General features: G+C 72.2%; 54 protein-coding genes, 2 tRNA genes and 1 pseudogene (2 of these 57 only partly in view). 27 read left to right on the top strand and 30 right to left on the bottom strand.

Annotated features, from left to right (window positions below; translation table 11 throughout):
• The 4 genes from B4915_RS09000 to B4915_RS08985 all read right to left on the bottom strand — a co-directional run.
• Nucleotides 1–104 carry the start of a Dabb family protein gene (locus B4915_RS09000; protein WP_105805455.1) on the bottom strand. 199 nt of this gene lie to the left of the window's left edge, so 104 of the gene's 303 nt are visible here — the first part of the coding sequence; its start codon is at nucleotides 102–104; its stop codon lies off the left edge, out of view.
• Nucleotides 101–400: a glutaredoxin family protein gene (locus B4915_RS08995; protein ID WP_105805454.1), complete on the bottom strand. Its 300-nt coding sequence runs from the start codon at nucleotides 398–400 to the stop codon at nucleotides 101–103. Before B4915_RS08995 ends, B4915_RS09000 begins: the two co-directional genes overlap by 4 nt.
• A gap of 200 nt (nucleotides 401–600) precedes the next feature.
• Nucleotides 601–699: a 30S ribosomal protein bS22 gene (locus tag B4915_RS08990; protein ID WP_005504750.1), complete on the bottom strand. Its 99-nt coding sequence runs from the start codon at nucleotides 697–699 to the stop codon at nucleotides 601–603.
• 111 nt (nucleotides 700–810) lie between these two features.
• Nucleotides 811–1281: an ArsR/SmtB family transcription factor gene (locus B4915_RS08985; RefSeq protein ID WP_105805453.1), complete on the bottom strand. Its 471-nt coding sequence runs from the start codon at nucleotides 1279–1281 to the stop codon at nucleotides 811–813.
• 204 nt (nucleotides 1282–1485) lie between these two features.
• Here B4915_RS08985 and B4915_RS08980 point away from each other — a divergent pair, with 204 nt between their 5' ends.
• Nucleotides 1486–2859, top strand: a complete 1374-nt coding sequence (locus tag B4915_RS08980; RefSeq protein WP_105805800.1) for a TrkH family potassium uptake protein — start codon at nucleotides 1486–1488, stop codon at nucleotides 2857–2859.
• Nucleotides 2852–3517: a potassium channel family protein gene (locus B4915_RS08975; RefSeq protein ID WP_105805452.1), complete on the top strand. Its 666-nt coding sequence runs from the start codon at nucleotides 2852–2854 to the stop codon at nucleotides 3515–3517. Before B4915_RS08980 ends, B4915_RS08975 begins: the two co-directional genes overlap by 8 nt.
• A 173-nt stretch (nucleotides 3518–3690) precedes the next feature.
• Here the strand turns inward: B4915_RS08975 and B4915_RS14940 are convergent, their stop codons facing one another.
• The gene (locus B4915_RS14940; RefSeq protein WP_245907416.1) at nucleotides 3691–5493 is read right to left on the bottom strand and encodes a flavodoxin domain-containing protein; all 1803 of its coding nucleotides are present in this window, start codon (nucleotides 5491–5493) and stop codon (nucleotides 3691–3693) included.
• 331 nt (nucleotides 5494–5824) lie between these two features.
• Nucleotides 5825–6139, bottom strand: a pseudogene (locus tag B4915_RS14935) (cytochrome P450); the annotation flags it as partial.
• 848 nt (nucleotides 6140–6987) lie between these two features.
• Between B4915_RS14935 and B4915_RS08965 the strand changes: the two are divergent.
• Nucleotides 6988–7998, top strand: coding sequence for a LysR substrate-binding domain-containing protein (locus tag B4915_RS08965; protein WP_105805451.1), 1011 nt, complete (start codon nucleotides 6988–6990; stop codon nucleotides 7996–7998).
• A 45-nt stretch (nucleotides 7999–8043) separates the two neighbouring features.
• On the opposite strand, the gene proC is transcribed toward B4915_RS08965, so the two are convergent.
• Complete coding sequence (gene proC / locus B4915_RS08960) at nucleotides 8044–8856, bottom strand: pyrroline-5-carboxylate reductase (RefSeq protein ID WP_105805799.1); 813 nt, start codon at nucleotides 8854–8856, stop codon at nucleotides 8044–8046.
• A gap of 173 nt (nucleotides 8857–9029) precedes the next feature.
• Between proC and B4915_RS08955 the strand changes: the two genes are divergently transcribed.
• The gene (locus B4915_RS08955) at nucleotides 9030–9332 is read left to right on the top strand and encodes a hypothetical protein (RefSeq protein WP_105805450.1); all 303 of its coding nucleotides are present in this window, start codon (nucleotides 9030–9032) and stop codon (nucleotides 9330–9332) included.
• 4 nt (nucleotides 9333–9336) lie between these two features.
• Here B4915_RS08955 and B4915_RS08950 read toward each other — a convergent pair whose 3' ends face one another.
• Nucleotides 9337–9780 carry a nucleoside deaminase gene (locus tag B4915_RS08950; protein WP_105805798.1) on the bottom strand — a complete coding sequence of 148 codons (444 nt, stop codon included), beginning with the start codon at nucleotides 9778–9780 and terminating at the stop codon, nucleotides 9337–9339.
• 56 nt (nucleotides 9781–9836) lie between these two features.
• On the opposite strand from B4915_RS08950, the gene upp reads away from it, so the two are divergent.
• Nucleotides 9837–10475: a uracil phosphoribosyltransferase gene (gene upp, locus B4915_RS08945; protein ID WP_105805449.1), complete on the top strand. Its 639-nt coding sequence runs from the start codon at nucleotides 9837–9839 to the stop codon at nucleotides 10473–10475.
• An 84-nt stretch (nucleotides 10476–10559) separates the two neighbouring features.
• On the opposite strand, the gene B4915_RS08940 is transcribed toward upp, so the two are convergent.
• Nucleotides 10560–11036: a hypothetical protein gene (locus B4915_RS08940; RefSeq protein WP_105805448.1), complete on the bottom strand. Its 477-nt coding sequence runs from the start codon at nucleotides 11034–11036 to the stop codon at nucleotides 10560–10562.
• A 155-nt stretch (nucleotides 11037–11191) separates the two neighbouring features.
• On the opposite strand from B4915_RS08940, the gene B4915_RS08935 reads away from it, so the two are divergent.
• Together B4915_RS08935 and B4915_RS08930 are read left to right on the top strand one after the other, a co-directional pair.
• Nucleotides 11192–11263, top strand: a tRNA-Thr gene (locus B4915_RS08935).
• Nucleotides 11264–11297: 34 nt separating this feature from the next.
• A tRNA-Met gene (locus tag B4915_RS08930) sits at nucleotides 11298–11371 on the top strand.
• A gap of 191 nt (nucleotides 11372–11562) precedes the next feature.
• Here the strand turns inward: B4915_RS08930 and B4915_RS08925 are convergent.
• On the bottom strand, nucleotides 11563–12840 hold the full coding sequence (locus tag B4915_RS08925) for an aminotransferase class I/II-fold pyridoxal phosphate-dependent enzyme (protein ID WP_105805447.1): 1278 nt from the start codon (nucleotides 12838–12840) through the stop codon (nucleotides 11563–11565).
• Nucleotides 12841–12998: 158 nt separating this feature from the next.
• On the opposite strand from B4915_RS08925, the gene B4915_RS08920 reads away from it, so the two are divergent.
• Nucleotides 12999–13715 carry a YceI family protein gene (locus tag B4915_RS08920; protein WP_105805446.1) on the top strand — a complete coding sequence of 239 codons (717 nt, stop codon included), beginning with the start codon at nucleotides 12999–13001 and terminating at the stop codon, nucleotides 13713–13715.
• Nucleotides 13716–13798: 83 nt separating this feature from the next.
• Here the strand turns inward: B4915_RS08920 and B4915_RS08915 are convergent, their stop codons facing one another.
• On the bottom strand, nucleotides 13799–14998 hold the full coding sequence (locus B4915_RS08915) for a RimK family alpha-L-glutamate ligase (RefSeq protein ID WP_105805445.1): 1200 nt from the start codon (nucleotides 14996–14998) through the stop codon (nucleotides 13799–13801).
• Between the two features lie 25 nt (nucleotides 14999–15023).
• Between B4915_RS08915 and B4915_RS08910 the strand changes: the two genes are divergently transcribed.
• The 3 genes from B4915_RS08910 (at nucleotide 15024) to B4915_RS08900 (ending at nucleotide 19315) form a co-directional block, all read left to right on the top strand.
• Nucleotides 15024–15503, top strand: a complete 480-nt coding sequence (locus B4915_RS08910) for an ATP-dependent zinc protease family protein (RefSeq protein ID WP_105805444.1) — start codon at nucleotides 15024–15026, stop codon at nucleotides 15501–15503.
• A 315-nt stretch (nucleotides 15504–15818) separates the two neighbouring features.
• Nucleotides 15819–17939 carry an Ig-like domain-containing protein gene (locus tag B4915_RS08905; RefSeq protein ID WP_105805443.1) on the top strand — a complete coding sequence of 707 codons (2121 nt, stop codon included), beginning with the start codon at nucleotides 15819–15821 and terminating at the stop codon, nucleotides 17937–17939.
• Between the two features lie 113 nt (nucleotides 17940–18052).
• On the top strand, nucleotides 18053–19315 hold the full coding sequence (locus B4915_RS08900; RefSeq protein ID WP_105805442.1) for a heparan-alpha-glucosaminide N-acetyltransferase domain-containing protein: 1263 nt from the start codon (nucleotides 18053–18055) through the stop codon (nucleotides 19313–19315).
• On the opposite strand, the gene B4915_RS08895 is transcribed toward B4915_RS08900, so the two are convergent.
• Nucleotides 19312–19752, bottom strand: coding sequence for an META domain-containing protein (locus B4915_RS08895; RefSeq protein WP_105805441.1), 441 nt, complete (start codon nucleotides 19750–19752; stop codon nucleotides 19312–19314). The two genes, B4915_RS08900 and B4915_RS08895, sit on opposite strands and share 4 nt — an antisense overlap.
• A 202-nt stretch (nucleotides 19753–19954) precedes the next feature.
• Here B4915_RS08895 and B4915_RS08890 point away from each other — a divergent pair, with 202 nt between their 5' ends.
• The 3 genes from B4915_RS08890 to B4915_RS08880 all read left to right on the top strand — a co-directional run bounded on the left by B4915_RS08890 (nucleotide 19955) and on the right by B4915_RS08880 (nucleotide 25054).
• Nucleotides 19955–22180: a trypsin-like serine protease gene (locus B4915_RS08890; RefSeq protein ID WP_146120057.1), complete on the top strand. Its 2226-nt coding sequence runs from the start codon at nucleotides 19955–19957 to the stop codon at nucleotides 22178–22180.
• 163 nt (nucleotides 22181–22343) lie between these two features.
• On the top strand, nucleotides 22344–23591 hold the full coding sequence (locus B4915_RS08885; protein WP_245907415.1) for a MalY/PatB family protein: 1248 nt from the start codon (nucleotides 22344–22346) through the stop codon (nucleotides 23589–23591).
• 62 nt (nucleotides 23592–23653) lie between these two features.
• Entirely contained in the window at nucleotides 23654–25054 is a 1401-nt protein-coding gene (locus B4915_RS08880) for an O-acetylhomoserine aminocarboxypropyltransferase/cysteine synthase family protein (RefSeq protein ID WP_105805438.1), read from the top strand.
• A 25-nt stretch (nucleotides 25055–25079) separates the two neighbouring features.
• Here the strand turns inward: B4915_RS08880 and panB are convergent, their stop codons facing one another.
• From panB to B4915_RS08850, 6 genes are all read right to left on the bottom strand, one after another.
• Nucleotides 25080–25922 (bottom strand): 3-methyl-2-oxobutanoate hydroxymethyltransferase, encoded by an 843-nt coding sequence (gene panB, locus B4915_RS08875; protein ID WP_105805437.1) that lies wholly within the window; start codon nucleotides 25920–25922, stop codon nucleotides 25080–25082.
• A gap of 21 nt (nucleotides 25923–25943) precedes the next feature.
• Complete coding sequence (gene panC, locus B4915_RS08870) at nucleotides 25944–26942, bottom strand: pantoate--beta-alanine ligase (protein ID WP_105805436.1); 999 nt, start codon at nucleotides 26940–26942, stop codon at nucleotides 25944–25946.
• Entirely contained in the window at nucleotides 26939–27673 is a 735-nt protein-coding gene (locus B4915_RS08865) for a DUF2520 domain-containing protein (RefSeq protein ID WP_105805435.1), read from the bottom strand. Before B4915_RS08865 ends, panC begins: the two co-directional genes overlap by 4 nt.
• 5 nt (nucleotides 27674–27678) lie before the next feature.
• Complete coding sequence (locus B4915_RS08860) at nucleotides 27679–28881, bottom strand: FAD-binding protein (RefSeq protein WP_105805797.1); 1203 nt, start codon at nucleotides 28879–28881, stop codon at nucleotides 27679–27681.
• Between the two features lie 62 nt (nucleotides 28882–28943).
• Nucleotides 28944–29369: a MaoC/PaaZ C-terminal domain-containing protein gene (locus B4915_RS08855; protein WP_105805434.1), complete on the bottom strand. Its 426-nt coding sequence runs from the start codon at nucleotides 29367–29369 to the stop codon at nucleotides 28944–28946.
• Nucleotides 29370–29373: 4 nt separating this feature from the next.
• The gene (locus tag B4915_RS08850; RefSeq protein WP_105805796.1) at nucleotides 29374–29832 is read right to left on the bottom strand and encodes an FAS1-like dehydratase domain-containing protein; all 459 of its coding nucleotides are present in this window, start codon (nucleotides 29830–29832) and stop codon (nucleotides 29374–29376) included.
• Nucleotides 29833–29962: 130 nt separating this feature from the next.
• Here B4915_RS08850 and B4915_RS08845 point away from each other — a divergent pair, with 130 nt between their 5' ends.
• Nucleotides 29963–31729 (top strand): acetyl/propionyl/methylcrotonyl-CoA carboxylase subunit alpha, encoded by a 1767-nt coding sequence (locus B4915_RS08845; protein WP_105805433.1) that lies wholly within the window; start codon nucleotides 29963–29965, stop codon nucleotides 31727–31729.
• Nucleotides 31730–31738: 9 nt separating this feature from the next.
• Here the strand turns inward: B4915_RS08845 and B4915_RS08840 are convergent, their stop codons facing one another.
• Entirely contained in the window at nucleotides 31739–32437 is a 699-nt protein-coding gene (locus B4915_RS08840) for a TrmH family RNA methyltransferase (protein WP_105805795.1), read from the bottom strand.
• Nucleotides 32438–32556: 119 nt separating this feature from the next.
• Between B4915_RS08840 and aspS the strand changes: the two genes are divergently transcribed.
• From aspS to B4915_RS08815, 5 genes are all read left to right on the top strand, one after another.
• Nucleotides 32557–33900, top strand: coding sequence for an aspartate--tRNA(Asn) ligase (gene aspS, locus B4915_RS08835; protein WP_245907414.1), 1344 nt, complete (start codon nucleotides 32557–32559; stop codon nucleotides 33898–33900).
• 205 nt (nucleotides 33901–34105) lie between these two features.
• Nucleotides 34106–34801, top strand: coding sequence for a SipW-dependent-type signal peptide-containing protein (locus B4915_RS08830; protein WP_105805432.1), 696 nt, complete (start codon nucleotides 34106–34108; stop codon nucleotides 34799–34801).
• Nucleotides 34802–34820: 19 nt separating this feature from the next.
• Nucleotides 34821–35465, top strand: a complete 645-nt coding sequence (locus tag B4915_RS08825) for a S24/S26 family peptidase (RefSeq protein ID WP_105805431.1) — start codon at nucleotides 34821–34823, stop codon at nucleotides 35463–35465.
• Nucleotides 35462–36262, top strand: a complete 801-nt coding sequence (locus tag B4915_RS08820; protein WP_105805430.1) for a hypothetical protein — start codon at nucleotides 35462–35464, stop codon at nucleotides 36260–36262. Before B4915_RS08825 ends, B4915_RS08820 begins: the two co-directional genes overlap by 4 nt.
• 50 nt (nucleotides 36263–36312) lie before the next feature.
• A complete protein-coding gene (locus tag B4915_RS08815; RefSeq protein WP_146120056.1) occupies nucleotides 36313–38190 on the top strand; it encodes a choice-of-anchor G family protein in 1878 nt (625 codons plus the stop codon).
• Nucleotides 38191–38273: 83 nt separating this feature from the next.
• Here B4915_RS08815 and B4915_RS08810 read toward each other — a convergent pair whose 3' ends face one another.
• Together B4915_RS08810 and B4915_RS08805 are read right to left on the bottom strand one after the other, a co-directional pair.
• Nucleotides 38274–38975, bottom strand: a complete 702-nt coding sequence (locus tag B4915_RS08810) for a class I SAM-dependent methyltransferase (RefSeq protein WP_105805428.1) — start codon at nucleotides 38973–38975, stop codon at nucleotides 38274–38276.
• The gene (locus B4915_RS08805) at nucleotides 38968–40032 is read right to left on the bottom strand and encodes an NAD(P)/FAD-dependent oxidoreductase (protein WP_105805427.1); all 1065 of its coding nucleotides are present in this window, start codon (nucleotides 40030–40032) and stop codon (nucleotides 38968–38970) included. Before B4915_RS08805 ends, B4915_RS08810 begins: the two co-directional genes overlap by 8 nt.
• Nucleotides 40033–40102: 70 nt before the next feature.
• On the opposite strand from B4915_RS08805, the gene B4915_RS08800 reads away from it, so the two are divergent.
• On the top strand, nucleotides 40103–40708 hold the full coding sequence (locus tag B4915_RS08800) for a helix-turn-helix domain-containing protein (protein ID WP_105805426.1): 606 nt from the start codon (nucleotides 40103–40105) through the stop codon (nucleotides 40706–40708).
• Nucleotides 40709–40736: 28 nt separating this feature from the next.
• Here the strand turns inward: B4915_RS08800 and B4915_RS08795 are convergent, their stop codons facing one another.
• The 5 genes from B4915_RS08795 to B4915_RS08775 form a co-directional block, all read right to left on the bottom strand.
• Complete coding sequence (locus B4915_RS08795) at nucleotides 40737–42068, bottom strand: alkylhydroperoxidase domain protein (protein WP_181158513.1); 1332 nt, start codon at nucleotides 42066–42068, stop codon at nucleotides 40737–40739.
• A 64-nt stretch (nucleotides 42069–42132) separates the two neighbouring features.
• On the bottom strand, nucleotides 42133–43905 hold the full coding sequence (locus B4915_RS08790; protein WP_105805425.1) for a dipeptide ABC transporter ATP-binding protein: 1773 nt from the start codon (nucleotides 43903–43905) through the stop codon (nucleotides 42133–42135).
• On the bottom strand, nucleotides 43902–44816 hold the full coding sequence (locus B4915_RS08785) for an ABC transporter permease (protein WP_105805424.1): 915 nt from the start codon (nucleotides 44814–44816) through the stop codon (nucleotides 43902–43904). The genes B4915_RS08790 and B4915_RS08785 overlap by 4 nt, the downstream gene beginning before the upstream one ends.
• Nucleotides 44813–45799 carry an ABC transporter permease gene (locus B4915_RS08780; RefSeq protein ID WP_105805423.1) on the bottom strand — a complete coding sequence of 329 codons (987 nt, stop codon included), beginning with the start codon at nucleotides 45797–45799 and terminating at the stop codon, nucleotides 44813–44815. The genes B4915_RS08785 and B4915_RS08780 overlap by 4 nt, the downstream gene beginning before the upstream one ends.
• Entirely contained in the window at nucleotides 45796–47430 is a 1635-nt protein-coding gene (locus B4915_RS08775) for a TIGR04028 family ABC transporter substrate-binding protein (protein ID WP_105805422.1), read from the bottom strand. Before B4915_RS08775 ends, B4915_RS08780 begins: the two co-directional genes overlap by 4 nt.
• A gap of 247 nt (nucleotides 47431–47677) precedes the next feature.
• Between B4915_RS08775 and B4915_RS08770 the strand changes: the two genes are divergently transcribed.
• A complete protein-coding gene (locus B4915_RS08770) occupies nucleotides 47678–49792 on the top strand; it encodes an FAD/NAD(P)-binding protein (RefSeq protein WP_245907413.1) in 2115 nt (704 codons plus the stop codon).
• Nucleotides 49771–50466 (top strand): SDR family oxidoreductase, encoded by a 696-nt coding sequence (locus B4915_RS08765; RefSeq protein WP_105805420.1) that lies wholly within the window; start codon nucleotides 49771–49773, stop codon nucleotides 50464–50466. The genes B4915_RS08770 and B4915_RS08765 overlap by 22 nt, the downstream gene beginning before the upstream one ends.
• 280 nt (nucleotides 50467–50746) lie before the next feature.
• Here B4915_RS08765 and B4915_RS08760 read toward each other — a convergent pair whose 3' ends face one another.
• The 4 genes from B4915_RS08760 to B4915_RS08745 form a co-directional block, all read right to left on the bottom strand.
• Nucleotides 50747–51880, bottom strand: a complete 1134-nt coding sequence (locus B4915_RS08760; protein WP_105805419.1) for a tyrosine-type recombinase/integrase — start codon at nucleotides 51878–51880, stop codon at nucleotides 50747–50749.
• Nucleotides 51881–52018: 138 nt separating this feature from the next.
• Nucleotides 52019–52546 carry an SHOCT domain-containing protein gene (locus B4915_RS14930; protein ID WP_105805418.1) on the bottom strand — a complete coding sequence of 176 codons (528 nt, stop codon included), beginning with the start codon at nucleotides 52544–52546 and terminating at the stop codon, nucleotides 52019–52021.
• Nucleotides 52543–52941: a M78 family metallopeptidase domain-containing protein gene (locus B4915_RS14445; protein WP_146120055.1), complete on the bottom strand. Its 399-nt coding sequence runs from the start codon at nucleotides 52939–52941 to the stop codon at nucleotides 52543–52545. The genes B4915_RS14930 and B4915_RS14445 overlap by 4 nt, the downstream gene beginning before the upstream one ends.
• 11 nt (nucleotides 52942–52952) lie before the next feature.
• Nucleotides 52953–53510, bottom strand: a complete 558-nt coding sequence (locus tag B4915_RS08745; RefSeq protein WP_105805416.1) for a helix-turn-helix domain-containing protein — start codon at nucleotides 53508–53510, stop codon at nucleotides 52953–52955.
• Between the two features lie 80 nt (nucleotides 53511–53590).
• On the opposite strand from B4915_RS08745, the gene B4915_RS08740 reads away from it, so the two are divergent.
• The 4 genes from B4915_RS08740 to B4915_RS14675 form a co-directional block, all read left to right on the top strand.
• A complete protein-coding gene (locus tag B4915_RS08740) occupies nucleotides 53591–53860 on the top strand; it encodes a helix-turn-helix domain-containing protein (RefSeq protein ID WP_181158512.1) in 270 nt (89 codons plus the stop codon).
• The gene (locus B4915_RS08735) at nucleotides 53857–54624 is read left to right on the top strand and encodes a phage antirepressor (RefSeq protein WP_105805414.1); all 768 of its coding nucleotides are present in this window, start codon (nucleotides 53857–53859) and stop codon (nucleotides 54622–54624) included. The genes B4915_RS08740 and B4915_RS08735 overlap by 4 nt, the downstream gene beginning before the upstream one ends.
• Nucleotides 54625–54950: 326 nt before the next feature.
• On the top strand, nucleotides 54951–55247 hold the full coding sequence (locus B4915_RS08725) for a hypothetical protein (protein ID WP_105805412.1): 297 nt from the start codon (nucleotides 54951–54953) through the stop codon (nucleotides 55245–55247).
• Nucleotides 55248–55394 carry the 5' portion of a hypothetical protein gene (locus B4915_RS14675; protein ID WP_105805411.1) on the top strand. It continues 93 nt past the right edge of the window, so only the first 147 of its 240 coding nucleotides appear in the window; its start codon is at nucleotides 55248–55250; its stop codon lies off the right edge, out of view.

Below are 55394 nucleotides of genomic sequence, written 5' to 3'. Positions count from 1 at the left end.
TCGCGCAGCGGCTCCAGGGCGGCGACCGCCTGGAGGGCGCGGGCGGCGCGCTCCTCGGGGGTCTCGCCGGCGAACCGCCAGCTGACGATGTGGCGCAGGGTCATGCGTGCTTCCTCCAGGGGTGTCGTCGCCCTCGCGCCGCGGCCTTCTCGATCGCGGCGGAGAGACGGGCGGGGTCGACCCGCCAAATGGCGTGGCGGCGGCCGTCGATCTGGACGACGGGGATCTCCTCCGCGTGCAGGCGGGCGAGGCCGGAGTCTGCGAGGATGTCGAGTTCTTCGAGCTCGGTCTCCACGCCGCGGGCCCGGAGCTCGGCGCGCACGGCGGCGATCGTCTCACGGGCGTCGTCGCAGAGGTGACACCCCGGCTTTCCGATGAGGGTGAGTTGCACGACCGTCACGGCACCATCCTAGCCGGGCGCCGGAAGCGCGGGGGGGGGGCGCGCCGGAAGCGCGGGCGGGCGCGCCCCGGAAGCGCGGGCCCGTGCAGCGCGGCACCCCGGGCGCGATCAGGGACGGGGAGACCGGCTCGCGCGCACAAGAAAAAGGCGCCAGGCCAGCAGCCCGACGCCCCCACATCGATCGCGGCGAACCGCGCCGACTACTTCTTGTTCCGGCGCTGGTGACGCGTCTTCCGAAGCAGCTTGCGGTGCTTCTTCTTCGACATGCGCTTGCGGCGCTTCTTGATCACTGAACCCACGGTCACCTCACAACGTCTCTCGGGCCGATCGGGATACAGGCCCACAAAACAGTTATTTTACACTGGATGGACTCTCGCAGGAAATCGCGGCTTCGCGGCCGACTCGCCGCCTCAGCTCTTCAGGCGGAAGCGCGCCACCAGCTCCTTCACCCGGTGCTCCGCGCGAGCGGCCGCGCGACCGATCCGCTCAGCAGCGGCCGCCGCCTCCTCGGAGAGCACCTCGCCGTCCTCGAAGGGGTCCGCCGCCGAGGGCCCCGGCACCCGCTCCCCCGCCTCGGAGAGGTACTCGACGGTGACCTCGGTGTCGAAGTCGGCGGAGAGGAAGGGGATCACGAAGTCCTCGACCATTTCGAGCGGCTCGGGATCGAGGGTGTAGTACCGGTGCTGACCCTCCTCGCGCACGCTCACCAGCTCGGCCTCCCGCAGGACCTTGAGGTGCTTCGACACCGTCGGCTGACTGATCTCGAGCTGAGCCACGATCTCGGAGACGCTGATCTCCGCCTCGCGCTGGTAGCGGTCCAGCAGCACCCGCAAGATGTCGCGCCGCGTCGCGTCGGCGATGACCCCGAAAATGTCTGGCATGCAGTCCAGGGTAGTCGTCGGCGCCCGTATTGTCGCACTGCGCACACCCCGTACTGCGCCACCGCCGCGCCGTGTGTAGCATGAAGGATCGAACCGGGCCTCCCGCGCGGTTCGCACGACCGCAGGAAAGAAGGGGATGTGAGGGCACGCGCGGTGAGCAGGCGGGCCGCGGCCCCGCTCACGCAGAGATCGTGGATCAACGCCATGATCCAGTCCTCGCCCGCGCGCTTCGCCCTGCTGGTGTTCACGGCGCTCATCCTGCTCTGGACGGCACTGCTCTCGCTGCCCCTCTCCGCCGCCTCCGGGAAGGTCACGCCCCTCGCGGACGCTCTCTTCACCGCCGTCTCCGCCATCTGCGTGACCGGGCTCTCGACGGTCGACATGGCGACTCACTGGTCGCTCTTCGGGGAGATCGTGATCCTCGTGGGCCTCCAGATCGGCGGCATCGGCGTGCTCACCCTCGCCAGCATCCTGGGACTCACGGTCACCCGCAGGCTGGGCCTGCGGCAGCGGCTCATGGCGGCGAGCGACACGAATCCGATGCGAATGAGCCGGGACGCCTCGGCGAGCCAGGCGGTCGGCCTCGGTGAGATCGGCGGCCTGCTCGCGGCGGTCGCCCTGAGCCTCGTGGTGATCGAGCTCGCACTCACCGCGCTCATCACGCCGCGCCTGATGGTCGACGGCTACGGCTTCTGGCCGGCGCTCTGGAACGGCTTCTACCTGGCCGCCTCGGCCTTCACCAACACGGGCTTCGTGCCGCTCCCCGGCGGGCTGGCGCCCTACGAAACGGACCTCTATCTGCTGAGCGTCCTCGCCGTGGGCGTGTTCCTCGGTGCGATCGGCTTCCCGGTGATCTTCGCGCTCTACCGCTACGTGACCGGCGGCGGCTGGCGCGCGCACAAGCGCCTGGGCCTGCACGCGAAGCTCACGCTGAGCACCACGCTCATCTTCGTCGTCATCGGCTGGCTGGCGATCGGGGGGCTGGAGGCGAACAATCCCGGCACCCTGCAGGGGCACGGGTTCTGGGAGACGCTGCTGAGCTCGGGCTACATGTCGGTGATGACGCGCTCGGGCGGGCTCGGGATCATCGACCCGGCGCAGATGAACGGGTCGACGCTGCTCGTGATGGACATGCTGATGTTCGTGGGCGGAGGCTCCGCGTCGACCGCGGGAGGGATCAAGGTCACGACGCTCGCCGTGCTGTTCCTCGCCGCCTATGCCGAGGCCCGAGGATACAAGGACATGCAGGTCTTCGACCGCAGCATCCCGAACGAGGTGCTGCGCGTCGCCGTGTCGATCCTGATCTGGGGCGCCACGATCGTCCTCGCCGCGACCGTCACCCTGCTGCAGATGACCGGGAGACCGCTCGACATCGTGCTCTTCGAGGTGATCTCCGCCTTCGGCACCTGCGGGCTCTCGACGGGGCTCTCGGGCGAGGTCTCCGATCCGGGGAAGTACGTGCTCGCGGCGACGATGTGGGCGGGCCGCGTGGGCACGGTCACGCTCGCCGCCGCCGTCGCGGCCACGAGCCGCTCCCGCCTGTTCAAGTACCCTGAGGAAAGGCCGATCGTTGGTTGATATACGCAGTGACGCACCCGTCATCGTGATCGGGCTCGGGCGGTTCGGCGCGGCGACCGCCGGGCAGCTCGACCGGCAGGATCGAGAGGTGCTCGTGGTCGACACCGACCCGCAGCTCGTGCAGAAGTGGGCGGACCGGGTGACGCACGCGGTGCAGGCCGACGCGCGCTCGATGGAGGCGCTGAGGCAGCTCGGAGCGGACGAGTTCCAGATCGCGGTCGTGGCGACGGGCGCCTCGATCGAGGCGAGCGTGCTCATCGCCGCGAACCTCGTCGACCTCGGCATCCCGCAGATCTGGGCCAAGGCCATCTCGAGCTCGCACGGCAAGATCCTGGAGCGGATCGGCGTGAATCACGTGATCTACCCCGAACGGGAGGCCGGCGAGCGCGTCGCGCACCTGCTCAGCGGCGCGATGCTCGACTTCATCCAGTTCGATGACAACTACGTGATCGCGAAGATGTACCCGCCGCGCTCGATCCGGGGCCGCTCGCTCGCCGACAGCGGCGTGCGCACCCGCTACCGGGTGACCGTCGTCGGCGTGAAGACGCCCGGCCAGCCCTTCACCCACGCGACGCAGGAGACCGTCATCTCCCCGCACGACCTGATCATCGTGAGCGGCACCGCCGCCGACGTGGAGCGCTTCGCCGCGATCGGCTAGCCCGGCCGGTCTAGGGTGTGTCTGGTAAATCCTCGTCGTTGCGAGCAGAGTCCGGGCGGGGTGGATTGCAAGGCGGAGGAGGAGGCTTTGCTGGTGGCAAAGCCGACGACGACAACGCAGCAAGGCGCCCCGACAGGGCTCGCGCAGTAGACGTAAGATTTGCCAGACACGCCCTAGCCGCGGACGGGCACGGCGGCGAGCTCGGCGTAGACGCCCGCGGCCCACTCGCGCGCCGCCTCGGAGACGGGGATCGAGCCGCCCGCGTCGTGACGCCCGTATTCGCCGACCCGCACCGCGCCGCAGGCCTGCAGGGCCTCGTCGATCAGCTCGCTGCCGCGGGAGTAGGTGCGCTCGTAGCTGCGGTCCCCCATGCCGAAGACGGCGTAGCGCACCCCCGTCAGCTCGGGCCGCTCGTCGCGCAGCTCTCGGTGGAAGGGCTCCGCCGCGCTCGGCACCTCGCCGTCGCCGTAGGTGGCGCAGACCACGAGGTGCAGGCGAGCGGGATCGAGCCCGGCGGCGCTCGTCTGAGCCAGGTCGCGCACCTCAACGTCCGCTCCGTCTCCGCAGGCGCGCGCGAGCTCTTCCGCCACGAGCTCGGCGCCGCCCGATTCGGTGCCGAAGAGGATGGTCGTCGGCACGCCCGCGCCGATCAGCGCGGCGGTCTCGGCGAGCGGCGGCAGTTCGAGCGTCTCGTCGCGGGCGGCCGCGAGGAGCGCCTCACGCCCGCGCAGCTTCGCGCGGGAGCGGCCCGGCGCCGCGGTGAGCCGCTCGCGCAGATCGATGCGCCGCCACCCTTCGAAGCCGGTCTCGCCGTCGATCGGCGGCAGTCCGGTCACGGCCGCGCCGGAGCCGCCTTCGCCGCTCGCAGCCGAGCCGGTGACGCGGGTGCCCACCGCACCCGCGTGCACATCGGCCGCGATGAGGCGGGCGAGCTCCCGGGCGTCGGCGCGCTGATCCGGGATCGTGCCTCGGGGCCCGCGCCGCAGCCAGCCGGCCGTGTAGAGCCCGGCCCGCACCCGCCCGTCGGGGTGCGCGGCCGGTTCGACCGGGCTGCCCGCGTCGGCGGTGAAGCCGACGGCGGTGATCACGTCGTCGGCGGGGATCCGCACCTCACCCGCGGCGCTGTCGAGCACGACCCCGGCGACGGCGGCCTCTCCCTCGAACCGGGAGGGGCTCACGCCGAACCACCACTCGACGGTCACCGGGCCGTCGGCGTCGCCGCCCTCCGCGAGGGCCCGCACGGCGTCGATCCGCGCGTCGCGCCCGTCGTCGGGCAGCTCGCCCGCGCCGTGCAGCACGTGCCGCACCCCGGGCAGAGAGGCGAGCTCGCGGACCATCACCGGATCGAACTTCGCCTGCGCGGGCGCGCTGCGCCCGAGCAGGTGCACCGTGCGCACGGCGCCGGTGAGCGCGCGATGGGCGGAGTCGTCGATGTCGGAACCGTCGAGGCCGCCGCCCGTACCTGCTCCCGCGCCGCCCGCGCCCGCACCGTCCTGCGCGGCCGCGGCGAGCGCCCCGCGCGCGATGAGGCGCGCCAGGTCCATCGCCACATTGCCGTGCCCCACGATGGCGACGCGCTCGCCCAGCGGCGCCGGGGTCGCCTCGTCCGGGTGCGCGTTGAGGAAGCGGGTCACCGCGCCCGCTCCGCGCACGCCCGCGAGATCCGCGCCGGGGATCCCGAGCCGCGCGTCGCGGTGCACCCCGCTCGCGAGCACCACGACGTCGTAGCCGCGCTCGAGCTCCTCGAGCGCGAAGTCGACGCCGAGCCGGCAGTTGCCGCGGAAGCGCACCCCCTCTTCGGCGAACAGCCGGTCGAACTGCCGCCCGACGGCCTTCGTGCCCTGGTGATCGGCGGCGACGCCGTAGCGCACCAGGCCGGAGGGAGTCGGCAGCTCGTCGAAGACGTCGATGGCCGCGCCCGGGAAGGTGCGGCGCAGTGCCTGTGCCGTGAAGCAGCCGGCCGGGCCGGAGCCCACGATCGCGACGGCGGGCGCCGGCGCTTCGCGCCCCCGGCCCGGGGCTCTGTCTTATAAACAAATCCCAACCCACGAGAACGGGGGAGGCATCCCATACCCCCATCCGCATGCAAACTGCGCCGGCAGCCGATCCCGCCGCCCGCCGCCCGCTCCAGGTCACCGGCAGCTTGAGCATGCCGCGGAACACCCAGCCCCCGATCTCGGGATCGTCTCCCGGCACGAGCGACAGCCCCTCCAGCGAGTCGAAGAGCAGCGGCAGGGCCACCTCGGCGACCTCGGCGCGCGCCGCCCACGCCCCGAGGCAGACGTGCACGCCCTTGCCGAACGCCAGGTGGGGCTTCACCTCGCGGCGGATGTCGAAGGCGTCGGGGTCCGCCCACACCCGCTCGTCGCGGTTGGCGGAGAGCAGGCAGATGCCCAGGCGCGCGCCGGCCGGCAGGCGAACCCCGCGCAGCACGGTGTCGCGCGTCACCTGGCGCGAGTAGAGGCCGATCGGGGCGACCCAGCGGATCGACTCGTCGAAGACGGCGTGCCACAGCGCGGGATCCTGCTCGACCGCCGCGCGCTGCTCGGGGTGGGTGAGCAGCGCCCACGACGCCACCCCGAGGGCGTCGCGCGGCTCGTTGAGGCCGCCGCCGATCGTCATCTTCACGTTCGCGCGGATGCGTTCGAGCGGCATCCGGTAGTCGGGGATCTGCAGCAGCTGGGAGAGCAGGGACTCGTTGGGGTTGGCGGCGTGCCAGACGAGCATCTCGTCGAGGGCGGCGTCGACCTCGTCGAAGGAGCGTTTCCCGAGCGCCCACACCTCCGGGTCGTCGGCGTAGTTGCCGGTCGCGTCGATCATGGTCTGCGACCAGCGCTGCAGGTCCTGCTGGGTGGCATTGTGCAGGCCGATCAGCTCGCGCAGGCTCTCAGCGGCGAAGGGCGCCGCGAAGTCCCAGATGAGGTCGGCGCCGGGGCCCTTCGCGACCATCTCGTCGAGGTAGCGTTCGGCGGTGCGCTGGAACTTCGACTTCCAGATGCGCTGCACGGCGCCGGGGCGCAGCGCGGGCTGCCAGGCCTTCCGCTCGACGTAGTGCTCGGGGTCGTCGCGGCGCAGCATCGAGTGGCCCATGGCGCGGATCTGCAGCGAGCCCTGCTCGTCGGCCGAGAACACCTCCTGATCGAGCTCCGTCTCGTGCACCGCCTCGTAGGAGGTGATGAGATAGCGCCCCACCTGCGGCACCCAGTGCACGCCGCCCTCGGCGCGGAGGCGCTCGTAGATGGGGAAGGGATCCCGGTAGAGATCGGGGATCGTCACCCAGTCGGCCACCGGGGCTTCCACCCCTGCGCCCGCCTCGTCTCCGGCCCGTCGCTCGGCCCCGGCTCGTTCACTCATCGCTGCACACCCCATCGTTCTGCGCTGTCGCTCTGCCTCCGAGTATGCGCGCGCCGGAACGGAAAGAAAAACGGAAATGTTCGGCGTATCAATTCGGCTCAGTGAGATAATGGCGCATGCCCGAGAAGCCCGCCGACCCCACCGGCCCCGCCCGCGAAGCGGCTCCCGCCCGCACCGCACCGCGAGCGCCGGAGACTGCGCGTCGGGAGGCAGCGCAGCCCCCCACCCTGCCCGCGTTCACGCTGCGCCAGCTCGCCTACTTCGCCGCGGCCGCCGACGCCGGGACCATCGCGGCCGCCGCTGCGCGGCTGCGCGTCTCCCCCTCGGCCATGTCGGACGCGATCACCGAACTCGAGGCCGTCACGGGCGAGCGCCTCTGCCTGCGCCGCCGCGCGCACGGCCTCAGCCTCACGCCGGCCGGCGAGCGCCTCGTGGCGCACGCCCGCCGCATGCTCGCCGAGGCCGAAGAGCTGAGCCGCGCCGTCGGCGGCGACGGCCGGCTCACCGGCCCCGTGGTGATCGGCTGCTACCCCACACTGGCCCCCACGATCCTGCCGCCCCTCCTGCAGGGTTTCGCCGAGCTCCACCCGGGCATCGAGCTGTCGATCCGCGAGGCCACCCAGGACCGGCTCGTCGCGGAGCTCGGCACCGGCCGCGTGGACGTCGCGGTCGTCTACGACATGCTCGTGCCCGGCGAGGCGGCCCGCACCCGGCTCTACGAGCTGCGGGCCTACGCGGTGCTCGCGGCCGGGCACCGGCTGGCTTCCCGCCCCAGCGTGCGGCTCGAGGACCTCGTCGACGAGGAGCTGATCCTGCTCGACGCCCCGCCCTCCGGCGAGCACACCCTGTCGCTCTTCGCCGAGCAGGGGCTCGCCCCGCGCATCCGGCATCGCACCGCCAGCTACGAGGTGGTGCGCACGCTCGTCGCGCGCGGACTCGGATACGGGATCCTCGTCTCCCCCGTCGCGAACCCCGCCAGCTACGAGGGCCTGCCCCTCGCCTCGATCCCCATCTCGCCCGCGGTGCGGCCGGTGGCCGTCGACATGGTCTGGGCTCCGGATCGGCCGCTGCCCGCCCGGAGCCGAGCGCTCATCGACTTCGCCCGGCGCGTCGACTGGCCGTCGTAGCGACTCCGGGCGGGGCCGGGGTCGCGGCGGGGCCGCGCGACATCGCTATTCGCCGCGCTCCAGCTCCTCCGAGCGGCGGATGTTCGCGGCGAGGGCGCGGTCGAAGAGGGCGCCCCAGTCCGCCTCCTGCAGCACCGCCACCGCCTGCTCGGTCGTGCCCTTCGGACTGGTCACCCTGCGCCGCAGCTCCGCCGGGTCCTCGCCTCCGGCCGCCCACAGCTCCGCGGAGCCCACCACGGTCTGCTGCACCAGCAGCCGCGCCTGCTCCGCATCGAAGCCGAGCCGCTCGGCGGCGGCGATCATGTGCTCCGCGTAGAGGAAGAGGTAGGCCGGCCCCGATCCCGAGACCGCGGCGACCGCATTGATCTGATCCTCGCGCACCACGATCGCCGCGCCCACGGTCTCGAACAGCCGCTGCACGAGCGCCACCTGCTCGGCGCTCGCGGAGGCGCCGCCCGCGATGCCCGTCACCCCGCGCCCGATGTGCGAGGGGGTGTTCGGCATGGCGCGCACCACCGCGACGCCGGGGGGCAGCTCGGCTTCGATCGCGGTGCTCGGCACGCCCGCAGCCACGCTCACCACGACCGCTCCCGGCTCGACGGCGTCGGCGATGCCGCGCGTCACCTCCGCGATCAGCCACGGCTTCACGGCCAGGATCACCAGGCCCGCGCCGCGCACGGCACGGCGGTTCGCCTCCGGATCGTCCTCGGCGGCGAGCGCCACCACCCGCTCATCCCCCGCGAGCGCCGCCGCGCTCGCCGCCGAGCGCGTGGTCACGGTGATCGGGTGCTCGATCCGCACCCCGGGGCCCCGCAGCCCGGCGAGGATCGCGCCGCCCATCGAGCCGACACCGATCATCGCGGTGCGCGGCAGTGCCGGGCTCGCGGCGTCGCCGGCGGCGTGGGGTGTGGGCTCGGAGGGCTCGGTCTGCTGCGGCTCGCTCATCCCCCCAGTGTATTGAGCGCCGCACGCATTCCGGCCCGCTCAGAGTCGCCCGCGTAGAATGATCTGCACGCGAGGAAGGGATCAAGATGGACACCGACACCGAGCACCGGGAAGACATCGAGCGGGCCCTGCTCGACAGCGCACAGATCTCGCGGGTGATCTGCCTCGAACTCGGCGAGTGCGCGGAGGGGCTGCTCGTGGCGGCCAAGGTGGACCTGGATCCCGAGCTCACCATGCGCGAGGTCTCCTACGTGCTGCACCAGGCCAAGCGGCGCGTGCTCGACGCCCTCCCCGCCGCCTCGGCGATCTACCTGGAACCCGACGTCTACGTCGACCCGAACGCGGCCACGCCCTCGACGAGCGCGATCGTCACCCTCTCCTACGACTGAGCCGCTACGGGAGCTCCCTGCGGCGCTCGAAGAAGCCGCGGAGCAGCTCCGCGCACTCCGCGGAGCGCACCCCCGCCACCACCTCGGGAACGGGGTGCGGCAGGCGGCCGTCGCGCAGCAGATCGTAGACGCTGCCGGCCGCGCCCGCCTTGTCGTCCCAGGCACCGAAGACGACGCGCGGCAGGCGAGCCGCCAGGATCACGCCCGCGCACATGACGCAGGGCTCCAGGGTCACGACCAGCGTGCAGTCGTCGAGCACACGGTCCCCGCGAGCCGCGGCCGCGCGCCTGATCGCCAGCACCTCGGCGTGCGCGCTCGGATCCGGGACCGCCTCCCGAGCATTGCGGCCCGCCCCGATCACCGACCCCGCGGCGTCGAGCACCACCGCCCCCACCGGGATCTCGCCCTCCTCGCCCGCGATCCGCGCCTCCTCGAGCGCGCGGGCCATCGCCGCGAGCTCGGCCGGCGAGGGAGGGATCAGGGACACGGCAATAGGATATTGCCATGCGTGTCTTCGTAGCGGATCACCCCCTCATCACCCACAAGCTCACGGTGCTTCGCGACGCCAAGACGCCGCAGCCGACCTTCCGGCTGCTGATCGAGGAGATCATGACGCTGCTCGCCTACGAGGCGACCCGCGAGGTGCGCGTGGAGCCGCACGAGATCGAGACGCCGGTCGCCCCGACCACGGGCGTGCGCCTGAGCGAGCCGCTGCCCCTCATCGTGCCGATCCTGCGCGCGGGCCTCGGCATGCTGGAGGGGATGGTGAAGCTGGTACCCACGGCCGAGGTCGGATTCCTCGGCATGGTGCGCGACGAGGAGACGCTGCAGCCCACGACCTACGCTGAGCGGCTCCCCGAATCGCTCGCCGGGCGGCAGTGCTTCGTGCTCGACCCCATGCTGGCGACGGGCGGCTCGCTCGCCGGGGCGATCGAGTTCCTCTTCGACCGCGGCGCGGACGACGTGACGGCGATCTGCGTGCTCGGCACGCCCGAGGGCGTCGACGTCATCCGGGAGGCTGCCGGCGAGCGCAATGTGACGCTCGTCCTCGGAGCCATCGACGACGGACTCAACGAGCAGGCCTACATCGTTCCCGGACTCGGCGACGCGGGCGACCGGCTCTACGGCACCGTCGACCACTGAGCGGTGGGCCGGCGCGCCGTCGACCACTGAGCGGTGGGCCGGTGCGGCCGCCGAGCCCTCGGCCGTCGACCCTCGCGGCTTCGCTCAGGCGAGCGGGTGGGGGACCATGCCCGGCTCCTCGAGTTCCTCGTCCTCCTCCGGCTTCGGATCGCGCGCGTCCGCGAAGGAGAATACGAGCGCCGCGATCGCGAAGCCCACGGCCACGATCCCGAGCGGATTGCACAGGGCGATCGACATGTCCACCGAGAACGCCGAACCCGATCCGAGACTGAGGATCGAGACCAGGCCCTCGGGGGTGAGATCGGGGACGGTCAGCCCGAAGCCGAGCGCGGAGAGCCACGCCAGGATCAGTGACACCACCGTGCCGCGGCCGGTGCGCCGCCCGCGCAGCGCGGTGACCCGCAGGCGGTGCGCGAGCCACAGCTGAAGCGCCGCGAAGACCAGCCCGATCGTCGGCAGGTACCACCAGGTCAGCGGTCCGCCGATCCCGAACGCCCAGCGGCCGGCCGCCATCCACAGGGCGAGCAGCACTCCGACGATCGACACCACGATCCGGCCCACAGCGACTCCTCTCCTCGTCTGCTTCAAGCCTAGGCCGTGCCGGGCCCGCGTGCGGCTCGCAGCGAGGCCACCGGTGACATGCCCGGCTGCAGCGGGTTTCGCATCGGGTTTCGAAAAGTGCTATTCTCTAACGGTTGTCACCGCAGGGTGGCCGCGCCCCGATAGCTCAGTGGTAGAGCACTTCCATGGTAAGGAAGGGGTCGCCAGTTCAATCCTGGCTCGGGGCTCTGACTCTCCGGCTCGCCTCGCGCGGGCCTGTTTGGCTGAGTAGCTCAGCTGGTTAGAGCGCACGACTCATAATCGTGAGGTCGCGGGATCGAGCCCCGCCTCAGCTACGGAGAGTCACGAGAACCCCCGGCGCCCCCGGGGGTTCTCTCGTTCTGGGCCGAGCCCGAGCCCGTCTCGGCGAGTCCGCACTCGTCCGCCGAGTCCGCACGCTTCGGCCGCGCAGATCCGTGCGGACTCGGCGGGAACGTGCGGACTCGACGGGAACATGCGGACTCGACGGGACGACGGGACGGCGGCGCTACGCGGCGAGCGAGCGGAGCCGCTCGACGGCGGTGCGCAGGGTGGGCTCGTCCTTCACGAAGGTGAAGCGCAGCCACGAGGACAGCGTCTCGGACGTCGCCGAGCCCGGCCTGCAGAACGCCGACAGCGGCACGCACGCCACCCCCGCCCGGCCCGGCAGCTCGCGCGCGAACGCCGCCCCGTCGCGCCCGCCGCCCGCGAGGCCCGCGGCATCAGCACCCGCGCCGCCCATCAGCGGCGCGGCATCGGCACCCGCGCCGCCCATCAGCGGCGCGGCATCGGCACAGACGAAGTACGTCCCCTGCGGGGCGGACGCCTCGAAGCCCGCGTCGCGGAGCCCGTCGACGAGCAGTCCGCGGCGCCGGGACAGCGAGTCGCGCAGCTCGGCGATGTCGCGGTCTCCCTCGGTGAGGGCCCGGGCGATCGCCGGCTGGAAGGGGGCCCCGCCCGAGTAGGTGAGGAACTGCTTGATCGCCAGCACCGCCTCGATGAGCTCGGAGGGCCCGCTGATCCAGCCGATCTTCCATCCCGTGAACGAGAAGGTCTTGCCCGCCGAGGACACGGTGAGGGTGCGCGCCGCCATGCCGGGGAGGGTCGCGATGGGGGTGTGCCTCGCGCCGTCGAAGGTGAGGTGCTCGTAGACCTCGTCGGTGAGGACGATCGCGTCGGCGCGCTGCGCCGCGTCGGCCACGCGCTGCAGTTCGGCTGGGGTGAGCACCGTGCCGGTCGGATTGTGCGGCGTGTTCACGACGATCAGCCGGGTGCGCGCTCCGACCGCCGTGTCGAGGGCCTCCGTGTCCAGCCGGAAGCCGTCGGGGCCGGGGAGCAGCGGCACGGTGACGTGCGTGGCACCCGACATGGCGATGGCCGCGGCGTGCGAGTCGTAGAACGGCTCGAGGGTGACGACCTCGTCGCCGGGGCCGGTGAGGGCGAGGATCGCGGCCGTCAGCGCCTCCGTCGCACCCGCCGTGACCAGCACCTCGCGCTCGGGGTCGAGTTCGATGCCGTAGTGCCGCCGCTGGTGTCCGGCGACGGCGGCGCGCAACTCGGGGATGCCGCGGCCCGGCGGGTACTGGTTCGCGCCCAAGCGCATGGCGCGCTCGGCGGCCTCACGGATCCAGGACGGCCCATCCTCGTCGGGAAAGCCCTGACCGAGGTTCGCGGCACCCGTCTCGTGGGCGAGCGCGGTCATCTCCGCGAAGATCGTGGGGCGGGCCCGCCCGCCGGGGCCGATCAGGCCGGCCGCCTCGGACACGGAGCGCCATCGAGCAGTCATGGGCTCCAGTCTAGGCGGGCTCCGATCCCGCCGCCGCGGCGTCGGGTGGCGCCGGCCGCCCCCGCTTCCAGGGGTTTCCCCCGGCCCTCCAAGGTTCCTCATGGGGGCGGCTGCCACGGTGGTGAGACACCCCCACCGAGCGGCGTCAGGAGCCCACCGTGCAGAAGTCCCAGAAGATCCTCATCGGCGCAGGAGCCGGCGTGCTCGCCCTCGCGGCGATCGCGGCGCTCGCGGGTCCCGTCATCTATCGCGACTTCATCGCGCCGCCCGCCGCGAGCGCTCCGACGCTGAGCACCGAGGAGAGCATGACGGCGGGCGAGCCCTCGGGCGAGAAGCTCGACCCCCAGAAGCTGCTCGGCACCTGGAAGGTGTCGGAGGGATCCGAGGCGGGGTACCGGGTCGACGAGGTGCTGAACGGCACCGACGTCACGGTCACCGGCCGCACGGAGCAGGTGACGGGAGAGTTCACGATCGGCGGTGACGGGCTCACGCTCGAACGCGCGCAGCTCGAGGTGGACGTGGCCTCGATCTCGACGGACAGCGCCCAGCGCGACGCCTACTTCCGCGACGACGCACTGCGCACCGGCGAGTTCCCCACGGCCACCTTCACCCTGACCGACCCGGTCTCGCTTGACGCGGCGCCCGAATCGGGCGCGGTCGTGAAGACGGAGGCGACGGGGGAGCTCACGATCGCCGGAGTCACGCGCACCGTGACGGCCTCGGTCGAGGTGACGTCCGATGGCGAGACCGCGCAGATCGCGGGGTCGATCCCGATCACCTTCGCGGATTTCGGGGTGCAGGCCCCGAGCCTCGGTTTCGTCTCGGTGGAGGACTCGGGGTCGGTGGAGTTCCAGCTCACCGCTGCCCGGGGCTGAGTCCCGTACCGTCCCGCGGGTGCGCCTCACCCGGAGCCCAGCGCGCGCCGGTCCCGCCCGCCGCTCAGCGCGGCATCCGCTCCTCAGCCCTCGGCGAGCTCGGCGGCAGACTTGGGGAGCTTGCGCACCCGGGCCCGGCGCCGCCTGCGATCCGGGATCATGGATCGCATCTCCTCCAGCTTGCCGAAGCAGAGCAGCCGGTCCTCGGGCTCGAGGACGACGTGCTTGCGCGGGTTCGGGATGACCTGCACCCCGCGATGCAGCGTCAGCACGGTGATGTCGCGATCCCACAGACCGAGATCGCCGAGCGCACGGCCCACGTGCTCGGAGCCGGCGTGCATGGTCAGCTCGGCGACGCCGTAGCCGGTCGAGACACTCAGCCGCTGGCGCACGTCGATCTCGGGGAAGTTCACCTGGTTCGCGATGTAGTCGATGATCGCGCCCGCGACGTCGAGACCCGTCGCGGTCTCGATCCCCTGCAGGCCCGGCGAGGAGTTCACCTCCATGACGAGCGGGCCCTCATCCCCCTCGAGCATGTCGACGCCGGCGACGCGCAGCCCCATGATCTGGGCAGCCCGCACCGCGACCTGCTCGTAGGCGGGGTCGAGCTGCACGGCCTCGACCGTGCCCCCGCGGTGGACGTTCGAGCGGAACTCGTCCCCGCTCGCGATGCGCCGCATCGCGGCGACGACACGGTCGCCGACCACGAGGGCGCGCACGTCCCGGCCCCGGCTCTCGGCGACGAAGCGCTGGATGAGCACGTTCTGGCGGGTGGAGTGCAGCGTCTCGATGATCGCCTCGGCGACCTTCACCTGCGGTGCGAGGATGACGCCGATGCCCTGCGTGCCCTCCAGGAGCTTGATCACGACCGGTGCGCCGCCGACGCTCTCGATGGCGGGCCGCACATCGGCCCGGTTGCGCACGAACGCGGTCGCGGGCATGTCGATGCCGTGGCGCGACAGGATCTGGATCGCCCGCAGCTTGTCCCGGGCGTTCGAGATGCCGTTGGCCGTGTTGGGCGTGTAGACGTCCATCTGCTCGAACTGGCGCACGACGGCGGTGCCGAAGTAGGTGATCGAGCTGCCGATACGGGGCAGGATCGCGTCGTAGTCGCTCAGCTGCTTGCCGCGGTACAGCAGGTCGGGCTCCTCCGGTGAGGCCAGGTCAATCGCGAAGCGCAGCGTGTTGAGCACCTTCGCCCGGTGCCCGCGGTCCGCGGCGGCCGCCTGGAGCCGCTGAGTGGAGTACGCGTGCGGGGCGCGCGAGAGAATCGCGAGTTTCACGGTGATTTCCTGCCAAGATGGGAGCGTGAACGGACTCCACCATTCAAGCACCCTGACGGGCTGGCGTGAATGGGTGTCGCTCAGCGGGATCGGAGTTCCGTGGATCAAGGCGAAGATCGACACGGGGGCGCAGACCTCTGCGCTGCACGCGAGCGAGATCACGGAGTTCGAGCGCGACGGCGCGTCGTGGGTGCGGTTCACCGTGCAGCCGTGGCAGTTCACCGAGGAGGACGAGGTCGTGGTGGAGCTGCCCGTGCACGACCGGCGCACCGTGCGGAGCTCCTCGGGCCACGCGCAGGAGCGCCCGGTGGTGCTCGCCGAGATCGGGCTCGCGGGGCGCAGCATCGAGGCGGAGCTCACCCTGACCGACCGCGATGAGATGGTGTTCCGCATGCTCATCGGCCGCGAGGCGCTGCGCCGCGGCTTCGTGGTCGATTCGGCGGCGTCCTTCCTCGGCGGCCGCCCCCCGCGCGAAATTCGCCGCCGCAACCGCGGCCGGGACTGACCCTCCCGTCGACCCGCGACCATCCGGGCCGCTCCGCGCCGCGATCCCGCCTCCACCGCGAACTCCCGCGAGGAGCGCCGCCGTGCGGGTTCGGCCGATGAGTGCGGCGCCCTTCGCAGGATCGGAGCAGGGCTTCGGCCGAACTCGGAGTCATTGCTTTCGCGCTTGCCGAGGTGAATCAGTCAGCGACGAACGCGAATCGCTTGTTTGTGCCCAGCACATTCACAGCCTATCCTTAAGACTGGCTGTCGATTTCTCCAGGTGAGGCTGACGGCTGCTTGCCGTCAGCAGGAAGACATCAAAGGAGATTACTCGATGAGCAGACGAAATACGCCGCTCGCCCTCGGCGCAGCCGTCGTGATCGGTCTCGGCAGCCTCTTCGCCGCTGCCCCGGCACTCGCAGAAGACGCCGGTGCCGCCGAGCAGAATGCGGCAGCAGGCAGCGGCGTGGCACCCGCCGAGGCGCTGAGCCCGGAAGCGCTGAGCGCAGAAGCGCGCCAGGCCATCGACTCGGCGGAGAGCTTCGAAGCCATGACCGGCGGCGAGGCCGTGGCCACCGGTTACTCCCCGGAGGGCGAACTGATCCTCCTCGCCAGCGAAGAATCGGCGAACGAGAAGGTCGAAGCCTTCGCCGAGGCGACCGCCGAGGGCGATACCGCTTTCCACAAGATGCTACTCACCGCGCCGGCGATCGCGTATGCCGACACCGACGTCACCGGCGGTGCGGGCTACGTGACGGACGGCTCGACGGTCTGCTCGATCGGCTTCACCGCCTGGAACGCAGACGGTGATCCCGCGCTGCTGACCGCCGGCCACTGCACCGACGACGGTGCCACCCAGCTGACGGGGCTCACCCTCCCCTCCCAGGAGCCCGCCGTAACGGGCGACGTCCCAGGCAGCGGCGGCATTCCGAACGGCACGGGGATTCTCGGCGACTTCGGGGCCTGGCGCTTCGGCGGCCTGCCCGCAGGTTCCAGCGGGGCGGAAAACGACCCGGAGTCCACGGACATCGCGGTGATCGAGAACATCGACGCGCAGTTCGCGCTGCTCCCCGAGGTGACGGACTGGAGCGCCGGTGGCGCCGACGACCTCGCCCAGAGCACGATCCCGGTGAAGTCGGTGGCCGATCCCGTCGAGGGCCAGGTGACGGCCTCGGGCCGCACGAGCGGACTGCGGCAGGGCGACACCACCGTCACCATCGACGGTGACGACATCACGCTCCTCGACGGCTGGCTGCAGGTCGATGACCGCTGGGTCCACGGCTTCCTCAACGACGCCGCGTCCAGCCCCGGCGATTCGGGCGGCGCAGTGCTCCAAGGGAACACCGCCGTCGGTCTGGTGAGCGGCGGACCGGATGACAACTCCTGGACCTGGGCCACCCGGCTGCAGGACGCGCTCGAACTCGATGAGTTCTCCGGCTACGAGATCCGGCTGGACATCGACGCTCCCGTGGTGGAGAGCCCGGCGGACGGTGCGCTCGTCGATCCCGGGTCCGACATCGTGGTGAGCGTCCCCGGCAATGCCGACGAGCTGGTGGCGAGCTCCGACGCCGATCCCGCCGAGGATGTGCTCGACGCCACGAGCGGTGAGGTCACCATCCAGGCCCCGCTGACTCCAGGAACCTACACCTACACCTTCATCGCCCGGAACGGCCGCAGCCAGTCCGAGCCCGTGACGGTCACCTTCGAGGTCGATTTCATGGCGCCCACGATCGAGAACGTGGACGTGACCGCAAGCGACGGGACGGGTGCCGCGGTCACCCTGAACGGCACTGGGGTTCCCGGCGCGACGGTCGAGGTCACGATCGACGGCCAGGTGATCGGAGCCGTCACGGTGGGGTCCGACGGCAGCTGGACCCTCCCGCTCGCCGACCCCCTCGCCATCGGCGAGCACGCGGTGTCGGCGACACAGAGCTGGGAGGACGAGGTCTCACCGGTCGGCACGGCGCGCGCCACGGTGCGGCCCGGCCCTCCCGTCATCACCTCCTTTGCCAACGGTGACGGCTTCGCCCTCACGGACGCCCCGAGCACCATCTCGGGCACCGGCATCGACGGCGCAACCGTCACGGTCACCGTCGCCGGCCGGGCCTACACGGCCACCGTGACCGACGGCGCGTGGACGATTGCACTCGATAGCCCGCTCATCGCGGGGCAATACACGGTGAGCGCGACGCAGACCGTCAACGGCCTCGCTTCGGACGCCGTCGTCGTCGGCTTCACGGTTGCAGCCCCGGTCACGGATCCGGGTAATCCGGCAGCGACCGCTCCCCCGAGCACTGCTGAGGGACCCACCACCGTGACGACGCCGGGCACAGGGCTCGTCACCACGGGCGCGCCCTCGCTGCTCCCCTACGGCGTCGCGGCGGTCGTCATGCTGCTGCTCGGCGCGACGGCTATCTTCCTCACGCGGCGGCAGCTGCGAACGGACGAGCGCTAGCCCTCGGCGCGCACCGCGCTGCCGAAGAGGGGCTCCGGCCACGCGGTGCGGCCGGGCCCCTCTTCGGCAGTCGGCGCCGAGATCTCCCGCCCTCGGACTCCCGGCAGCACACGATGACATCCGCCGAGACCGCCGAACAGCCACTCGAACGCTCCCGCTTCGTGGGCGTCGACCTCGCGCGCCTCCTCGCGATCGCCGGGATGATGGCCGCCCACCTCATCACCATCGTGACGTGGGATCCCTTCGCTCCGGAGTCGGCCCTGTCCGTCGCCGCGGTGACCGACACCCTCACCGACGGAATCGCCGCGCCATTGTTCGCGGTGCTCGGCGGGCTCAGCGCGGTCTTCGCGACGCGCCGCCTGCACCCGGAGCGGCACGCCGGCCCCGCGATCACCGCCGTCGCGGTGCGCGGCGCGCTGATCCTGCTGCTCGGGCTGTGGCTCGGCATGCTCGACGATCCCTTCGTGGTGGTGCTCGCCTACTACGGCGCAGCGATGCTGCTCGTCGCTCCGCTCATCGCCGCGCGTGGCTGGCTCATCGCCGCCATCGCGGTGGTACTCGGCCTCGCGGGTGGCCCGCTCAACGCGGCCGTCCGCGCCGCGCTCGACATCGACGGCTTCGAGGGGCGCGCGGTGAGCTTCGCCACCTTCGGAGCGGACTGGACCGAGGCGATCCGCGCGCTGCTGCTCACCGGCATCTACCCGGCGATCACCTGGGCGGTGTATCTGCTCGCGGGCGTGCTCGCGGGGCGTGCGCTCGTCGCGGCGGGCCGAAGCGGCACGCTCACGCGCCTCGCGACGGGGCTGGCCGTCGCGGGTGCGGTGCTCGCCGCCACCGCCCAACTCAGCTCGAACCTGGTGCGCGCCAACCCCGTCTCGTACGGTTACAACCCGGCCGGCCCGATCGGCCCCGAGGCGTTCGCCGAGTCGGGCAGCGGCGCACCGCTCTCGACGGAACTGTGGGCGCAGCTGCTCGCCACCCCGCACTCAGGCTCCCCGGTCGACATCGCCCGCACCGTCGGCATCGCGCTCGCGGTGATCGGCCTGCTCGTGCTCCTGTGCGACCGCGACATGACGCCGCGCGGTGCGCGCGTGCCCCGCCTGCTCGACGTGCTCCGGTCCACGGGCGCCGCCCCGCTCACCATCTACGCCCTGCACATCTGGGTCACCGCGTGGTCGCTGGGGCCGGTGCTGCGGGATCAGAGCCTGCTCACCGGCGACACGCTGCCCTGGTGGGCCTTCGGTCCGGACGCCTTCGCCCTGCAGCTCGCCGTCGCGATCGCCATTGGCGCGGTGCTCTCGTTCACGGGCCGCCGCGGCCCGCTCGAGGCACTGCTCTCGGACACGGTGGCGCTCGCGGTGGGGCGCGGGCGTTAGGCGTCGCGGTGGAGTTCGCCGATCTCCTCGCCGGCGGCGTTGCTCACGAGCAGCGTGTCCCCCTCGGGCCGCACCTCGTGCACCCCGCGCAGCCAGTCGTCCACGCCCAGGCAAGCCTTCAGCGTCGAGGCGAACTCCTTGAGCACGACACGGTCGTCCTGCACCTCATAGCTCGTCGAGATCCCATTGCAGCCGTCCGTGCCCTGCACCGTGCCGTCCTCGGAGAACTCCAGCCGGGGCGTGCCCTTCTCGTCGGAGCTCCAGCTGCCCAGCACCTCCTGACCCACGTCCACCCGGTTCCCCTCTCCCGATTCTCCGGACTGTGCCGCTCCCCCGCCCGGCGTGCCGCACGCCGAGAGCGAGAGGGCCAGCACGCCCGCCGCCACGGCGGCCAGCGCCGCTGTGCGGCCGCTCTTCCACGCTCTCCCCTGATGCATAGCAGCATGGTAACCCGCCCGGGTGTGCGCGGCGCGGGAGAATCGCGCCGTGCCCGCCGGCTGCGGCGCGTCATCCCGCAGAAAAATCGAAATTTGGCTTGCGTCCAGCAAACATGCAGGTTAGCTTGGTTGAGGTTTGTGAGCGCTTGCGCGACCAGGAGGGTCCGCACGTCCATCGCTCACGCTTCCAGGGGGGAAACCAGTGAAACACCGTAGACCACTCGCGCTCGGAGCCGCGGCGGCCATCGGCATGGGGAGCCTGTTCTTCGCCACGCCCGCCCTCGCGGAGGACACCGCACCCGCGACGGAGCAGCAGGATCAGGCACCCGCCGCGGAGCAGGTGGCGGAGGCGCCGCAGCAGGAGGCTCCCGCCGCAGCCGGCGCGACCGGCGCCGCTCCGGCAGAGGCGCTCAGCGACGCGGACCGCCAGGCGATCGACTCGGCCGAGGCCTTCGAGGCGAAGACCGGCGGCGAGGCCGTCGGCTCGGCCCGCACGCCCGCCGGCGAGCTCGTGCTGCTCGCCAACGAGGAGACCAAGAACGAGAAGGTCGAGGACTTCGCCGAGGCCACCGATGCCGGCGAGACCGCCTTCGACAAGGTGCTCTACACCCAGCCGATCATCGCCTACGCGAACACCGACGTCGTCGGCGGCGCGGGCTACCTCGCCGACGGCGCGTACTTCTGCTCGGTCGGCTTCCCCGCCTTCAGCCCCACCGGCGATCCGGCCCTGCTGACCGCCGGTCACTGCGTCAAGGACGGCGAGCTGCAGAGCACGGAGCTCGTGCGCCCCTCGGTGCAGCCCGCCGTCACCGGCCAGGACTCCGCCGAGGCCGGCGAGCCCAACGGCACCGGCACCCTCGGCGACTTCGGCTCGTGGCGCTTCGGCGGACCCGGCGTCAACAACCCCGGTGAAGAGAACGACCCCGAGTCGACCGACGTCGCCGTGATCGAGAACCTCGGCTCGCAGTTCGATCTGCTGCCCGCCGTCACCGACTGGGAGAGCGCGCTCAGCGACGATCTCTCGCAGAGCACCATCCCCGTCAAGTCGGTCGGCGACCCGGTCGAGGGCGCGGTCGCCAAGTCGGGCCGCACCACCGGCTACACGCAGGGCGACACCACCGTCACCATCGACGGCCAGGACTACACCCTCCTCGACACCTGGATCCGCGTTGACGGACGCTGGGTGCACGGCTTCCTCAACGACGCAGGCGCGGCACCCGGCGACTCCGGTGGCGCGGTCATCCAGGGCAGCACCGCCGTGGGCGTCGTCAGCGGCGGCCCCGAGGACGGCTCCTGGATGTTCGCCACCCGCCTGCAGGACGCCCTCGAGCTCTCCGACTTCGCGGGCTACGAGGTCGCGCTCGACATCGACGCGCCCACCGTCACCAGCCCCGCGAACGGCGCAACCGTGAAGCCCGGATCCGACATCGTCGTCTCCGTGCCCGGCAACGCCAAGGAGCTCTCGGTCAGCCGCGGCAGCGCAGGCGAGACCATCCCCGTCTCGGGCGGCACCGTCACCCTCAAGGCCCCGCAGGCGCCGGGCGCGGTGAGCTTCACGCTCACCGCGAAGAACGGCTTCAGCACCTCCGAGTCCACGACCTTGGACATCGAGGTCGAGTTCGCCGCTCCGACGATCGACGAGCTGAACATCCCCGCGAACAGCGCTGACGGCACGACCGTCACCCTCACCGGCACCGGCGCCCCGGGCGCCACCGTCGAGGTGGAGCTCGCCGACGAGCCCGTCGGCACCGCCACCGTGGCCGAGGACGGCACCTGGAGCCTCGCGCTCGAGGATCCCCTCCCCATCGGCAGCTACGAGGTCACCGCGGTCCAGATCCTGAACGAAGAGGTCTCCGAGACCGGCACCGGCACCGTCACCGTGAGCCCCGCCGCCCCGAAGGTGACCTCCTTCGCGGACGGTGAGGTCTTCGAGCTCGACGCCGCGCCCACCACGATCTCGGGCACCGGCATCGACGGCGCCACCGTCACCGTGAACGTCGACGGCCCCGCCTCCGAGGCCGCCGTCGCGGCCCTCGCCGCGCAGCTGGTCGCCGCGACCGTCGAGGGCGGCGAGTGGACCGTCGCCCTCCCCGAGGCGCTCAGCGCCGGCAGCTACACCGTCACCGTGACCCAGGCGATCAACGAGATCGACTCGGCTCCGACCACCGTCAGCTTCGCCGTGAACGCGGCGGCGACGCCGGGTGACCCGGGCGGAAGCGCGGGAGCGGTCGGCGGCGCTGACGGCGCCGGCAGCGGCACCGGCGGCGCGGGCAACGGCACCGGCGGCGGCGACAACGCCGCGGGCAGCCTGCCCGTCACCGGTGACGCCTCGCTGCTGCCCTTCGGGCTCGCGGCCGGAGCGGCGCTGCTGCTCTGCACCGGCGTGACGCTGCTGGTGGCTCGCCGCCAGCGCGCAGCGCAGCTCTAAGGAGTCGCGCGGCCTCTTTGGCCTCACGGGGAACGGGTCCCGACCGCACGGTCGGGGCCCGTTCCCCGTTTCTGCGCACGCGGGCCCGTGCCACGGGCCGTCATATGACGCCGCTTTACCTCCCCGCTCGCGCCTCGCCTCCGCGGCAGGAAGCATGGAGGGCATGAGCGACCACGAGGACTGTACCGATCCGGGCGGTGTGCCCTTCGCCGAACTCGATCCCGCCCTGCTGCGCCGCGAGCGCACGAGCCTGAAGTGGACGCGCTACCCGGCCGGGGTGCTGCCGCTCTTCGTCGCCGAGATGGACTTCGCCGTCGCACCCGCGATCCAGCGCACCCTCATCGAGCGGATCCGCGCCTCCGACACCGGCTACCTCGACGGCCCAGGCCCGCTCGCCCCGGCCTTCGCCGGCTTCGCACGGGATCGCTGGGGCTGGGAGATCCCGCACGACCGCATCCATCTCGCGACCGACGTGGCCACCGGAATCGTCGAATCGCTGCGGCGCTTCCTCCCGCGGGGCGGGCGGCTCCTGCTCCCCACGCCGGTCTATCCGAGCTTCTTCGAGATGCTCGACGAGGTGCCGTTCGAGGTGGTCGAGGTGCCGCTGGCGCGGGAGCCCGGCGCCGCGGCCGCCGATTCCGAGGAGCCGGACGGGGATCCCGCCGCGGTTCCCGCCCCCCGTCTCGACCTCGACGCCATCGAGCGGGCCTTCGCGGGCGAGCCCGGCATCGACGCCTTCCTGCTGTGCAGCCCGCACAATCCGCACGGGCTCATCCACTCGGCGGAGGAGCTGAGCCGGCTCGCCGAGCTCGCCGCCCGCTACGGCGTCTTCGTGATCTCCGACGAGATCCACGCCCCGCTCACGCACGCGGGCGAGCCCTTCACCCCCTTCGCCCCGCTGGCCGCAGCGGCCGGGGCGCTCGCCGTGACCGTCACCTCGGCGAGCAAGGGCTGGAACATCGCCGGCACGAAATGCTCGGTGATCGTCGCCGCCGACGAGCGCGCGAACGCGACGCTGCGCGGTCTGCCGCCCGAGGTGGCCTGCCGCACCAGCATCCTCGGCCTGCACGCGAGCATCGCCGCCTTCGCCGAGAGCCGCGACTGGCTCGAACGCGCCGTCGCGCAGATCGAGTCGAACGAGCGGCTCTTCGGCGAGCTGCTGCGGGATCGCCTGCCCGGCGTCCGCCGCACCCGATCCCGCGCCGGCTACCTCAACTGGCTCGACTTCCGCGCAGCCGGGCTCGGGGAGGACCCCGCCCGGCGGCTGCGCGATGCGGCCCGCGTCGCCCTGAACAGCGGGCCCGCCTTCGGCGCCGGAGGCTCCGGGCACGCCCGCATCAACCTCGCCTGCGCGCCCGACACGATCCGCGAGGCCGTCAGGCGCATCGCCACAGCGCTGCCCGAGCGATGACCCCTCCGGTCAGCGCTCCGCCGCCCGGACAGCACCCGCCCACCACCCGCGAAGAAGGCCCCATGAGCTCCTCCCCACGCCCCGAACCTCCCGTCTACGACTGGGACGGCTTCGGCTTCGAGACGCGCCAGGTGCACGCCGGCGAGTACCCCGACCGGAACCACGGGCTGCGCGTGCCGCCGATCGCCCTGTCCGCCGGCTACCTCTTCGACGACTTCGACGACCAGGTGAGCCGCTTCGACGGGAGCATCCACTGGCGGGCTGAAGACCACGCGGGCCGGGCGACCGCCCCGTCCCCCAGTGAGCACGCCCCCATCTACAGCCGCCAGGGCAATCCGACGAACTGGGTCGCCGAGGAGCGCCTCGCCTCGCTGGAGGGCGGGGTCGTCTCGGTCGCGGTGTCGAGCGGCCAGGCGGCGATCACCTCAGCGCTCCTCGCCCTCGCCCAGCACGGCGACCACATCGTCTCGACCGCCTCCATCTACGGGGGCACCCGCATCCTCTTCGGCCGTAGCTTCGCGCGCTTCGGCATCGGCTTCGACTACGTCTGGGACGCCGATGACGACGCCGAGTGGGAGCGCGCGATCCGCCCCGAGACGAAGGCCATCTTCACCGAGACCGTGCCGAACCCCTGCAACGACGTGACCGATCTGCGGCGCATCGCCGAGGTCGCCGCCCGCCATCACCTGCCGCTCGTGGTCGACAACACCGTCGGCACACCCGCGCTGATCCGCCCCTTCGAGCACGGGGCGAACGTCGTGGTGCACTCGACGACCAAGTTCCTCACGGGCCACGGGGCGGCCGTCGGCGGCGCGATCGTCGACGGCGGCAACTTCGACTGGGCGGCCGCCGAGCGGGCAGGCCGCTCCTTCCCGCTCATCACGCAGTCGAGCCGGGCGGGCGTGGCCCCCATGCTCGAGCGCTTCGGCCGCGGCGCCTATGCGCGCGCGGTGCGCGAGTCGGTCGTCAACGACATCGGGCCGACGCTCTCGCCGCTGCACGGCTTCCTGCTGCACCAGGGCATGGAGACCCTGTCGTTGCGCATGGAGCGGCACGTCGAGTCGGCCATCCGCATCGCGGCCTGGCTGGAGCAGCAGCCCGAGGTGGAGTCGGTCGACTACGCCGGACTGCCCTCGAACCCGCTGCACGCTCGCGCCGTGCGCGACTACGGGGCGGACGCCGAGGGACGGGGACGCACCGGCTCCGTGTTCGGCGTGACGGTGCGCGGCGGGATCGAGGGGGCGCGCGCCTTCGTGAACGGGCTGCGGGTGTTCTCGCGCATGACCGGGATCGGCGACACCCGCTCGATGGTGATCCACCCGCTCAGCTCGACGCACTCGACCTTCGCTCCCGAGCTGAACGAGCGGCTCGGGATCACGCCCGGCCTGCTGCGCCTCTCCGTGGGGCTCGAATCCGCCGAGGACCTGATCCGCGACCTGCGCCACGCCCTCGACCGGCTCTGAGCCGCTCGCCGCAGCGCGGGCGGGCTCAGCCGAGGGCCGCGCGAGCGGCTTCCACGGCCTCGGGGGCGGCCGTGTAGCGGTGCTCGGGCCCGGGGAAGGCGCCCGAGCGCACCTCCGCGGCGTATGCGCCGATCGCCGCCACCATCGCCTCGCCGAGCTCGCCGTAGCGCTTCACGAACTTCGCGGTGCGTCCCTCGGTGATCCCGAGCAGATCGTGCAGCACGAGCACCTGCCCGTCGGCCGGCCCGGCGCCGATGCCGATGATCGGGATCTGCAGCACGCGGCGCAGCACCTCCGTCACCTCCGCGGGCACCGCCTCGACGACGACGCAGAACGCGCCCGCGTCCTGCACCCCCACAGCCTCCTCCACGAGCCGCACCGCGCTCTCGACCGTGCGGCCCTGCGCCCGCATCCCGCCCAGCGCCGTCGCGGTCTGCGGGGTGAGACCCACATGCCCCACGACGGGCACCCCGGCCGCGACGATGGCGCGGATACGGTCGAGGCGATCCCGCCCGCCGCCCTCCAGCTTCACCGCGTCGGCCCCCGCCTCCTTCGCGAAGCGCACCGCGGTCTCCACCGCCTGCGCGTCCGACACCTCGGTCGAGCCGAAGGGCACATCGCACACCACGAACGCCGAATCGGCGCCGCGGCGCACCGCCTTCGCGAGCACCAGCATCTCGTCGAGGGTCACCGTCACCGTCGATTCGTGCCCGAGCACGACCTGCGCGCCGGAATCACCGACGAGCAGCATGTCGACGCCGGCCTGCTCCGCCACACGCGCGCCCGGATAGTCGTAGGCGGTCACCATCACGATGGGCTCGCCGCGCTCACGCTTCTCACGCAGCATCGGGATCGTCACTCGGGACATGAGCGCTCCTCGTCTTCGGGGTCAGGGGTCGGTTCGCTGGGTGGGCTTCGCTCCGGCGGCCGGAGGGTCGGCGGGCGCGGCGGAGGCGGACAGCCCGGCAGGTCTTGCGGGATGCGCCTGTCCGACGGCACCGGGGCCGGCCGCTGCCGGTTCTCCCAGCAGCGCGTTGTCGATCAGCCGCACGCCGCCAACGCGCGCCGCGATCGCGAGCAGTGCGGTTCCGTCGAGCCGCTCCAGCGGCTCCAGCGATTCCGGATGGACGACCGCCACGTACTCGGCCGCGATCCCCGCGGCCGCCAGCTCGGCCTCCGCCGCGGCGCGCACCGCCGCCGCATCGCGCGCGCCGCCTCGCAGCGCCCGGGCCGCCGCCTCGAGCGCGCGCGGGATGGCGAGCGCGCGCCCGCGCTCCTCGGCGCTCAATCGCACATTCCGGCTCGAACGGGCGAGACCGTCGGGGTCGCGCGAGGTGGGGCAGCCGACGATGCGGCTCGGGATCCCCAGATCCGCGACCATGCGCCGCACCACGAGCAGCTGCTGAGCGTCCTTCTGCCCGAAGTAGGCCGCATCGGGCAGCGCCGCGAGCAGCAGCTTCGACACCACCGTGGCTACGCCGTCGAAGTGCGCCGCCCCGCGCGCCGCGCCCTCCAGCGTCTCGGTGAGCGGACCGGCGACGCGCACCGTGGTCGCGAAGCCGGCCGGATACATCTCCTCAGCCTCGGGAGCGAAGATCACGTCGACTCCCGCCCCGGCGGCGAGCGCGGCGTCGCGCTCCTCCTGCCGGGGGTAGGCGGCGAGATCGGCCGCCTCCGTGAACTGGGTCGGATTCACGAAGATCGACAGCACGACCGTGTCGTTCTCGGCACGGGCGGCGCGCACGAGCGAGAGGTGCCCCTCGTGCAGCGCGCCCATCGTGGGGACCATGCCGACCCGGTGCACCCCGCCCCGCACGGCGCCGGAGTGCGCCGCGCGGGCCTCGGCGAGCGCGGCGCGCAGCTCGCGCACGGTGCGCACGATCCTCATGCCCGCGCCTCCCCTCGGCCCCCGTCGCGGTCCCGGACCGCAGCGAGCTCACGCGTCGCGGCCGCGAGCGCGTCGAAGAGCGCGACCCCCTCGGGGACCCGCTCGGCCACCGCCTCGCGCTGCGCCGCGACCGTCGCCTCGTCGCCGCGCGCGATGGGGCCGGTCAGCGCCAGAGCAGCGCCCCGTTCGGCCCAGTTGCGCAGCGCGGCCTCGGCGAGCGGGGCGAGCGCCGCTCTCGGCACCCCGGCGGTCGCGGCGAGGCGCTCGGCGAAGCCCTCGAGCGCGACGAGATAGTTCGCGGCGACGGAGGCCGCCGCGTGATAGGCGGCCCGGTCGGCGTCGGCGACCCGGAACGCCGTGAGCCCCAGCGTCGCCGCGAGCTCGCGCGCGACCCCCAGCGCACGCTCGCTCGATCCGTCGATCGCGGCGAAGGCGCCCGCCAGCGAGCGCTCGGATCCCGTGACCGTCAGCAGCGGGTGCAGGCTGAAGCCCTCGTGCGGGGCGAGCGGGGCGAGCCCGGTCGCCCCGGAGAGGTGACCCACCAGCGGCCCCGGCTCGATTGCGGACGCCGCAGCAGCGATCTGGCCGTCCGGCACCGCGAGCAGCACCACATCGGCGCCCTCCCCCGTCGCCCCGCGGCCGCCAGAAGGCAGCAGCCCGATCCCGGCCTCGCCCAGCCCGGCGGCGAGGGCGGCGCCCATGCGGCCACGGCCGACGATCTGCACGCGCATGAGCCCTACAGCTCCAGGCCGTAGAGATTGGGCTCGGGCGCGAGGATCAGGCCGAACTCCTGCTGCACCCGCTGGACCACGAGGCGGGCGAGCTCCGCCACCTCGCCCGCCGTCGCCGCACCGCCGTTCGTGATCGCGAGGGTGTGCTTCGAGGAGATGGCCGCACCGGATCCGGGCAGGCGGAAGCCGCGTGAGAGCCCCGAGTGCTCGATGAGCCACGCAGCGGAGAGCTTCACGCTCCGCTCCGCGGCGGGCTGCGGCACGCGCAACGGGACGCCGGCGGCGAGCTCCTCGAAGCTCGTCACGGCCGGTGCGGACTCCGTCTCGCCGATCGGGAACCGGGGGGCATCCGCCGGCAGGCTCCGCGCGAAGCGCTCCGAGACGATCGGGTTCGTGAAGAAGGATCCCGCGCTCCAGCTGTCGTGATCCTCCTCGTCGAGCACCATGCCCTTCGCCGCCCGCAGCCGCAGCACCGCGTCACGCAGCACCCGCAGCGGCACCCGGGTGCCGAGCTCCACGCCGAGCGCCGAGGCGAGCTGGGCGTAGCGGACCGGGGCGGAGAGCGCCGGCCCCGCGTCCGTCCCTGCCTCCGGCCCGGACCCTGGGGCGGCGTGCCTGCCCGGCGCCGCAGGGTCACCGGCGTCGACGTCGGCTCCGGCGCCGGCGAGCGCCGCTCCGGCGTCCTCCAGCAGCAGGTCGATCGAGAGCACGACGCCCTCCAGCCCGCGCTTGATCGCCGAGTCGCGGTAGCCGAGCTCGAGCTCCGCCGCCGAGAGACGGCGCACCTCCCCCGCAGCCAGATCCAGGAACTCGACCGAGTGCAGTACCTCCGCGAGCTCCTGGCCGTAGGCGCCGATGTTCTGCACGGGCGCGGCTCCGGCGAGTCCCGGAATCCCCGAGAGCGCCTCGATGCCCGCCCAGCCCCGCGCCACGCAGCTCGCGACCAGATGATCCCAGTCGTGGCCCGCCTGCGCGCGCACCCGCACCCGCCCGGCGGCTGCGGCCTCCGCGTCCTCGACCACCGAGATTCCGGTGCTGCGCACGAGCAGCACCGGCCCCGGAAAGCCCTCGTCGGAGACGACGGTGTTGGATCCGCCCCCGAGCAGCAACCACGGCTCGCCGGCATCGTGCAGCTCCGTCGCGAAGCCCGCGAGATCCTCGGCACTGCGTGCGAGCAGGATCCGCTCGGCCGGACCGCCGACGCGCATCGTCGTCAGCTCGGAGAGCCGCGTGCCGTCGCCAACGGGCTCGGGAACGATGTCGGGGAGGATCACCGGAACGCCGCCACCAGCTGCGCCTTGCCGAGCACGGTCGCGCCGTCGAAGACGACCTTCAGGTCGAGGCGCGCGGTGCGGCGCTCCTCGTCGAGCGCGCCCACCGTGACGGTCACCGTCACCGTGGCGCCCGCCGCCGCGTCGACGGGAACGGGTCGCGTGAAGCGCGATTGGAAGTCGAGCACCCGTGCCGCGGCGCCGAGCCAGTCGGTCGCGACCGAGCCGGCCGCGCCCATGGTCAGCATGCCGTGGGCGAGCACCCCCGGCAGGCCGACCTCGGCGGCCACGTCGTCCCGGTAGTGGATCGGGTTGAAGTCGCCGGAGGCTCCGGCGTAGCGCACGAGGCGGTCGCGGGTGAGGTGGAGCTCGCGCTCGGCGACGAGCTGGCCCGGTGCGAGTTCTGCGAAGACGGGGATGCTCATGGGTTCAGGCCTCTCCTGCCTCGTGCTCGGCCGCGCGCACCACGAGCGTGGAGACCGCGGTGACGACGTGCTCGCCGCCCGCGTCGACGATCTCGCTCGAAGCGGTCACCATCGAGTGCCCGCCGAGCTGCTTCACCGCCGCGATCGTGAGGGTGGCGGTCAGCTCGTCGCCGGCGACGATGGGGCGCGTGTAGGTGAAGCGCTGATCGCCGTGCACCACGCGCGAGAAATCGACGCCCGCCTCGGGGTCCGCGAGCAGCTGCGCCAGCGTCGCCTCCTGCACCACCACCGCGAAGGTCGGCGGAGCGACGACGTCGGCGAAGCCCGCCTCCCTGGCGGCGGCCGGATCGAGGTGCAGCGGCGAGGCGCTGAGCACGGCGCGAGCGAACTCGCGCACCTTCTCGCGGCCGACGAGGTACGGGGCGGTCGGCGGATACACGCGACCCTGGATCTCTGGATTCACCACCGGGCCAGTCTACCGTTCGTGCATCCTGCCGGCCCGGCGCGCGCTCATGCGCATCGGCAATGAATCGGGGGAAGGTTTGTGGCTCATATCCAAGGCTCGGCCCCGCGGCTCCAATAGGCTGTCATCCATGTCGCGCATTCGTAAAGTGCTCATCGCCAACCGCGGCGAGATCGCCGTCCGCATCATCCGCGCCGCCGCAGACAGCGGCATCGCCTCCGTCGCCGTCTACGCCGACCAGGACCGTGACGCCATGCACGCGCAGCTCGCCGACGAGGCCTACGCGCTGAACGGCACCACCAGCGCCGAGACCTACCTCGTCATCGACAAGATCCTCGCGGTCGCGCGCCGCTCCGGCGCCGACGCGGTGCACCCCGGCTACGGCTTCCTCGCCGAGAACGCCGAGTTCGCGCGCGCCGTGATCGCCGCGGGCCTCACCTGGATCGGCCCCGGCCCCGAGGCAATCGAGCGCCTCGGCGACAAGGTGTCGGCCCGGCACGTCGCCGAGAAGGTGGGCGCCCCGCTCGCGGCCGGCACGAGCGACCCGGTGCAGAACGCCGAGGAGGTGCTCGCCTTCGCCGACGAGGTCGGGCTGCCGATCGCCATCAAGGCCGCCTTCGGCGGCGGCGGCCGGGGCCTCAAGGTCGCCTACGAGCGCGAGGAGGTCGCCGAGCTCTTCGAATCGGCGACCCGCGAGGCGGTGGCCGCCTTCGGCCGCGGCGAGTGCTTCGTCGAGAAGTACCTGGAGAAGCCCCGCCACGTCGAGACCCAGTGCCTCGCCGACCAGCACGGCAACGTCGTCGTCGTCTCCACCCGCGACTGCTCGCTGCAGCGCCGCCACCAGAAGCTCGTGGAGGAGGCCCCCGCGCCCTTCCTCAGCGCGGAGCAGAACGAGAAGCTCACCGCCGCGTCGAAGGCCATCCTGAAGGAGGTCGGCTACGTCGGTGCGGGCACCTGCGAGTTCCTCGTCGCGAAGGACGGCACCGTGTCGTTCCTGGAGGTCAACACGCGCCTGCAGGTGGAGCACCCCGTCTCGGAGGAGGTCACCGGCATCGACCTCGTGCGCGAGCAGTTCCGCATCGCCGAGGGCGGCGTCATCGACTACGCCGACCCGGTGCCGCACGGCCACTCCTTCGAGTTCCGCCTCAACGGCGAGGACCCCGGAAACGGCTTCCTCCCCGCCCCCGGGCCCGTCACCCTCTTCAAGCCGGCGGCCGGTCCCGGCGTGCGGGTCGACACGGGCGTCGCCACCGGCGACGTGGTCTCGGGCGCCTTCGACTCCATGCTCGGGAAGCTCATCGTCACCGGCGCCACCCGCGAGGAGGCGCTCGAGCGCTCCCGCCGCGCGCTCGACGAGTTCGAGATCCACGGGCTGCCCACCGTGCTGCCCTTCCACCGCAAGATCGTGCGCGATCCCGCCTTCACGGCGCCCGACGGCCGCTTCGGCGTCTACACGCTCTGGATCGAGAGCGAGTTCGAGAACGACATCGACCCCTGGGAGGGCGAGCTGTCCGCGATCGCGCAGGATCCGAAGCGCCGCACCGTCGTCGTCGAGGTCGAGGGCCGCAGGGTCGAGGTCACCATGCCGGCCACCCTGCTGCCGCTCGTCGACCAGGACGTCACGCGCGGCCCCGCGCCCAAGCGCGCAAAGGGCGCCGGCGTGGCGACGGCCACCGGCGACGCGGTCGCCGCGCCCATGCAGGCCACGGTCGTGAAGCTCGCCGTCGAGGAGGGCCAGCGGGTCGCGAAGGGCGACCTCGTGGTGGTGCTCGAGGCCATGAAAATGGAGCAGTCGATCTACGCGCACCGCGACGGGGTCGTGACCGCGATCGACGCACCCCTCGGCCAGACGGTCCCCAACGGGCACCTGCTGCTCAGCGTCGTCGACGGCGAGTAGGGGCGGCGCTCAGCGCGGGGCGGCCCCGGGGCGCAGCGGCGAGTGCTGCTGCACCCAGCTGTACATGGCGACGGCGGCAGCCGCGCTCGCGTTGATCGACCGGGTGGAGCCGTACTGGGTGATCTCCACGACCGCCTCGGCGGAGGCGATCGCCTCGGCCGTCAGTCCCGGCCCCTCCTGGCCGAAGAGCATCACGCAGCGCTCCGGCCAGGCGAAGGTCTCCATCGGCACGCAGCCCGGCACATTGTCGATCGCGACGATCGGGATCCCCTCGTCCTTCGCCCACGCCACCAGGGCCGCGATGCTCTCGCGGTGCTCGACGTGCTGGTAGCGATCGGTCACCATGGCGCCGCGCTTGTTCCAGCGCCGCCGGCCGACGATGTGCACGGTGTCGGCGGCGAAGGCGTTCGCACTGCGCACGATCGAGCCGATGTTCATGTCGTGCTGCCAGTTCTCGATGGCGACGTGAAAGGGGTGCCGGTGCCGGTCGAGATCGGCGACGATCGCCTCCATGCGCCAGTAGCGATAGCGGTCGACGACGTTGCGGGAGTCGCCGTGCTCGAGGAGCTCCGGATCGTAGTGATCCTCGCTCGGCCAGGCCTCCCGGCCGCCCGGCCACGGTCCCGCCCCGGCCGTGCTGCGCTCCGGGTGCACGGCCTCGGCGCTCGGCCGGGCTGCGGGGTGCTCTGCCGCAGTGACGTCGGGCATGGTCTGCTGCTCGGGATCCGGGACCTCACTCACCCGCCCATTCTTCCACTCGCCCGAGGCCACGTGCCGCGCCCGCCGGGCCGCGTGGCGCCGCCACGGGGTGCCGGTAGGATGGGCGGGTGACTGAGCGTGTGTTGATCAAGGACCTGGCCGCCCGCGAAGACGGCCCCGTGCGTGTTTCCGGCTGGGTCGAGAAGGTGCGCGACCAGCGTTACGTGCAGTTCGTCGTGCTGCGCGACGAGAGCGGGGCGGTGCAGCTCGTCAACGGCGGCGTGCTGCGCGAACCGGACCCCGAGAACCCGCGATCCGACATCCTCGTGCCCCGTACCCGCACCATCAGCGAACTCACGCACGGCACCTTCGTCACCGTCACCGGCGAGCTGCAGCACAACGAGCGCGTGAAGCTCGGTGGCGTCGAGATCCAGATCGAGGAGATCGAGGTCGTGACCCGCGCGCTGCCCGACAACCCGATCGCGGCCGACAGCGGCATCGACGTGCGTCTCGACTGGCGCTTCCTCGATCTGCGCCGCCCCGAGCAGAACCTCGTCTTCCGCGTGCAGACCACCTTCCTGCACGCCCTGCGCCAGGTGTGGGTGGAGCGCGGCTTCATCGAGATCCAGACCCCCAAGCTCATGGCGTCGGCCTCGGAGTCCCGCGCCGAGCTGTTCGAGGTCGAGTACTTCGACGGCAAGGCGTTCCTCGCGCAGAGCCCCCAGTTCTTCAAGCAGATGGCCCAGGCCGCGGGCTTCGGCGGCATCTTCGAGGTCGGGCCCGCCTTCCGCGCCGACCCCTCCTTCACCTCGCGTCACGCCACCGAGTTCACCTCGATCGACACCGAGCTGAGCTGGATCGACTCGCACGAGGACGTCATGGAGCTGCACGAGGAGCTCATCGTCGCCGGGCTCAGCGCCGTGAAGGAGCGGCACGGCGAGGAGCTGCAGAAGCTCTTCGGCATCGAGCTCGAGGTCCCCTCCCGGCCGTTCCCGCGGATCCCGCTCGCCGAGGCGAAGGAGATCGTGAAGGAGCGCGGCTACGAGGTGCCCCGCGCCGACGCCGACATGGACCCGGAGGGCGAGCGCCGGATCGCCGCCTACGTCAAGGAGCAGTACGGGCACGACTTCGTCTTCCTCACGGATTACGCGTGGTCGATCCGGCCGTTCTACCACATGCGGCACGCCGACGATCCCTCGCTGACCAACAGCTACGACCTGATCTACCGCGGCACCGAGATCTCGACCGGCGCGCAGCGCGAGCACCGCATCGAGGTGCTCGAGGCGCAGGCCGTGGAGAAGGGCATGGATCCGGCGGAGCTGTCGTTCTACCTGGACTTCTTCCGCTACGGCGTGCCTCCGCACGGCGGCTTCGGCATGGGACTGAACCGTGTGCTCATGCTCATGCTGCAGCAGTCCTCGATCCGCGAGGTCACGTACCTCTTCCGGGGCCCCAACCGCCTCCTCCCCTGACTCCGGCTCCCCGCTGCCGGCAACTGCGGGCGCGCGGAATGGGGCGGGGATTGCCCGGCGCGTCCGAGGGTGTTAGCCTCGCGGGAACGGAGAAACTGGGAAGCTCGACTTGCTTTTCGCTCCGGTGCGTTCGGGGGGACGCGCGGGGGCGCTCGGGCCCCGGCCACCCGGAACCTCTCGACGCAAGACGCAGAGAGGATCCGCAATGCACACCACACGTTCGTCGTCGCGCAGAAACCGCAAGATCGCCGCCGTCGCAGCCGGCGCACTCGCCGTCGGCCTCGGAGCCGCCTACACGCTCGCCTCCTGGACCGACTCGGAGTGGGTGTGGGGCGGAGCCGCCGGCGACGAGCCGGGCATCGGCACGGGCACCTTCGAGGTCGAGCAATTCACCGAGGGCAGCTGGCGCGACGACGAGACGAACCCCGGCGGCGCGCTCGACTTCACGACCGCCGCACTCGCGCTCGCCCCCGGTGACACCGTCTACGCACCCGTCTCGCTGCGCACGAAGACGGGGTCGCTCGGCGGCGAGGTCACCCTGAGCGGCGCGGTCGCGGCACAGGGCATCACCGTCTCCGACGCCGGCCAGGCCCTCTGGAACGCCGTCGAGCTGACCGTGCACACCTCGGCCGAGACGAGCGCGCCGGCCTGCGCCGCCGGCACATTCGACGCCGCCGACTGGACGGCAGTGGACGGCATCGACTCGGCATCGCTGGGCACCGGTGCGAGCGCCGCGCAGGCTCTGGCGGCCGCCACCGATGCGGCACCGGGAGCACCGCAGCACTACTGCTTCGTCATCTCGCTGCCCGCGGACGCCCAGTCCGTCGCGGAGGCCGCAGGGGTCGACCTCATGGGACGCACGATCGCACCCGCCTGGGAGTTCGCGGCCGTCTCCGGCTGACCCGCCACCGGGATGCGCCATGTTCCGCAGGATCTTCGGCACGGTCGTGACCTCGATCGTGGTCGCGGCGGCTCTCGCGCTGGCCGGCTGGTTCGCCTACTCGGCCACGACCGGGGCGGCGCTCGTCGTGCTCCGCACCGGCTCGATGAGCCCGACCATGCCCCAGGGCACGGTCGCGGTCACGCTGCCGGTGCGGGCGGCTGAGGTGCGCGCGGGCGACGTGCTCACGGTGCAGCGAGCCGGTGCGCCCCTGCCCGTCACCCACCGGGTGATCGAGGTGCGGGACGTCGCGGCCCGGGTGCCGAACGGACCGGAACTGCGCGCCGCCCTGCCGGGAGAAGCCCCGCCGGATCCCGGCGATCCCGCCGCGCGCGAGCTCGTGATGCAGGGCGACGACAACGACACCCCGGACCGGTTGCCCTACGTGGTGACGGAGGCGCGGCGCACCGTCGTCGCGCTCCCCCACCTCGGCACGGCGCTCATGCTGCTACAGACCCCGATCGGCGCTGGACTGCTGATCCTCGGCGTCGGGGCGCTGGTCACGTGGGCCTTCTGGCCGGCGCGCCCCGAAGCCGACGCCGACGCGTGCGCGGACGACGGAGCACGCCCGCCGGGAACCGGCCGGGCCGAGAACACCCCACGGCACGCGGAGCCGGTCCCGTGAGCGCGCGCCGGCGCGCCCCCGCCGCCGCGCGCCTGCTGCTCGGCGCGGGCCTCGCGCTCGCCGTGCTCGGCCTCGGTCTCGCGGGTGCGCGGGCGGCTGCGGTGTTCGAGGAGCTCTCGGAGACCGGCGAGCCGGGCCTGCTGCGGCTCGGCGCGCACGTCGCCACCCCGCTGCATGCGACCCTGCGGCCCGGCGACACCATGATCTGGGTGATCGAGGCGTCGATGTGGGACGCCGAGCGCGGGGCGCTCGCGGCGAGCCTCAACGGCTCAGGACCGCTGATCCGGGAGGGCGGGCTGCGGGCCCGGCTCGACAGCTGCGCGGGCAGCTTCGCGCTGCCCGCCGACGCCGACCCCCAGCCGCGGCGGGACTTCGACGCGGACGCGATCCCCTGCTCGGGCGAGCGGGCCGTCGTGCTCCCGCAGACCCCGTTCGAGGAGCTGCTGGGCGGCGGGGAACCCCTTCAGCTCGGAGAGCTGCGGAGCGACGAGCCGCGTCAGCTGCTCCTGGCGGTGACACTGCCGGCCGAGGCCGACGCCGAGGCCGTCTCCCGGCTCACGGCGCGGCTCGGCCTCGGGGTGCACGCCTCCGGTGATGAGGGCGGCGGGCCGGGAGCGGAGCCCGGACCCGGGAAGGGCCCCGGCCCCGAGAGCGCCGGGCGTCTGCCGGTCACGGGCGCGGACCTGCTGGCCCTCGGGCTGCTCGGCGCCGGACTCGTCGGCGTCGGCGCGGGCGCGGCGCTGCGGCGCGGGCGGCGCACGGGTCGCGGCGTCGGGACGGGACAGGGGCGATCGTGAGAGGGCGGCGCGAGGGCGCTCGGCCGGGGCCTCGGGGCGGAGCGGGAGGGGTGACGGGCAGGAGCCGAGCTCGGGTGCTCACCCGCCGCGGCACCGTGACCGCCGCCGGGGCCGTGCTCGCGGTCGCGCTCGTGGCGCAGGACGGGATGACGAGCGACGCGCAGTGGACGGATTCCGAGTGGACGCACGCGGCCCTCGGCACGGCCGATTGCAGCGATCCCGAGGGCCGTTTCGTGACCAGCGGTGAGGGCCGCGTGCTCAGCGGCTCGCTGCTCGGCCCCGATCTCGATGAGACGGCGCGCGTGTCGGGGGTGCGCGTCACCCACGACGGCACCGCCGCAATCCCCGACCCGCCGACCGCCGCACCCGCCAACACGGTCGTCGACGCCTACGCTGACCCCCTCGACGTCACCGCGATCAACGCCGTCAACCTCGGTCTCACGGGCCTCCTGCAGATCCCGCTCGGCACCTCGACGGGTCTGCTGGGACAGTACGCACGCGCTGCGGACGGCGGCGACGCCGTCGGCGCGAGCGGGTACGTGACCGGTTCGGGCGGCATCAATCTGGACGGTGAGGAGGGCGGCTACCCGGATATCGCCACGCTCCGGCTCTCCGATCTGCTCGACTCGCTCGGGACCGATCTCTCCTCCGTGACCCAGGACGTGAGCGACGTCTCCCTCGACGTCGGGGCGGTCGCGGGCCGGGCGGCGCTCGCCGAGGGCTGCGAAGCGCTGTGGGATGGCGAGCCGGCGGCAGCGGTGCAGCGCGACTACCTCGCGGCAGGCCTCGACGCCGATGTGACCTCACCCACCGTCGGCGGCCTCACCGGTGCCGTCGACGCCTCCGTGCTGAACGTGCAGAACGCGGTGAACGGGATCGCCGGACGCACGGGGCTCCTCTCCGGGGTCACCACCTCGCTCGTCACCGCGGTCACGAACGCGCTCGGCCTGGTGACCGGCCTCGCCGGGCTGCGGGTCGCGCCGAGCGGGACGACGGTCACGCTCGCGGCGATCGATCTGAGGCTGGCCCCGCTCAACGCCTTCCTCGCCCAGCCGATCGAGGACGCCGGAGGCATTCTGAGCATCGACCTGGCGGGCGGCACCGTGTCGATCGACACCGCCGCGCTGCTCGGTGCGGCGACCGGCGAGGCCGGCCGCACCACGCTCAACGGGCTGCCGCCGAACACCGAGCTGCTCTCGGACCCGGCGCTCGTCGAGGCGCTCACGGCGGCGCTCGGCAGTGCGCTCACGGAGTGGATCTCGTCGGTCGACGGCCTGCTCGCCTCCGCCCTCGAGCTCGCCACCATCACGATCGACGTGTCGATCCCCTTCCAGCGGTGCAGCCTGCTGGGCGTGCTCGGCGCCTGCGTCGGCACCTGGCAGAACGCGGGGCAGCTCCGGGCGACCGTGAGCGGGACCCTCGCCCAGCTGACGGGTGGCACGGCCACCGTGGCGGTGGACACGAGCGCCCTGAACCTGGGACTCATCGGCAACCTCCTCACGGGGCTGGTGGGCGCGGTGACGGGCGTGCTCGGCACGGTGCTCGGCCCGCTCGTCGGCGGGATCCTGCAGGGGCCCCTCACCCAGGAGGCGCTGCCGCTGGCGCGGCTTCCGGGTGACGCGCTCACGGCCCTGGGGGGTCCGCTCGGCGCTGCGCTGAGCTCCGTCTTCACGGGGCTGTCGAGCGCGGGGATCGCGTCGATCACGGTCAACGCGCAGAACGTGCCCGCCGAGGGCGGGGCCGGCCCGCCGGAGTGGGCCTCGGATCCGCGTGAGGGACCGCTCGAGGTCGCCGCGCTGCGCATCTCCCTGCTGGAGGCGGCGCCGAATCCGGTCCGCCTGTACCTGGGCCGGGGAGCCGTCGGCCCCCTCTGCACGATCACGGCCGCTGCGGGGGGCGGCTGTCCGGGGGCCACGCCCGAGGTGTAGGAACCACAGCTCGGGGCACCGTGCGGACAGCGCCCTCGGGCCACGGTGCGGGCCGCGATTGCGCGCCAGGGCGCGCCCCGCGCTCACCCGCGGCGGCGGGCGACGAGAACGGTGTCCGTGAGGCTCGCGGGCGTGCCGTCGGGGGCGGTCGCCTCGCGGCTGCGCAGCTCGGCGGCGAGCTCCCAGCGCTCGGGGTCGAGTGCCAGCAGCTCGCGCTCGCTCTGCGGAGAGGGGAAGGGGCCGGGATGATCCGAGGCCCACGCAGGCGGGGCGGCGTGCGAGATCACCACGAGCCGGCCGCGGGGCGCGACGAGCCCCGCGGCGGCGCGCAGGATCCGCTCCCGCGGCAGCTCCACCGGCGACTGCAGGAAGCTGGCGGTGACGAGGTCGAAGGATCCGGCCGCGTCATGCTGCTCGGGGTGCGCGATCCACTCCCCGAGATCGGCGGCGATGAAGCGGGCGGTGAGGCCGCGCTCCGCCGCGGCCGCTCGGGCACGGGCGACCGCGGTCTCCGAGAGGTCGACGCCGCTCGCCCGCCAGCCGCGCTCGGCGAGCCACAGCACGTCCCCGCCCTCGCCGCAGCCGAGGTCGAGCGAGCGGCCCGGCTCCCACGCCTCGGCCACGGCCGCGAGGCTCGCGTTGACCCGCCCAGACCACACGGCGCTCTCCCCGTAGAGCCGCTCCCAGAACCGCGTGGGATCCTCGTGCGGGTCGTGCTCCCCGTGCCCGCGCCCCCGGTGACCCTGAGCCGTGTGGCGCCCGTCGTGCGCCGCCGCGTCACGCATCCCGCACCTCCGCTCCGGCGGGAGAGCGCTGCGCCGCCACGAGGGCCGCAGCGCGCGCGAAGTCCTCCTCCACGAGCGCCGCGTTCACGGCCGCGCCCGCGAAGGTGCCGGCGCCCATCACCATCGGCACCGAGGCGAAGGGGGTGACGACGTTGCCCGCCGCCCAGATGCGCGGGTGGCTCGTGCGGCCCATCGCGTCGACCGCGAGCACGGGCGCACCGCCGGGTGTCTCCGTCCGGCGCAGTCCGAGCTCGTCGAGGAAGCCGTCGCGCGGCACCGTCGCGCTCGCGGTGAAGATCGCATCGACGGCGTACTCCTCCCCGGTGGCGGTGCGCACGGCGGAGACCCGGGATCCGTCGCCCCGCACCTCGGCCACCGGCTCAGCCACGAGCCGGACGCCGCGCGCGAGCAGCAGCGCCTCGGTCTCGGCGTCGAGCGCACCGAGCCCCGCGGTGAAGACCGTGAGCTCGTCGCTCCACTGCCGCAGCAGCTTTGCCTGGTGCAGTCCGAGGGGCGACGTGGTGATCACCGCGAGACGTCCCCCGCGCTCCTCCCAGCCGTGGCAGTAGGGGCAGTGCAGCACACCGCTGCCCCAGTGCTCGGCGAGGCCCGGGATCGCCGGCAGTTCGTCGCGCACGCCCGTGGCGACGATGATGGCGCGTGCCGCGACGGTCTCACCGCCGTCCAGCTCGATGTGGACGGACGGCGGGGATCCCGCGCCGTCGCCCGCGGGGCCCGTCACGCCGTCTCCGTCGCGTACCGTACGCACCGCGGCCTCACGGAAGACCACCCCGTAGCGGGCCGCCTCCTGGCGGCCGCGCGCCGCGAGTTCGCCGGGCGGGGTGCCGTCGTGGCCGAGCACGTTGTGCATCTGCGCTGCGAAGCGGTTGCGGGGACTGCCCGAGTCGATGACGAGCGTGCGCCGGAGGGCTCGGCCGAGGGCCTGCGCGGCGCTGAGGCCCGCGGCGCTGCCGCCGATCACGACGGCGTCCCAGGGGGCCGCCTGATCGGCGGGGTGAGGCGTGGCGGGTGCGGGGGTGCGAGGTGTGTGGTCCATGCCGACCATGCTGCCCGGACACATGCGATACTGGCAATCACATTTGCAGAACCGGCAAGGAGTATCCGCCATGGAAGAACTGCGCAGCCCCGGCCCCCGCCTGCGTGCCGCACGCCAGGAGCGCGGCTGGACGCTCGACGAGCTCGCCGGCCGAGCCGGCATGTCGGTGAGCACCCTCTCCCGGCTCGAATCCGGCAAGCGGCAGGCGAGCCTCGAACTGCTGCTCCCGCTCACCCGGCAGCTCGGGATCCGCGTCGACGATCTGCTCGACTCCCCCGAGCGGGACCCGCGCGTGCGGCGCCGCCCCGTCACCCGCGACGGCATGACGATCGCCCCGCTCACCCGAGAGGCCTCGGAGGTCCGCGCCTACAAGATCACCTACCACCCGGGCGCGCCGGAGCGGGAGCTGCAGGCACACGAGGGCCACGAGTGGCTCTACGTGCTCTCGGGCCGGCTGCAGCTCGACCTCGGGGAGCGCCAGCACCTGCTCGGCCGCGGCGAGGCGGCCGAGTTCGACACCACCACCCCCCACCGCATGCGGGCCGCCGGCACCCGGGCCGCCGAGGTGGTCAGCATCTTCAACACGGTCGGTGAGCGGCTGCACCTCCGCCGCACCGCCGCCGAGGAACCGGAGACGGGGCCGGATGCGGAGCAGGCGGCGGGGCGGAGCGACTAGCCCCGCCCCACCCGCCCCCGACTCGCGCTCAGACCGTCGGCTCGCCGAGGGAGAGCATCAGGCGGTTCGCCCAGTTGAAGAAGGCTCCGGCCTGGATCGCGTCGAGCAGTTCCAGCTCGTCGAAGCCCGCCCCGCGCAGCGCGGCCACCTCGGCGGCACCGAAGGCGGACGGCGTGCGGGTGAGGGCCACGGTCGCATCGATCAGCCCGTCCCAGCGGGTGCCGAAGCGGGCGCCCACGCCCTCGTCGAGCAGCCGCTGCACCTCCGCGCGATCCGCCCCCTGCTCGGTGGCGAAGCGCGAGTGCACCGAGGCGCAGAACACGCAGCCGTTGAAGCGCGAGGCCGCGGCCGCGGCGAGCTCCCGCTCGGCCCGCGGCAGCCCCGCATCGGCGTTGTGGAAGATGTCGAGGTCGGTGAGGGTGCGCTCGCGCAGCGCCTCGGGGTCGCGGGCGAGCACGCGGAAGTAGGGCATGTGCACCCGCTCGCGCTCCACGAGCGCCTCGTAGTGGCGGTCGGTGAAGTCCGCGACGGGGAGCGGTTCGAGCCACGGCTTCCAGCCGAGGGCGTCCTGCGTGAAGCGGGGCGGCTCGGTGACGCGCGGAGGCGGCGGCAGCTGCTCGGTCGCGCCGGAGCCGGAAGCCGCGCCGGAACCGGAAGCGGCGCCGTCCAACCGAGCCCGGGCGGCCCGCGCCACCCCGGCGGCGAGGGCTTCGAGATCGGCGTCCGCCGCCTCGGCTCCGCCGTCGGCGGCGCGCACTGCGCCGAGTCCCTGCACCACGCGGAACTGGAAGCTGAGGAAGGCGATGAGCTGCGAGAGCGTGACCACGCCGGTGCTGCTCCACCCCGCGTCGAGCAGGCGCTGGAGGTGCTCGCGGCTCGCATCGCGCGGGTGCAGCACGAGCAGGTGCGCGTGCTCCAGCGCGGCGGCCAGCCGGTCGCCGAGGGCGTAGGCGGCCTCGACGGTGCTGACCTCGTAGACCGGTCCGGCCGTGCTCTCGGGCGCGTTCTCGGCGCGGAAGGCGCCGTAGGGGCCGGATCCCGCAGCCCGCTCGGCCTCCGCGACGATCAGCGGTTCGAGGCCCGCCCCGCCGCCGGTCTCGCGCAGCAGCGCTCCCGTGAAGGCGACCGCTGCGGGCTGCCCGTGCAGGCGCGCCACGAAGAGCGCGACCGCGGCCCGCTCGGGCAGCGAGACATGGCTCTCGTCGTCCGGCACGAACAGCGCCGCGAAGCTGCCCTGCGCGTGCTCGCGGGCTTCGGGGCGGCGTCTCCGGGCGGCGTCGAGCGGATCGCCCGGCGCGATCGCGGTGAGCGCGTCGATGATGTCGGGGATGTCGGATCGCGATGCGGTCGGTGCGGTCATGGGTTTCCTCTCGGGGCTCGCGAAGCGTCTCAGGGACGGGCGGGACGGGCGGGACGGGAACGGCTCAGATCTGCCAGTGTCCCGAGGCGAGGGAGGCCCCGGGGATGGCGTCGATGAGGCGCTGCGTGTAGGGGTGCTGCGGCTGCGCGAAGACCTGCTCCGTGCGGCCGTGCTCGACCTGCCGGCCGCGCTGCAGCACGGATACGGTGTCGGCGATCTGCCGCACCACGGCCAGGTCGTGCGAGATGAACACGTAGCTGAGGCCGAGCTCCTGCTGCAGCTGCGCGAGCAGCCGCAGGATCTGCGCCTGGACGGTGACGTCGAGCGCCGAGACGGCCTCGTCGAGCACCACGAGCTCGGGTTCGAGGATCAGCGCCCGTGCGATGGCCACGCGCTGCCGCTGGCCGCCCGAGAGCTCGCGCGGCCGGCGATGCGTGAAGTCGCGGGGCAGCGCGACGAGCTCGAGCGCCTGCCCGACGCGCGCCTCGTGCTCCCGCCGCGCGCCGATGCCGAAGTTGCGCAGCGGCTCGGCGAGCGTCTGGCCGACGGAGAGCCGCGGATCGAGCGAGCCGTAGGGGTTCTGGTAGACCATCTGCGTGGTCTTGCGGAACTCGCGCAGCGCGCGGCCGCGGAGCTCCGTCACCTCGATCCCCGGCTGCACGCCGCCGGCAGGGCCCGGTCCCCGGCGTGATCCGGATCCGGATCCCGGCCCCTCACCGCCGGCGGCCTCCGCGGCCGCGAAGACCCGCACGCTGCCGGCGCTCGGCCGCGCGAAGCCGGCGATGGCGCGGCCGGTCGTCGTCTTCCCCGAGCCCGACTCGCCGACGAGCGCGTGGGTCGTGCCCCGCGTCACCGTGAAGGACACGTCGTCGACGGCGACGAAGGCGTCGGCGCCGCGGCCGAAGCGCTGCTGCAGGCCGCGCACCTCCAGCACCTGCTCCGCGGCGGCGGCGCTTCCCTGCCCCGCACCCGTGCCGGGAATCGCCGTCTCCGCGCGAGCCCGCACCGTGATGGGCTCACGGGTCACGAGCCTCCCGAAGGAGGGCGCGTCGGCCATCAGCTGCCGCGTGTAGGCCGACTCCGGCCGGGCGAGCACCCGCGCGCTCGGCCCCGACTCCTGCACCTCGCCGCCGCGCATCACCACGACGGTGTCGGCGCGGTCGGCCGCCACCGCCAGGTCGTGCGTGATGAACAGCACCCCGGTGCCAGTCTCCTCGCGCAGGCGGTCGATGAGATCGAGCACGGTGCGCTGCACGGTGACGTCGAGGGCGCTCGTCGGCTCGTCGGCGATGATGAGTTCCGGGTTGCCCGCGATCGCGGCCGCGATGAGCACCCGCTGCCGCATCCCGCCAGAGAACTCGTGCGGATACTGCTTCGCGCGGCGGATCGGGTCGTCGATGCCGACCTGTTCGAGGAGGGCGTGGACCCGATCCCGCACTTCCTCGCGGCTGGGCCGTCCGTGGATGCGCAGCGACTCGCTGATGCTCTTGCCGATGGGCTGCACCGGGTTGAGCGAGTTGCCCGGATCCTGCGGGATGAGGCCGATGCAGCGCCCCCGCAGATCGCGCCAGCGGCGCTCGGACAGCCCCACCAGCTGCGTCTCGCCCAGGCGCCGCTCGTTCAGCGTGATCTCGCCCCGCACGATCCGCCCGTTCGGGGGCAGCAGCCCGATGACGGACTGGGCGACGGTGCTCTTGCCCGACCCGGACTCGCCCACGACGGCGGTCACCCGCCCGGGCTCGACATCGAAGCCGACACCGCGCACCGCCTCGACGGTGCCGCGGCCGGTGCGGTACTCGACCGCGAGATCGCGGATGCTCAGCAGCGGCGCGCTCATCGCTCCCCTCCCCCGCCGATCGCCCGGCTCAGGCGGTTCGTGGCGATCACGACGATGGCCACGACGAGGCCGGGGAAGGTGGTCAGCCACCAGGCCGTCGCGACGTAGTCGCGGCCCTCGGAGATGAGCAGCCCCCACTCGGGTGTGGGCGGCGGCGCCCCGTAGCCGAGGAAGCCGAGAGTGGAGATCTGCAGGATCGCGGAGCCGAGCTGCAGCGCCGCGAGCGCGATCACCGGGGTCAGCGAGTTGGGCAGCACATGCCGCCACAGCACGCTCGCGAAGGTGCCGCCCGAACCATAGGCGGCCTCCACGAACTCGCTCGCCCGCACGCTCACCACCTGCGAGCGCGAGAGCCGGGCGAACACCGCCACGGAGGTGACGCCCACTGCGATCGCCGCGTTCGCGGTGCCGAAGCCGAGCAGGATCACGATGCTCAGTGAGAGCAGCAGCGTGGGGATCGCGAGGAGCACGTCGACGAGGCGCATGAGCACGCCGTCGACGCGGCCGCCGACCGCGCCGGCGCTCACCCCGATGAGGGAGCCGAAGACGAGGCCGACGAGCACGGCGATGAGCGCCGCGCTGAGCGACTGGGAGGCGCCGTACACCACCCGCGTGTAGAGGTCGCGGCCGGTGGCGTCCGTGCCGAACCAGTGCTCGGCGCTCGGCGCCTGGAGCGCCGCGCCGGCCTGCGCCGTCGGGCTGCCCGAGGCGAAGACGCCCGGTGCCACCGCCCACGCGAGCGCGAACAGCAGGATGATGGCGGGAAGGATGAACGAGGGGCGCAGCAGGGCGCGCCACGAGCCAGGCCCGCGCACGCCGCTCGCGGCCGGTCCGCCTGCGCCCTCCCCGGGGCCGCCGAGGCCGGCGCCGGATCCCGGGGTCGCCTCTGCGGCCGTCGTGATCGCGGTCATCGGGTTCCTCCTGCCGAGGTGGCGGATCGGGTGGGGGTGCGGGTCGCCGTGCCGCTGCGGCGCAGCCGCGCGTCGAGGACCGGGTAGAGCAGATCGACCACGAGGTTGATCGTGACGAAGACGACGGTGGCGATCACGACGACCGCGAGCAGCACGGGGGTGTCGCGCTGCGCGACGGCCTGGGCGGTGAGGCTGCCGATCCCCACCCGCCCGAACACGGCCTCCGTGACGATCGCGCCGCCCACCAGCTCGCCGAAGAGGAGGCCGGCCATGGTCAGTGCCGGCAGCAGCGCGTTCGGGGCGACGTTGCGCCACAGCAGCCATGAGGTGCTGGCGCCGCGGGCGCGCACGACGGCCACGAAGGGCTGCTCGCGCACCTCGTCGATGCTCCGCAGGAACACCTGCGCGAGCGGCGCCGCAATGGGGATCATCAGCGTGATGGCGGGCAGGATCAGGGCCTGCGCCGGACTCGCGCCGATCACCGGCACCAGGCCGAGCTTGAAGGAGAAGACCTGGATGAGCACGATCCCGATCCAGAACACCGGCAGCGAGACGAACAGCGGCGGCAGATTGCGGAACAGGCCGCGCAGCCACCGCCCCGGGCCGAAGCTCGCGGTGAAGGCGATGACCACCGCGAGGAAGACCGCCCCGACGAGCGCGATGCCCGCCAGGGTGAGCGTGGAGGGGAGCGCCTCGGCGATCATGTCGGAGACCTTCGCCCCGCTGTAGACGGAGTAGCCGAAGTCACCGCGCAGGAAGGCCCCGATCGAGTCGAGGTAGCGGGCGATGAACGGCCGGTCGACGCCGTAGGTGGCGCGGATCTCGGCCAGCTGCTCGGGGCTCAGCCCGAGCTCCGGGTTGCCGTAGCGCGCGAGCACGGCGTCGCCGGGCAGGGCCGCGAGCAGCACGTAGGCCGCGGTGTAGGCGAGCGCGAGGACCAGGAAGGCCTGGCCCACGCGGCGCGCCAGCAGGCCGAGCGTCACCGTTCGAGCTGCACTTCGTAGAAGGAGGGGCGGCCGATCGACTCGGTCTCGAAGCCGCTGACCTTCGAGGTGAGGCCGAACACCTGCGGCTCCTCGAAGAGGGGCAGCACGTAGGCCTGCTCCACCAGGCGCTCCTGCGCCGCGGCCGAGGCGGCCTGCCGCTCCTCGGTGGTGGGCACCGAGGCGATGCGGGCGAGCAGCTCGTCGAGTTCCTGGTCGAAGACCTTCCCGGTCGCCGGATCGAGGTTGAGCAGCGCGTTGCGGTTCGTGGAGTACAGCTGCGACTTCAGCACGTCGAAGTCGGCGCGGCCGACCATGGAGTGGTAGACCTGGATCGTGCCGACGTCGAGGCGGGCGGCGTCCTGGGCGGCCTGGTCGCCGGGGAAGAGCTTCACCTCGATGCCGAGGGGGGCCAGCTGCTCCTGGATGAGGGTGACGACCTCCTTCGAGCGCGGCTGCGGCAGCGCCTCGTTGAAGGTGATGGAGAGCCGCTCCCCGTCCTTCTCGCGCACCCCGTCCGAGCCCGGCTTCCACCCGGCCTCGTCGAGCAGCTGCTTCGCGCGGTCGGGGTCGTGGACGTAGGCGTCGGAGGTGTCGACGTAGCCGAGGGCCGTCTTCGCGAGGATGCCCGTGGCCAGCGGGTAGCTGTCGGTGAAGAGCGTGTCGACGATCGCCTGGCGGTCGACTCCCGCGATGATCGCCTGACGCACCCTGATGTCGCTGAGCTGCGGGCTCGTCGGGCGGAAGCTCAGGCTGTTGTTGACGCCGTTCGTGGGCGCGGCCACGAGTTCGAGGCCGTCGGCGGCGAACTGCGGCTCATCGGGCGCGGGGATCGTGCGGGCGATGTCGGCCTGCCCGGCGACCACCGTGCCGACGCGGACGCTGTCCTCGCCCGCGACGACGATGTCGATGCCGTCGATCCGCGCGGGACCCTGGTGCTCGCGAGCGGGCGGGGCCCAGTCGTAGTCCTCGCGGGCGGTGAGCTTCAGCTCGCTGCCGAGTTGCTCGTCGGAGATCACGAAGGGGCCGGAGCCGATGATCTCGGTCGCGTTGCCGGGGCCGAACTCCTCGCTCGTGCGGTCGAGGGTGGCGTTGGAGACGAGACCCGAGTTGATGGTGGAGACGGCCTGCGCGAAGCCGGGCGAGGGCTCGGTGAAGAAGAACTTGACCGTGTGCTCGTCGACGACCTCACCGTGGTCGTAATTGTTGATCGCCTCGGAGACCGAGAGCGCCCGGTCCGGGTCGCCCTTGCCGTAGAGATCGAAGTTCTTGACGACGTTCTCCGCGTCGAGGGGCGTGCCGTCGGAGTAGGTGACGCCCTCGCGCAGCGTGAAGGTGTACTCGGTCGCGTCGGCGTTCACCTCGGGCAGCTCGGTCGCGATCCACGGCTCCAGTTCCAGGGTTTCGGGATCCTGCCAGAGCAGGCGATCCGTGACCTGGTTGAGGACGCCGCCGTTGGGGTAGAAGCCGCCGGCCGGCGGGTAGAGCGTGTTCCAGGTCTGCGGTTCGAGGTAGGTGAGGGTCCCGCCCGCGTCGCCGGATCCCCCGTCGTCCCCGCTCGCGGCGCAGCCCGTCATCGCGATGGCGACGGCGGCGAGTGCTCCGATCCAGGCGATACGGCGCTTGTTCATGTGGGGGGCTCCTCGGGTGTTCGTCACGGCCGGCCGGAAAGCCGCCGTCGGGGCGCGGCCGCCGCGCGGGCGGCCGGTGCGCGAAGAAAGCGCACGATGGCTATTCTTATACGTGTCATAAGCAAATGAGAAACCGGGAGCGTCACAGAGCTTCATGTTCACCCCCATCCGGCCCGCGCGGCCGCCCCGCCGTCACACTCCGTCATCCACGGCCAGCGCTGCGAGCCCGAGGGCCTATAACGGAGGGGTGACCCCCGATCCGAACCGCGCCTCGATCGCCCTCGTCGGCGCTGGGCCGCGCGGCACCTCCATCATCGAGCGGATCGGCGCGCAGCTGTCCTCGGAGGAGGCGGAGGCCGGATTCGAACTCGAGCTCCACGTCATCGATGACGCCCCGTCCGGCGCGGGCCGCATCTGGCGCAGCGATCAGCACCGCGAGCTCTGCATGAACACGCTCGCGCACGCCGTGACCCTCTTCACGGAGCCGGGCAGCACCGTCGCCGGCCCCGTGCGGCCGGGACCCACGCTCTACGAGTGGTGCCTGCTCGTGCGAGGCGAGGGGGAGGCGGGCGAGAGTTCCGCACCCGGGGGCGGCACCGATCCCGAGTTCGCGGCCGCGCTCGCCGCGATCCCGTCCGCGCACGAGCGCGCCTTCGCCTCGTTCCCCGTGCGCGCCGGGCTCGCCGCCGACTACCGGGATGAGCTCGCGCGGATGCGACCCGAATCGCACCCCAGCCGGGCCCTCTACGGCGAGTACCTGAGCTGGTGCTACGACCGCGCCGTCGCGGGCCTGCCCGAGGGCGTGCGCGTCATCCGCCACCGCAGCCGGGCCGTGGGCGTCGAGCGCGCCGAAGGCTCGGCACGCGAATCCGTGCGTCTCGCCAGCGGGGAACGGATCGCGGCGGACGCCGTCGTGCTCGCCACCGGCTGGATGCCGCGCAGCCCGACCCCCGCCGAGCGGGAGCTCGCCCGTGCGATCGCCGGACGGCCCGGGCTGAGCTGGGTACGGCCCGGCAGCCCCGCCGAACAGGATCTCTCGCCCGTGCGGGCGGGTGAGCCCGCGATCGTGCGGGGGCTCGGCATGGGCTTCTTCGACACGATGGCGCTCCTCACCATCGGACGCGGCGGCCGTTTCGTCGAGGATCCCGCGGCGCCCGCCGGGCTCCGCTACGAGGCATCGGGCCGCGAGCCGATCCTGCACGTCACCTCGCGCCGGGGCGTGCCGTTCCGCGCGAAGACGCTCTACGGGTCGCTGCCGCCGAGCCCCGAGCAGCGCTTCGCCCGCGGCGTCGACTGGGCCGCCGTCGCGCGCCCCATCGACTTCAACCGGGTGGTGTGGCCGCGCATCGTCGCCGACGCCTACTTCGACCACGCGGCGACGCTGCGGCGTGCGCGCCCCGGCTCCGTCACCGCCGAGGAGCCCGAGCTGCTGCGCGCGATCCAGGCGGCGGTGGACGCGCTGCTGGCGGATCCCGCAGCAGCCGGCGAGCTCTTCGAGGCGCCCGCCCGCATCGGCGAGGCCGTCGCCCCCTTCGTGCCCGATCCCGCGCTGCGCTTCGATCTGGCCTCCGAGATGCTCCCCGTGCAGCGGGACTTCGCGAGCCCGGACGAGTTCGACGCCTGGGTGCGGCAGCGGGTGCTCGCGGACCTGCGCGAGGCGGAGCTCGGGCACGACAGCGCCGTGAAGGCGGGGCTGTGGTCGATCAGCCAGGCCCGCGGCACGGCGGGGGTGCTCGGCACGCTCGGCGGCTTCGACGCCGAGTCTCGCGAGTCGGGCTACGCGCTGCTGACCGCCATCGGCGGCATGGTGGGGTCCGGCCCGCCCGCCTTCCGCAACCGGCAGCTGCTGGCGCTCGCCGAGCAGGGCCTGGTGCGCTTCATCGGCCCGGACGCGCGGCTCGACGTCGACGAGCGCGGCTTCGCGGCCCGCTCGGAGGCCGTCGCGGGATCGGAGCTCGTCGCCCCCGCGCTCATCGACGCGTGGATGCACTTCCACCGCCTCAGCGAAACCGCGGACCCGCTCGCCGCGAGCCTGCTCGCCGCCGGGCGGGCGCGGCCCTTCGCCGTCGCGGACCGCAGCGGAGCCGGACGGACCACCGGAGCCTTCGACCTCGACGCGGCGAGCGGCAGGCTGATCCGCGCCGACGGCACACCGGATCCGGCGATCCTGATCGCCGGGATCCCCGTCGACGAGGCCGTCCACGGCACCATCATCAGCCCCATGCCGGGCACCGACCCGCCCATGCTGCGCGAGACAGATCGCGTCGCCCGCACCGCGCTGGGCATCGCCGGGGCGGCGCACCGCACCGCCGGCACCGCGCACCGAAGAGAGGACGCCCCGTGTCAGATCCCCGCCCCGTAGCCCTCGTCACCGGCGCCTCAGGCGGCATGGGGCGGGAGATCGCCCGTGAGCTCTCCCGCACGCACCGCATCGTCGCCGTGGGCCGCGACGCCGCCCGCCTCGAGGCGGTCGCCGCAGACACCGGCGCCGAGACCTGGCGGCTCGACGTGAGCGACGCCGAGGGACTCGCCGAGCACGTCGCGGGCCTCGACCGTCTCGACGTGCTCGTGCACGCGGCGGCGATCGCGCGCACGCTCGGCGTCGCGGCAGCCCGGGCGGCCGACTGGGCGGAGCACTTCGCGGTCAACGTGACGGCCCCGGCCGAGCTCACGCGCCTCGCACTGCCCCTGCTGCGTGCGGCACAGGGCACGGTGGTGTTCATCGGCTCGGGCGCGAGCACGCGTCCGGTGCCCGGCAGCGCCGTCTACGCGGCCACCAAGCACGCGCTGCGCGCCGTGGCGGACGTGCTGCGGATCGACGAGGAGCCGCACCGGCTGCGCGTCGCGACCGTCGCGCCCGGCCAGACCGACACGGCGATGCTGCGCGCGATGGTCCCCGCGGAGCAGTACGCCCCGGAGCGGTACATCCGTCCCGAGTCCGTCGCGGCCGCGGTGCGCTTCGTCGTGGACGCCCCCGCCGATGCGCACATCACCGACCTGGCCGTCCGCCCCCGGCAGGAGATCGCGCGGATCTAGGGTCCCGGGTCCGGCGCTTCGGGTCCCGGCCCCGGCTCCTCGTTCCGGGTGCCACGCTCCTGGCTCCGTCTCCGCGCGTCGCAGCGCAGCAACGAGAAACCCCCGAGGGCCGGCCCTCGGGGGTTTCGTGTCGTTCGTCTGGCGGAGACGGGGGGATTTGAAACCGCCTCACGCTCAGGCGCTGACTCAACTTCCGCATGGTTCCGCCACATTTCGCCCCACGTCACCCCGCATGAAAACGGGTTGGAACGGGGCGAATGTGGGCAAAATGTGGGCAAACCTACGAGGCCTTTCGCGCCTTCCGCGCCGCCTTATCGAGCCGCTTCGCAACCCCGTCCAAGTCGTCATCGAAGAGGTCAGCGTAGGTGTCTAGCGTCATCGCCGCGGACGCGTGCCCGAGCATGCGCTGAACCGCCTTCACGTTGGCGCCGGAAGAGATGGCGAGCGATGCTGCAGTGTGCCGGAGCTCGTGCGGCGTCACCGCCGGCATGAGGATGACGTCCTTCGCCCCGTCTTCAATCTGCTTCTGATGGCGGGCGCAGATATCCCGGCAGGCCTTGGCGAGCCACGAGTGCGACGGGTGTGGTGGCCGCAGATACCCGTCCGTGCCGGTACCGAAAAGCAGTGCGTCAGCGGGCTTCCCGTCCATCAGATCGGCGATCCCGGAGACGAGGAACTTCGGGTAGGGGACGCTGCGGCGCTCGTGAGTCTTGGGCGTGCCGACGTGGACCTTGTTCCCCACCCAGACGGCATTCTCCTCGACGCTCAGACGGCGGGCAAGCTGGTTGACGTGCTTGACCCTCAGACCCGTAGCTTCGCCCCATCGGAGGCCCGTGTAGGCGAGCACGTAGATGAGAGTTGCATGCTGCTTCGTTTCTGTGGCGAGGGCGGCGACCTGCGCGTGTGAGAGGTAGGTCTTCGACGACTTGCCCTTGCGTGGAAGCTGGACGCCACGAGCAGGGTTTCGAGATAGGCGCCGATCCTGTACCGCGGCGTCGAGTATCCCCGCGAGGATGCCGTGAGCGCGGAGCACGACGGTCGCTGAGCGCTTCCCTCGCAGAGCGGCGACCCAGGTTTGTACTTCCGACTGTTTGATGCCTGAGATCTCGCGCGACCCCCACTTGGGGTCGACGTGGGTGCGCCAGGAGGAGTCGAGCGAGGCGTACTGCGACGGCTTCACGACGGTCTTCTTGCCGGCGAGCCATTCGGGGCCGAGGTGCCCGATCGTGATTCTTCCGAGCTTCGGGTCGACGTAGTCGCCGGTTGCCTTCGAGACCGTCGTCGACGCGAGGAAGAGTTCGGCTTCCTTCTTCGTCTTGAAGCCGCGCTTATCGGTCTGAGAACCGTCCGGCTTCCGATACCGCACTCGGTACCGCTTCCCCGACGCAGTCTCGTATGGCTTAATCGTGGCCATCAGGTCACCGCGATTCGGGCGCGCTCGACTATCGTGTTCAATGGTTCACCTTCCTGGTGGATCGGTTTCTGGCCCTCGTGGCACGCATTCTGTTTGGTGACGGAGCGTGCCGCGGGGGCCCTTTATGTTTCTTCGCGACTACATGCGTGCCAGAATCTCAGCCTTCTTCGCCTCGAACTCGGCCTCGGTGAGAATACCTGCGTCTCGAAGTCCCGCGAGCTGCTGCAGCTGCGCAGAGACGTCTGGCATCGTCGGCTGTGACTGCTGAGCCGAGGCCGGAGCCTGAGTTTGTGCCGTCTGCACGGAAGGGTGAGTGCCGTTGATCAGAGCGTTCAGAATTGAGATCAGCTGATCTGCCTCGGATCGAGACACGCGCATCTCAACGTCACCCGCAGACGACTTGACGATCACCTTGTCTTGGAGTCGCGAGTTGCCGCGCTGCACATGGGAGATGGAACGGATAGGGATGGTCTCCCCCTCTCTCTTACCGCGAATGCCCGTCGCGAGATAAGAGAGCCCGGCCGTTGCGACAGCGACGCCCGCCTTCGCCCCCGTGGACATCAGTCCCTTGCGCGACCACTCCAGGCGGTCTGGCCAGATGCGTACTTGCGCGTTCTTGCCCGCAATGTGGCTCGTAATTTCGTAGATCGGCTGCATGCCGGTCATGCTGCGGTCCTTTCGTAGCGGTGGCTATGGTGTTTCTGCCACTCGATGATGATGTTGGTAGTGAGGTCGAGGTCGAGCGCGATCGATGCGGGGTGCGGATTAATGCGCTCAGATCGCGCGTACTCGTCCACGTCCACGAGAAATCCACTCGCCCATCTCCACGCCTGCGCTTCCGTGGCTGGGTTGGAGCACCCGTGCCCGAGGATGCTGTGGGCGAGCTCATGGCTGCAGGTCTCGAGATACTGCGGGAGGACCAGAGCCTTATCCACGATGATGAGGTTCAGGTCCGGGAGGCTGGCTCCGCGCAGTGGCGGTTCGAGGGGTGCGCGGTGGATGGTGATGCCGCGTCGAGCGGCTTCGGCATGGAGACGCCGCGCGATCGGATGTTGGTCCATGTCTCTCCGTTCTAGGGGCGCGGATCGGCTTCGGCTTCTTCGTCGCGGCCGTCCCGCTCGTCTGCTGCGTATCGATGGGTTCTAAGGAGTTCCGCCGCTTCGTCCGCGGAAAGGTCCGCGCCAAGCGCACTGTCGGGGTCAGCTGCCTGGCGTCGTGCATTGAGATCGTGCACGGTGGCATCTTGCCCGGAACCACCGACATTAGATGCGTCATCGACATCCTGATCAGTATCCGAGTTGATGTCGCCCGACTCGTACCCAGCGGGCATGCCCTCTCGCTCACCGGGCAGAAGCCCGTCATCGAGTTCCGCTCGCGCCAGGGCTTCGGCCTTGGCAAACATCTCGCTTGGGCTCACGTCCAAGAGATCCGCCAGGTGGAACAGATCATCAACGTCGATCGCCCTCTGAGCGTTCAGCGTTTTGTGCAGCGTCGACCGGTTCAGGCCTGCCGACTCGGCGAGGCTCTTTGCGCTACGTCGCTGCCGAGCAAGTTCCGCCCTAAGCTCCTGCGCAACCGCTTCGGTCATAGGCCCGATTTTGCGGGCATTGGAGCCCTTACCGTTATGCATGTGAGGAATCCTAGATCAATTTCGCATATTTGGGTACTGAATGTTGACAATGTATGCAGGTGCGATCTAGCGTTCTGCACATGAAGAACGCAACCATTCAGAAAAGGCCTCGTCAGCGCCTCTCAGGCATCGATCCCCGTCGGAAGCGGGTAGCCGACGAGGTCAGAGCATGTATCGCCCGAAGTGGGAACAGCCGAGCCGCAGTTGAGGATGCGATCGGCATCAGCCAGTCGGCACTCTCTCGGAAGCTTCGGGCGGAGAGCGCGTTCACCGTCGACGAGCTTCTCGGCCTCGCTGCCTTCCTCGACGTCGAGGCATCGGAGTTCTTCCCGAAGGAGCGTGCGCGATGACCACGATCAATCTCTTCCAGTTCGAGGGCCAGCAGGTCCGCCACGTCGTGCTCGACGGCGAGCCCTGGTTCGTGGCCCGCGACGTCGCCCGGGTGCTCGGATACTCCGAGCCGGGGCGCGCGATCCGGCAGCACTGCAAGGGGGGTGCGAATCACACCCCCCTTCAGACGGAGGGTGGGACCCAACAGGCCAGGATCATCGCGGAGCCCGATGTCTTCCGCCTCATCGTTTCCTCGAAGCTCCCCGCCGCCGAGCGTTTCGAGAAGTGGCTGTTCGAGGAGGTACTCCCGCAGATCCGCCGCACCGGCGCCTACGGCACCCAGGCCGCGCTCTCGGAAGATGAGATCGTGCACCAGGCGCTCGCGATCACCGCGCGCCGAGTCGAGCAGCTCGAGGCGAAGATCACCGCAGACGCGCCCAAGGTGCATTTCGCGGAGGCGGTGGCGGCGTCGCCGTCCACGATCCTCGTGGGAGATCTCGCGAAGATCCTCCGCGCGAACGGTGCCCCGTTCGGCGCGAACCGCCTGTTCGAGAAGCTCCGCGCTGACGGGTACCTGATCCGGCGTCGCGGCTCCGATTGGAACATGCCGACGCAGAAGTCTATGGAATTGGGCCTGTTCGAGATCAAGGAATCGACGCGGCAGCACCCCGACGGGCACGTGCTGCTCACGAAGACGCCGAAGGTCACCGGGAAGGGGCAGCAGTACTTCATCGAGAAGTACACGCCTCGTAACCAGCTCGACCTGGGTCGAGCGGCAGCATGAGCGCCGTTGTCTCGGCATTGCCCACAAGCAGGTCGACTCCGAAGCGCGAGCCGGTCTGGCTCTCCCCCGACAAGGTGTGCGAGCGGGTGCCAGGGCTGACTGTACGCAACCTTGAGGAGCTCCGCGCGAAGGGGCGCGGGCCCAGGTACCACAAGCCGACTCCGAAGACTGTGATCTACGAGCAGGGCGATGTCGACGCATGGGTCGAGGCCTCCGCGGTTTCGACGCGCGACTCCGACTGACGCCCGCTCTTCTCCCAGCCCAAATCTTGCGCCCTCTCTGGGGAGGGCTCCCATCACTGCACCCATTTTCGGAAGGAAACCATCATGGACCCCTTGTTCATCGTCGGGATCGCGCTCGTCGCGGTCTGCGGCACCTACCTCGTGCACACGCTCCGGGTCGAGCGGAGGCGGCGTCGGAGTGAGCGTGCGCTCGTGAAGATGCTCAAGCTCGCGAACGACGCGATCGAGAACGAGATCCGACGCGCCCCCCTCACCGCAATCCCGGTGGACTCGCCCGAGGGGCGGGCGATCCTCGAGCGGATCCGCATGGGGTGCGAGTGCCCGAACTGTGAAGAGTCGCGGCGCATCGCGCACGCCGAGCAGCAGCGGGGCGAGAAGTGAATGCGTCGGGTCCGGACTGGATGGACGACTGCCGCCTGGCGGCTCCTGTGCCTGCTCACCGTCATGTCGGGGCTCGCCGCGGCGAGCGGCCTTCTCTGGACGCTCTCGCCCCTGTGGCAGGCCCTCGCCGTAGCGCCCGGTCTGCTC

It is taken from the genome of Leucobacter massiliensis, assembly GCF_002982315.1.
GTDB classification, from domain to species: domain Bacteria; phylum Actinomycetota; class Actinomycetes; order Actinomycetales; family Microbacteriaceae; genus Leucobacter; species Leucobacter massiliensis.
Note: the sequence above shows the minus strand (reverse complement) of the source record. Positions and strands in the feature narration are given on the sequence as shown.

Excerpts from the sequence above, each read along its gene's own strand:
- B4915_RS08985 (WP_105805453.1), bottom strand. The coding sequence starts at position 1,281 with ATGCCAGACATTTTCGGGGTCATCGCCGACGCGACGCGGCGCGACATC.
- B4915_RS08980 (WP_105805800.1), top strand. The coding sequence starts at position 1,486 with ATGATCCAGTCCTCGCCCGCGCGCTTCGCCCTGCTGGTGTTCACGGCG.
- B4915_RS08965 (WP_105805451.1), top strand. The coding sequence starts at position 6,988 with ATGCCCGAGAAGCCCGCCGACCCCACCGGCCCCGCCCGCGAAGCGGCT.
- proC (WP_105805799.1), bottom strand. The coding sequence starts at position 8,856 with ATGATCGGTGTCGGCTCGATGGGCGGCGCGATCCTCGCCGGGCTGCGG.
- B4915_RS08955 (WP_105805450.1), top strand. The coding sequence starts at position 9,030 with ATGGACACCGACACCGAGCACCGGGAAGACATCGAGCGGGCCCTGCTC.
- B4915_RS08950 (WP_105805798.1), bottom strand. The coding sequence starts at position 9,780 with ATGGCCCGCGCGCTCGAGGAGGCGCGGATCGCGGGCGAGGAGGGCGAG.
- upp (WP_105805449.1), top strand. The coding sequence starts at position 9,837 with ATGCGTGTCTTCGTAGCGGATCACCCCCTCATCACCCACAAGCTCACG.
- B4915_RS08925 (WP_105805447.1), bottom strand. The coding sequence starts at position 12,840 with ATGACTGCTCGATGGCGCTCCGTGTCCGAGGCGGCCGGCCTGATCGGC.
- B4915_RS08905 (WP_105805443.1), top strand. The coding sequence starts at position 15,819 with ATGAGCAGACGAAATACGCCGCTCGCCCTCGGCGCAGCCGTCGTGATC.
- B4915_RS08900 (WP_105805442.1), top strand. The coding sequence starts at position 18,053 with ATGACATCCGCCGAGACCGCCGAACAGCCACTCGAACGCTCCCGCTTC.
- B4915_RS08895 (WP_105805441.1), bottom strand. The coding sequence starts at position 19,752 with ATGCATCAGGGGAGAGCGTGGAAGAGCGGCCGCACAGCGGCGCTGGCC.
- B4915_RS08885 (WP_245907415.1), top strand. The coding sequence starts at position 22,344 with ATGAGCGACCACGAGGACTGTACCGATCCGGGCGGTGTGCCCTTCGCC.
- B4915_RS08880 (WP_105805438.1), top strand. The coding sequence starts at position 23,654 with ATGAGCTCCTCCCCACGCCCCGAACCTCCCGTCTACGACTGGGACGGC.
- panB (WP_105805437.1), bottom strand. The coding sequence starts at position 25,922 with ATGTCCCGAGTGACGATCCCGATGCTGCGTGAGAAGCGTGAGCGCGGC.
- panC (WP_105805436.1), bottom strand. The coding sequence starts at position 26,942 with ATGAGGATCGTGCGCACCGTGCGCGAGCTGCGCGCCGCGCTCGCCGAG.
- B4915_RS08865 (WP_105805435.1), bottom strand. The coding sequence starts at position 27,673 with ATGCGCGTGCAGATCGTCGGCCGTGGCCGCATGGGCGCCGCCCTCGCC.
- B4915_RS08860 (WP_105805797.1), bottom strand. The coding sequence starts at position 28,881 with ATGCGCGTCGGCGGTCCGGCCGAGCGGATCCTGCTCGCACGCAGTGCC.
- B4915_RS08855 (WP_105805434.1), bottom strand. The coding sequence starts at position 29,369 with ATGAGCATCCCCGTCTTCGCAGAACTCGCACCGGGCCAGCTCGTCGCC.
- B4915_RS08845 (WP_105805433.1), top strand. The coding sequence starts at position 29,963 with ATGTCGCGCATTCGTAAAGTGCTCATCGCCAACCGCGGCGAGATCGCC.
- B4915_RS08840 (WP_105805795.1), bottom strand. The coding sequence starts at position 32,437 with ATGCCCGACGTCACTGCGGCAGAGCACCCCGCAGCCCGGCCGAGCGCC.
- B4915_RS08830 (WP_105805432.1), top strand. The coding sequence starts at position 34,106 with ATGCACACCACACGTTCGTCGTCGCGCAGAAACCGCAAGATCGCCGCC.
- B4915_RS08825 (WP_105805431.1), top strand. The coding sequence starts at position 34,821 with ATGTTCCGCAGGATCTTCGGCACGGTCGTGACCTCGATCGTGGTCGCG.
- B4915_RS08810 (WP_105805428.1), bottom strand. The coding sequence starts at position 38,975 with ATGCGTGACGCGGCGGCGCACGACGGGCGCCACACGGCTCAGGGTCAC.
- B4915_RS08805 (WP_105805427.1), bottom strand. The coding sequence starts at position 40,032 with ATGGACCACACACCTCGCACCCCCGCACCCGCCACGCCTCACCCCGCC.
- B4915_RS08800 (WP_105805426.1), top strand. The coding sequence starts at position 40,103 with ATGGAAGAACTGCGCAGCCCCGGCCCCCGCCTGCGTGCCGCACGCCAG.
- B4915_RS08795 (WP_181158513.1), bottom strand. The coding sequence starts at position 42,068 with ATGACCGCACCGACCGCATCGCGATCCGACATCCCCGACATCATCGAC.
- B4915_RS08790 (WP_105805425.1), bottom strand. The coding sequence starts at position 43,905 with ATGAGCGCGCCGCTGCTGAGCATCCGCGATCTCGCGGTCGAGTACCGC.
- B4915_RS08785 (WP_105805424.1), bottom strand. The coding sequence starts at position 44,816 with ATGACCGCGATCACGACGGCCGCAGAGGCGACCCCGGGATCCGGCGCC.
- B4915_RS08775 (WP_105805422.1), bottom strand. The coding sequence starts at position 47,430 with ATGAACAAGCGCCGTATCGCCTGGATCGGAGCACTCGCCGCCGTCGCC.
- B4915_RS08760 (WP_105805419.1), bottom strand. The coding sequence starts at position 51,880 with ATGGCCACGATTAAGCCATACGAGACTGCGTCGGGGAAGCGGTACCGA.
- B4915_RS14930 (WP_105805418.1), bottom strand. The coding sequence starts at position 52,546 with ATGACCGGCATGCAGCCGATCTACGAAATTACGAGCCACATTGCGGGC.
- B4915_RS14445 (WP_146120055.1), bottom strand. The coding sequence starts at position 52,941 with ATGGACCAACATCCGATCGCGCGGCGTCTCCATGCCGAAGCCGCTCGA.
- B4915_RS08745 (WP_105805416.1), bottom strand. The coding sequence starts at position 53,510 with ATGCATAACGGTAAGGGCTCCAATGCCCGCAAAATCGGGCCTATGACC.
- B4915_RS08740 (WP_181158512.1), top strand. The coding sequence starts at position 53,591 with ATGAAGAACGCAACCATTCAGAAAAGGCCTCGTCAGCGCCTCTCAGGC.
- B4915_RS08735 (WP_105805414.1), top strand. The coding sequence starts at position 53,857 with ATGACCACGATCAATCTCTTCCAGTTCGAGGGCCAGCAGGTCCGCCAC.
- B4915_RS08725 (WP_105805412.1), top strand. The coding sequence starts at position 54,951 with ATGGACCCCTTGTTCATCGTCGGGATCGCGCTCGTCGCGGTCTGCGGC.